At 66.2% G+C, this 57,671-nt stretch carries 47 protein-coding genes and 1 pseudogene (2 of these 48 cut by a window edge); 28 read left to right on the top strand and 20 right to left on the bottom strand.

All coding sequences use genetic code 11. From position 1 onward, the window contains the following. A protein-coding gene (locus LDJ84_RS15540) for a hypothetical protein (RefSeq protein WP_024762547.1) crosses the window boundary here: on the top strand, positions 1-707 show its 3' portion. 34 nt of this gene lie to the left of the window's left edge; 707 of the gene's 741 nt are visible here — the last part of the coding sequence; its start codon lies off the left edge, out of view; its stop codon occupies positions 705-707. Positions 708-779: 72 nt separating this feature from the next. Here LDJ84_RS15540 and LDJ84_RS15535 read toward each other — a convergent pair whose 3' ends face one another. The 6 genes from LDJ84_RS15535 to LDJ84_RS15510 form a co-directional block, all read right to left on the bottom strand. Further along, on the bottom strand, positions 780-2,507 hold the full coding sequence (locus LDJ84_RS15535; RefSeq protein WP_226044951.1) for a SulP family inorganic anion transporter: 1,728 nt from the start codon (positions 2,505-2,507) through the stop codon (positions 780-782). Positions 2,508-2,696: 189 nt separating this feature from the next. Next, positions 2,697-3,530, bottom strand: coding sequence for an HpcH/HpaI aldolase/citrate lyase family protein (locus LDJ84_RS15530; RefSeq protein WP_038803211.1), 834 nt, complete (start codon positions 3,528-3,530; stop codon positions 2,697-2,699). A gap of 14 nt (positions 3,531-3,544) precedes the next feature. After that, a complete protein-coding gene (locus tag LDJ84_RS15525; RefSeq protein ID WP_024762545.1) occupies positions 3,545-4,735 on the bottom strand; it encodes a CaiB/BaiF CoA transferase family protein in 1,191 nt (396 codons plus the stop codon). 79 nt (positions 4,736-4,814) lie between these two features. Continuing rightward, positions 4,815-6,164: an MmgE/PrpD family protein gene (locus LDJ84_RS15520; protein ID WP_226044950.1), complete on the bottom strand. Its 1,350-nt coding sequence runs from the start codon at positions 6,162-6,164 to the stop codon at positions 4,815-4,817. Between the two features lie 19 nt (positions 6,165-6,183). Next, complete coding sequence (locus LDJ84_RS15515; RefSeq protein ID WP_084357866.1) at positions 6,184-7,344, bottom strand: acyl-CoA dehydrogenase family protein; 1,161 nt, start codon at positions 7,342-7,344, stop codon at positions 6,184-6,186. A gap of 49 nt (positions 7,345-7,393) precedes the next feature. Next, entirely contained in the window at positions 7,394-8,221 is an 828-nt protein-coding gene (locus LDJ84_RS15510) for a MaoC family dehydratase N-terminal domain-containing protein (RefSeq protein WP_226044949.1), read from the bottom strand. A 135-nt stretch (positions 8,222-8,356) separates the two neighbouring features. Between LDJ84_RS15510 and LDJ84_RS15505 the strand changes: the two genes are divergently transcribed. The 4 genes from LDJ84_RS15505 to LDJ84_RS15490 all read left to right on the top strand — a co-directional run bounded on the left by LDJ84_RS15505 (position 8,357) and on the right by LDJ84_RS15490 (position 11,493). Then, a complete protein-coding gene (locus LDJ84_RS15505) occupies positions 8,357-9,262 on the top strand; it encodes a LysR substrate-binding domain-containing protein (protein WP_024762542.1) in 906 nt (301 codons plus the stop codon). Between the two features lie 84 nt (positions 9,263-9,346). Beyond that, a complete protein-coding gene (locus LDJ84_RS15500) occupies positions 9,347-9,556 on the top strand; it encodes a ParD-like family protein (protein WP_037010194.1) in 210 nt (69 codons plus the stop codon). A 26-nt stretch (positions 9,557-9,582) separates the two neighbouring features. Further along, entirely contained in the window at positions 9,583-10,323 is a 741-nt protein-coding gene (gene map, locus LDJ84_RS15495; RefSeq protein ID WP_205345933.1) for a type I methionyl aminopeptidase, read from the top strand. 423 nt (positions 10,324-10,746) lie between these two features. After that, entirely contained in the window at positions 10,747-11,493 is a 747-nt protein-coding gene (locus LDJ84_RS15490; protein WP_226044948.1) for an AraC family transcriptional regulator, read from the top strand. A 174-nt stretch (positions 11,494-11,667) separates the two neighbouring features. Here LDJ84_RS15490 and LDJ84_RS15485 read toward each other — a convergent pair whose 3' ends face one another. After that, positions 11,668-12,072 carry a hypothetical protein gene (locus tag LDJ84_RS15485; RefSeq protein WP_024762538.1) on the bottom strand — a complete coding sequence of 135 codons (405 nt, stop codon included), beginning with the start codon at positions 12,070-12,072 and terminating at the stop codon, positions 11,668-11,670. A 32-nt stretch (positions 12,073-12,104) separates the two neighbouring features. After that, positions 12,105-13,661 (bottom strand): EAL domain-containing protein, encoded by a 1,557-nt coding sequence (locus tag LDJ84_RS15480; protein WP_226044947.1) that lies wholly within the window; start codon positions 13,659-13,661, stop codon positions 12,105-12,107. A 155-nt stretch (positions 13,662-13,816) separates the two neighbouring features. Between LDJ84_RS15480 and LDJ84_RS15475 the strand changes: the two genes are divergently transcribed. Both LDJ84_RS15475 and LDJ84_RS15470 read left to right on the top strand, forming a co-directional pair. After that, on the top strand, positions 13,817-15,547 hold the full coding sequence (locus LDJ84_RS15475; RefSeq protein WP_065083797.1) for a response regulator: 1,731 nt from the start codon (positions 13,817-13,819) through the stop codon (positions 15,545-15,547). A 208-nt stretch (positions 15,548-15,755) separates the two neighbouring features. Then, complete coding sequence (locus tag LDJ84_RS15470) at positions 15,756-17,117, top strand: MFS transporter (RefSeq protein WP_024762535.1); 1,362 nt, start codon at positions 15,756-15,758, stop codon at positions 17,115-17,117. A gap of 335 nt (positions 17,118-17,452) precedes the next feature. Here the strand turns inward: LDJ84_RS15470 and LDJ84_RS15465 are convergent, their stop codons facing one another. After that, complete coding sequence (locus tag LDJ84_RS15465) at positions 17,453-18,493, bottom strand: ABC transporter substrate-binding protein (protein WP_024762534.1); 1,041 nt, start codon at positions 18,491-18,493, stop codon at positions 17,453-17,455. 255 nt (positions 18,494-18,748) lie between these two features. Between LDJ84_RS15465 and LDJ84_RS15460 the strand changes: the two genes are divergently transcribed. Next, positions 18,749-20,236: a PucR family transcriptional regulator gene (locus tag LDJ84_RS15460; protein WP_038803209.1), complete on the top strand. Its 1,488-nt coding sequence runs from the start codon at positions 18,749-18,751 to the stop codon at positions 20,234-20,236. Here the strand turns inward: LDJ84_RS15460 and LDJ84_RS15455 are convergent. From LDJ84_RS15455 to LDJ84_RS15440, 4 genes are all read right to left on the bottom strand, one after another. Beyond that, complete coding sequence (locus tag LDJ84_RS15455; RefSeq protein ID WP_024762533.1) at positions 20,226-20,570, bottom strand: cupin domain-containing protein; 345 nt, start codon at positions 20,568-20,570, stop codon at positions 20,226-20,228. The genes LDJ84_RS15460 and LDJ84_RS15455 overlap by 11 nt on opposite strands. A 12-nt stretch (positions 20,571-20,582) precedes the next feature. After that, complete coding sequence (locus LDJ84_RS15450; protein ID WP_024762532.1) at positions 20,583-21,968, bottom strand: NAD(P)/FAD-dependent oxidoreductase; 1,386 nt, start codon at positions 21,966-21,968, stop codon at positions 20,583-20,585. Between the two features lie 310 nt (positions 21,969-22,278). Then, the gene (locus tag LDJ84_RS15445; RefSeq protein WP_128082467.1) at positions 22,279-22,902 is read right to left on the bottom strand and encodes a hypothetical protein; all 624 of its coding nucleotides are present in this window, start codon (positions 22,900-22,902) and stop codon (positions 22,279-22,281) included. A 254-nt stretch (positions 22,903-23,156) separates the two neighbouring features. Continuing rightward, entirely contained in the window at positions 23,157-25,154 is a 1,998-nt protein-coding gene (locus tag LDJ84_RS15440) for a TonB-dependent receptor family protein (RefSeq protein ID WP_226046591.1), read from the bottom strand. A gap of 339 nt (positions 25,155-25,493) precedes the next feature. On the opposite strand from LDJ84_RS15440, the gene LDJ84_RS15435 reads away from it, so the two are divergent. The 10 genes and pseudogenes from LDJ84_RS15435 to LDJ84_RS30935 all read left to right on the top strand — a co-directional run bounded on the left by LDJ84_RS15435 (position 25,494) and on the right by LDJ84_RS30935 (position 38,511). After that, the gene (locus LDJ84_RS15435; RefSeq protein WP_024762530.1) at positions 25,494-27,932 is read left to right on the top strand and encodes a glucose/quinate/shikimate family membrane-bound PQQ-dependent dehydrogenase; all 2,439 of its coding nucleotides are present in this window, start codon (positions 25,494-25,496) and stop codon (positions 27,930-27,932) included. Positions 27,933-28,024: 92 nt separating this feature from the next. After that, positions 28,025-29,290, top strand: coding sequence for a carbohydrate porin (locus LDJ84_RS15430; protein ID WP_024762529.1), 1,266 nt, complete (start codon positions 28,025-28,027; stop codon positions 29,288-29,290). A gap of 147 nt (positions 29,291-29,437) precedes the next feature. Next, the gene (locus LDJ84_RS15425; protein WP_024762528.1) at positions 29,438-29,770 is read left to right on the top strand and encodes a DUF1508 domain-containing protein; all 333 of its coding nucleotides are present in this window, start codon (positions 29,438-29,440) and stop codon (positions 29,768-29,770) included. Positions 29,771-30,127: 357 nt separating this feature from the next. Then, on the top strand, positions 30,128-31,447 hold the full coding sequence (locus tag LDJ84_RS15420; RefSeq protein WP_024762527.1) for an amino acid permease: 1,320 nt from the start codon (positions 30,128-30,130) through the stop codon (positions 31,445-31,447). Further along, a complete protein-coding gene (locus tag LDJ84_RS15415) occupies positions 31,440-32,714 on the top strand; it encodes an aspartate aminotransferase family protein (RefSeq protein WP_038803207.1) in 1,275 nt (424 codons plus the stop codon). Before LDJ84_RS15420 ends, LDJ84_RS15415 begins: the two co-directional genes overlap by 8 nt. 11 nt (positions 32,715-32,725) lie before the next feature. Then, a complete protein-coding gene (locus LDJ84_RS15410; RefSeq protein WP_024762526.1) occupies positions 32,726-33,745 on the top strand; it encodes a phosphotransferase enzyme family protein in 1,020 nt (339 codons plus the stop codon). A gap of 92 nt (positions 33,746-33,837) precedes the next feature. Then, positions 33,838-34,785, top strand: a complete 948-nt coding sequence (locus LDJ84_RS15405) for a helix-turn-helix domain-containing protein (protein WP_024762525.1) — start codon at positions 33,838-33,840, stop codon at positions 34,783-34,785. 240 nt (positions 34,786-35,025) lie between these two features. Further along, on the top strand, positions 35,026-36,366 hold the full coding sequence (locus LDJ84_RS15400; protein ID WP_024762524.1) for a hypothetical protein: 1,341 nt from the start codon (positions 35,026-35,028) through the stop codon (positions 36,364-36,366). 21 nt (positions 36,367-36,387) lie between these two features. Further along, positions 36,388-37,605, top strand: a pseudogene (locus tag LDJ84_RS30940) (chemotaxis protein); the annotation flags it as partial. Between the two features lie 351 nt (positions 37,606-37,956). Beyond that, the gene (locus tag LDJ84_RS30935; RefSeq protein ID WP_413247461.1) at positions 37,957-38,511 is read left to right on the top strand and encodes a methyl-accepting chemotaxis protein; all 555 of its coding nucleotides are present in this window, start codon (positions 37,957-37,959) and stop codon (positions 38,509-38,511) included. Between the two features lies 1 nt (position 38,512). Here LDJ84_RS30935 and LDJ84_RS15390 read toward each other — a convergent pair whose 3' ends face one another. Beyond that, a complete protein-coding gene (locus LDJ84_RS15390; protein ID WP_037013570.1) occupies positions 38,513-38,755 on the bottom strand; it encodes a DUF2790 domain-containing protein in 243 nt (80 codons plus the stop codon). Positions 38,756-39,016: 261 nt separating this feature from the next. Here LDJ84_RS15390 and LDJ84_RS15385 point away from each other — a divergent pair, with 261 nt between their 5' ends. Beyond that, positions 39,017-39,979, top strand: coding sequence for a GlxA family transcriptional regulator (locus LDJ84_RS15385; protein ID WP_226044945.1), 963 nt, complete (start codon positions 39,017-39,019; stop codon positions 39,977-39,979). Positions 39,980-40,175: 196 nt separating this feature from the next. Here LDJ84_RS15385 and LDJ84_RS15380 read toward each other — a convergent pair whose 3' ends face one another. Continuing rightward, entirely contained in the window at positions 40,176-40,637 is a 462-nt protein-coding gene (locus LDJ84_RS15380; protein WP_024762520.1) for an Lrp/AsnC family transcriptional regulator, read from the bottom strand. A gap of 271 nt (positions 40,638-40,908) precedes the next feature. Here LDJ84_RS15380 and LDJ84_RS15375 point away from each other — a divergent pair, with 271 nt between their 5' ends. The 6 genes from LDJ84_RS15375 (at position 40,909) to LDJ84_RS15350 (ending at position 47,586) form a co-directional block, all read left to right on the top strand. Next, the gene (locus LDJ84_RS15375; protein WP_024762519.1) at positions 40,909-42,141 is read left to right on the top strand and encodes a 3-methyl-2-oxobutanoate dehydrogenase (2-methylpropanoyl-transferring) subunit alpha; all 1,233 of its coding nucleotides are present in this window, start codon (positions 40,909-40,911) and stop codon (positions 42,139-42,141) included. Continuing rightward, positions 42,138-43,190, top strand: a complete 1,053-nt coding sequence (locus tag LDJ84_RS15370) for an alpha-ketoacid dehydrogenase subunit beta (RefSeq protein ID WP_024762518.1) — start codon at positions 42,138-42,140, stop codon at positions 43,188-43,190. The genes LDJ84_RS15375 and LDJ84_RS15370 overlap by 4 nt, the downstream gene beginning before the upstream one ends. Further along, positions 43,191-44,474: a dihydrolipoamide acetyltransferase family protein gene (locus tag LDJ84_RS15365; protein WP_226044944.1), complete on the top strand. Its 1,284-nt coding sequence runs from the start codon at positions 43,191-43,193 to the stop codon at positions 44,472-44,474. 14 nt (positions 44,475-44,488) lie between these two features. Next, positions 44,489-45,895, top strand: a complete 1,407-nt coding sequence (lpdA, locus tag LDJ84_RS15360) for a dihydrolipoyl dehydrogenase (protein WP_038803206.1) — start codon at positions 44,489-44,491, stop codon at positions 45,893-45,895. Between the two features lie 396 nt (positions 45,896-46,291). Continuing rightward, entirely contained in the window at positions 46,292-46,732 is a 441-nt protein-coding gene (aroQ, locus tag LDJ84_RS15355; protein WP_024762516.1) for a type II 3-dehydroquinate dehydratase, read from the top strand. 5 nt (positions 46,733-46,737) lie between these two features. Further along, positions 46,738-47,586 carry a shikimate dehydrogenase gene (locus LDJ84_RS15350; protein ID WP_024762515.1) on the top strand — a complete coding sequence of 283 codons (849 nt, stop codon included), beginning with the start codon at positions 46,738-46,740 and terminating at the stop codon, positions 47,584-47,586. A 93-nt stretch (positions 47,587-47,679) separates the two neighbouring features. Here the strand turns inward: LDJ84_RS15350 and LDJ84_RS15345 are convergent, their stop codons facing one another. Together LDJ84_RS15345 and quiC are read right to left on the bottom strand one after the other, a co-directional pair. Then, positions 47,680-48,348 carry a TetR/AcrR family transcriptional regulator gene (locus tag LDJ84_RS15345; RefSeq protein WP_024762514.1) on the bottom strand — a complete coding sequence of 223 codons (669 nt, stop codon included), beginning with the start codon at positions 48,346-48,348 and terminating at the stop codon, positions 47,680-47,682. A gap of 102 nt (positions 48,349-48,450) precedes the next feature. Continuing rightward, the gene (gene quiC, locus LDJ84_RS15340; protein ID WP_038803205.1) at positions 48,451-50,361 is read right to left on the bottom strand and encodes a 3-dehydroshikimate dehydratase QuiC; all 1,911 of its coding nucleotides are present in this window, start codon (positions 50,359-50,361) and stop codon (positions 48,451-48,453) included. Between the two features lie 533 nt (positions 50,362-50,894). Here quiC and LDJ84_RS15335 point away from each other — a divergent pair. Further along, positions 50,895-52,229 carry an MFS transporter gene (locus tag LDJ84_RS15335; protein ID WP_024762513.1) on the top strand — a complete coding sequence of 445 codons (1,335 nt, stop codon included), beginning with the start codon at positions 50,895-50,897 and terminating at the stop codon, positions 52,227-52,229. A 55-nt stretch (positions 52,230-52,284) separates the two neighbouring features. Here LDJ84_RS15335 and LDJ84_RS15330 read toward each other — a convergent pair whose 3' ends face one another. The 3 genes from LDJ84_RS15330 to LDJ84_RS15320 all read right to left on the bottom strand — a co-directional run bounded on the left by LDJ84_RS15330 (position 52,285) and on the right by LDJ84_RS15320 (position 54,458). Beyond that, positions 52,285-52,704 carry a cupin domain-containing protein gene (locus LDJ84_RS15330; RefSeq protein WP_024762512.1) on the bottom strand — a complete coding sequence of 140 codons (420 nt, stop codon included), beginning with the start codon at positions 52,702-52,704 and terminating at the stop codon, positions 52,285-52,287. A 193-nt stretch (positions 52,705-52,897) separates the two neighbouring features. Beyond that, positions 52,898-53,782, bottom strand: a complete 885-nt coding sequence (locus LDJ84_RS15325) for a Dyp-type peroxidase (protein WP_024762511.1) — start codon at positions 53,780-53,782, stop codon at positions 52,898-52,900. A 67-nt stretch (positions 53,783-53,849) separates the two neighbouring features. Then, the gene (locus LDJ84_RS15320; RefSeq protein ID WP_024762510.1) at positions 53,850-54,458 is read right to left on the bottom strand and encodes a DedA family protein; all 609 of its coding nucleotides are present in this window, start codon (positions 54,456-54,458) and stop codon (positions 53,850-53,852) included. Positions 54,459-54,839: 381 nt separating this feature from the next. Here LDJ84_RS15320 and LDJ84_RS15315 point away from each other — a divergent pair, with 381 nt between their 5' ends. Next, entirely contained in the window at positions 54,840-56,294 is a 1,455-nt protein-coding gene (locus LDJ84_RS15315; RefSeq protein WP_226044943.1) for a sodium:solute symporter family protein, read from the top strand. Between the two features lie 459 nt (positions 56,295-56,753). Further along, positions 56,754-57,671 carry the 5' portion of a diguanylate cyclase gene (locus LDJ84_RS15310; RefSeq protein ID WP_038803204.1) on the top strand. 654 nt of this gene lie beyond the right edge of the window, so the window shows 918 of its 1,572 coding nt (coding positions 1-918); it begins with the start codon at positions 56,754-56,756; its stop codon lies beyond the right edge, outside the window.

The following is a 57,671-nucleotide window of genomic DNA, read 5'->3' as shown; positions in this document are numbered from 1 at the left end:
TGTCGCTGACATCTTTTCCGAGCGTTGCCGAAAATACGCAGGCCTTTCTCCAGGGGCGCGTTTACGAGTTGCGCCGCGATATCCAGCAGCCCTCCTGCGTCGAGTGGTCAGGTGGTCTCCCGGATGGCGTTTGGGGCAAGGGCGGTGAATACATTCCGGATGGCGACCTGGTGAGTACCGACGGCCAGGTACTGATCGCTTCTGCAATCTACAAACCGTCTGGCGTCAGGGTTTCGCACACCTTCTACAAGAGCCGGCAGGCCTGCCAGGCTGAGCTTGCCGGGCAGGCCGCCGATGTTGCGACGGTTGCCACCGCAACGGGTGGCGACCAGGGTTCCTACGTCGACAGGCTTCAGCGCGATTTTGGCAGCCGGTTGTATTTCAGCTCCGCCGAGGCCGAGGCCCTGGTGAAGAAGATCAACATCGACTGCAAGGCCCCGGACGGTCGCTACCTGCCCCTCTATAACGCACTGCTGGCCCGCCTGGATGAAGCCAGTACGCCCGAGGCCTGGATGGAGACCAGCGTGGTCAATACCGGCAAGAAGCTGCGGGTGTTCGACAGCGTCCGCCTCAAGAGCGGCAAGGAGCTGACCCCGCAATTGACCCTGGAAATCAACGAATTCGGCGGCTACCAGACTCACGGCGTTCGCAAGCAGGCGCTATCGAACGCGTGTTTTGGCACCTACGGCCCCATCTGGAAGCTCTAGATTCGCCACCGTCATGTTGAGCCTTGCGCCCTGCTCCGCCGTAGCCCTGGGCGCCGTCTGATCGACAGGCGCCTAAGGCTCCCAGTCCACGCCGGAGTCGGCCAGGTAGGCATCCACGGCGGCGCCCACCGTGGGGTGGAATGCCGATTCACCCAGGCCCTCGAACAGCTCGAACTGCTTCATCTTGTCCTTCACCGGGTCCTTCATCTCGGCGAACTGCAACTCCACCCCGCGTTGCTCCAGGATCTTGTCCAGCTCGGCGAGCATGTCGGCGGAGGTGATATCGATGCTGGTCACCGGGCTGGCCGCGATCACCAGGCGCTGCACGGGCGTGGGGGACTGGTTCAGCGCCGCCAGTACCTGGTTCTGGAACTGCTCGGCATTGGCGAAGAACAGCGGCGCATCCCAGCGCAGCAACACCAGGCCGGGAATGCGCCGCGCATTCGGGTAACGCGTTACGTCGTGATAACCACGCACGCCGTCCACCCTGCCCAGCACGGCATGGTGCGGTCGCCAGCCATCCCAGAGGAACTCGATCACCGCGATCACCACGGCGATACAGATGCCTGGAATGGCCCCGAACACCGCCACGCCGGCAAAGCAGCCCATGGACAGCCAGAACTCCCATTGTTGCAGGCGGAAGATGCGCTTGAGGTCGGTGAACTCGAACAACCCCAGTGCCGCGGCGATCACCACCGCAGCCAGGGCACTGGTGGGCAGGTGCTGCATCAGGTTGGGCGCCGCCAGCAGCAACAGGGTCACCGCCAGGGCACCGACGATGCCGGTGAGCTGGGTCTTTGCCCCTGCGGCCTCGGCGACCGGCGTACGCGAGGAGCTGCTGCTGATGGGAATGCCCTGGAACAGCCCGGAAGCGAAGTTCGCCACGCCCAGGCCGAACATTTCCTGGTTGGGGTTCACCGGCGTCTTCAGCCTCGCCGCGTAGGTGCGCGACAGCACACTGGTGTCGGCGAATGACACCAGCGCCACGGCGATACCGCCCAGCAGCACTTCCACCAGATCGATGCCGCTCACCCAGGGGAACGAAAACTCTGGCAGCCCCTGGGGCAACTCGCCGAGCACCTTGACGCCGCGGCTGCCGAGGTCGAACAGGCTGACCGACAGGGTCGCCAGCACCACCGCGATGAGAATGCCCGGAAGGCGCCTGTAGCGCTTGAGTGCGAGGATCAGCACCAGGCAGCCTCCACCCACCGCGAAACTCGGCCAGTTGGCCTGCCCGCCCAGCAGCGCCCGGCCCAATGACCAGAGGTCCTGCAGCGGCCCCCGGCTCTCGACGGAAAGATCGAACAGTTTGGGCAACTGGCTGATCAGCACCGTCAGGGCGATGCCGTTCATGTAGCCGTAGCGGATCGGCTTGGACAGCAGTTCGGTGATGAAGCCCAGGCGCAGCAGCCCGGCGACCATGCAGACCACGCCGGAGACCAGCGCCATCAGGCTGGCGATGGCGATGGCCCGCTGCGGATCGCCAGCCGCCTGCACCAGCACCACCGCGAGAATCGGCGCGGCCAGCGCGGAGTCCGGGCCAAGCACGAGGATGCGGCTCGGGCCGAACAGCGCATAGGCCAGCAAGGGAATGATGGTCGCGTACAGCCCGTAGATGCCCGGTACGCCGGAAGCCTCGGCGTAGGCGATGCCCACCGGCACCAGCATGGTGGTCAGCACCAAGCCGGCGGCCAGGTCCCTGGGCAGCCAGCTCGCCTGGTAGTTGCACAGGGTGGCCAGCCCTGGCAGCCAACGCTGCCAGTCGAAGCGGGAGGATTGCCGTGGTGAGGTATCGGGCATGGGGTAGAAAGGCTCCGGGTCGCTGCTGCGAAGGCCCGCGCATGGGAGCCTTGTGTCCCCTAGCCTAGATCAGCCACCTGTCCCTTGACGGTGCTCTCGGTCAAGACCGCAGTTTTGCGTTGCCGAGGCGTTTCGCGAAAACCGGCCGACCATGCAGGAGCGAGCAAGCTCGCTCCTGCAGACAGTCGTTCAACCGCCGGCGCTGGCCAGCAGCCGCCGGGCGCGGGCCAGCACCGGCGCGTCGACCATCTGCCCGTCGACCTGGAAGGCCGCCGCGCCGCCTTGCGAGGCCTCCACCACCCGGCGTGCCCAGTCCAGTTCCTCAGCGCCGGGGGCTAGCGCCGCATGGGCCACAGCGACCTGTCGGGGATGGATGCACAGGGCGCCGAGCAGGCCGAGGTCGCGACCATGACGGATGGTCGCGGCGAACCCTTCGGCATCGTCGAAGGCGGGGAACACGGTATCCAGCGGCGGCTGCAGGTCGTTCACCCGCGAATGCAGCAGCAGGCTCAGGCGTACCTGGTCGTAGACCACCGCGGCGGCCTGGGTGCCGCTGCTCATGCCGATATCCAGCGCCAGGTCGAGGCCGCCGAAGGTCAGGCGCTCGACGCCCTCGCAGGCGGCGATCTCCCCCAGCGCGAGCAGGCCGCGGGCGCTCTCGATCAGCGGCCACACCGGCTTGCCGGAGGCAGCGGCGATGCGCACCTGCATGGCGCGTTCGGCCTTGGGCAGCAGGATGCCGGTGACGCCCGGCAGGCGCCCGCAAAGTTCGAGGTCGGCCGCCTGCTGCGGATCGCCGGCGGCGTTCACCCGTACCCGCACGCGCGCCTCCGGGTTGGCGTCGAGGAAGCTTTCGAGGTTTTCCCGCGCCCGGGCCTTGAGCGATGCCTCGACGGCGTCCTCGAAGTCGACGATCACTGCGTCGGCGCCGCTGGCCAAGGCCTTGGCGAAACGCTCCGGGCGGCTGCCGGGAACGAACAGCGCGGTCCGTACGATGGAATCCGCCGGGGTGTCCTGAATCATTGGGCTCTCCTGGGTCATACCGCGCCCTGCTCGTGCAGGCGCTGGATATCACCGGGGGTATACCCCAGTTCCCGCAGCAGGTCATCCGTCTGTTCCCCCAGCGCCGGCACGGCGTCCATGCGCGGGGCATAGGCGTTGCTGTTCACCGGCGGCAACAGCGCCGGCAGGCGGCCGGCCGGGCTGTCGATCTCGCGCCAGCGGTCACGGGCCGCCAGTTGCGGGTGCTGCCAGAGGCCGCGCATGTCGTTGACGTGGGCATTGGCGATCTGCGCCTGTTCCAGGCGTTCGACCACCTGTTCGGCGCCCAGGGCCGAGAAGGCCTCGACTATCGATTCGCGCAGGGCATCGCGGTTGGCCACGCGCAGGCTGGTCGCGGTGAAACGCGGATCGGTTGCCAGCTCCGGGCGCTGCAGGACGATCTCGCAGAACAGTTTCCACTCGCGCTCGTTCTGCACGCCGAGCATCACACTGCCGCCATCACCGGTGGGGAACGGCCCGTAGGGGTAGATGGTGGCGTGGGCGGCACCGGCACGCGGCGGCTGCGACTGGCCTTCGAAGGCGTAGTACATGGGGAAGCCCATCCACTCGGCCATGCCTTCGAGCATCGACACCTCGACGCGGCTGCCCTCGCCGGTCCTGCCACGCAGCAGCAGGGCCGAAAGGATGCCGCTGTAGGCGTACATGCCGGCGGAGATGTCGGCGATCGAGCACCCGGCCTTGGCCATCTCGTCGGCGCCGGGGCCGCCGGTGACCGAGAGGAAGCCACTTTCACTCTGGATCAGCAGGTCATAGGCCTTCTTCTGCTCGTAGGGGCCGCCTTCGCCGTAACCGGAAATATCGCAGACGATCAGCCGCGGGAAGCGCTCGTGCAGCGCTTCGAACGACAAGCCCAGGCGCGCAGCGGCGCCGGGAGCGAGGTTCTGCACCAGCACGTCGGCCTGTTCCAGCAACTGCTCCAGCACGGCCTGCGCCGGCTCCTGCTTGAGGTCCAGCGACAGGCTTTCCTTGGACCGGTTGGTCCAGACGAAATGCGAGGCCAGGCCGCGCACGCGCTCGTCGTAGCCGCGGGCGAAGTCGCCGACGCCGGGGCGCTCGATCTTGATCACGCGGGCGCCGAGGTCGGCCAACTGGCGGGTGCAGAACGGTGCGGCGATGGCGTGTTCCAGGCTGACGACGGTAATCCCGTCGAGGGGACGCGAACTCATGGGCAACTCCAGACGCCGGCCGGGTGGCCGACGCTACGATTCGGTGGGATCGGGCGGCCTAGGCGCCCGCGAGTCTGTTTCAGTGGAAGTCGTCGAGGTTCGACAGCTGGTGCAGCCGCCAGCTGGCCTGCACCAGTCGATCCGCTTCGGCGCTGCCGCGCTGGCCGGCGAAGGCCAGCAGGCGGCGGAACTTGTCTTCCAGTTCGGCACGGCTCAGGCCATTGCCCGGATCGCCCTTGGGCTCGTCGATGGCGCCGTGCAGCTGGCGACCGTCGGTGGTCAGCACGTCGACGCGGCCCAGCCAGCGTTGCGGGTAGGCGCCGTCCACTTCCGCATCGAGCTGCATGGCGACCTTCTCGCGGAAGGCCGCGACGTTTGAATCCTTCAGGGAAAACTCCTCGAACTCCACCAGCCCGGCCTTGCCGTGCACGGCGATCAGGCCCAGCACGGTGCCCATGGAGAATTTCGCCTGGTGCACCGTCTGTGGCACCAGCACACGGCCGAGCACATCGATGGCGCCCTGGTGCACGCGGGTGGTGACCTTGGCGATATCGCCGTGCGCCAGCCCTTCGCGCTGCATCAGGCCGAGCAGCGCGTCGGCGGCCGGATGGGTATGGCGGCAGGAGGCGTGGAACTTGTAGGAGGTCTCGCACAGTGCCCAGCGGGTGCCCAGGCCGTCCACCAGACGGCTCGGGTCGGCGTCGCTGGACATGCCGGCCGCCATGCCCTGCTCGCCTTCGAGGATGTTCTGCGCGCCGGTCAGGCCATCGGCCGTCAGGTAGGCGGCGAGCAGGCCGTCGGCAGCCGCCTTCGCGGTGTGCAGCTGCTTGGAATCGGCAGCGTCGCGCAGGAATTCCCAGAGGCCGGCGGCCTGGGTACCGGCGCTGCCCAGGCAGTTGACGAACTGGCGGCTGTCCAGCCCCAGCAGCTTGCCCACCGCCACCGCGGCGGCCAGGGTGCCGACCGTGGCGGTGGTTTGGAAGATGCGGTAGTGCGAGCGGCCGAGGAACTCGCCGATGCGGATGCCCGCCTCGTAGCCGGCGACGCTGGCGAGGATCAGCTCGCGACCGGACTTGCCCAGTTCCTGCGCGGCCGCCAGGGCCGCCGGGAAGACCACGGTGGCCGGGTGCAGCACGGAGCTGTTGTGCAGGTCGTCCTGTTCCACCAGGTGCGAACTGGCGCCGTTGACCAGCGCGGCGAAGTAGGCGGAAGTCGAGCTGCCGTCCACCAGTACGCGGCTCTTCCCGCTCGCCGGGCCCATGCGTTGGGCATAGCGCTGGAACAGCGGGATCGGATGGCGGTTCTGGCTGGCCAGGGCCGAGCCGAGCCAGTCGAGGAACAGTTCTTCGGTGTACTCGACCACTGCCGCGGGCAGGTCTTCGTAACGCAGGCCGGCAAGGAACTCGGCCAGGGCGTGGGTATTGTTCATCGCTTGTCGTCCCGGTTCGTCAGAAGGAGCGCGGCAGTTCGAGCAGGTGCTCGGCCACGTAGGACAGGATCAGGTTGGTGGAGATCGGCGCCACCTGGTACAGGCGCGTCTCGCGGAACTTGCGCTCGACGTCGTACTCGTTGGCGAAGCCGAAACCGCCGTGGGTCTGCAGGCAGGCGTTGGCGGCCTCCCAGCTGGCCTTGGCCGCCAGGTACTTGGCCATGTTGGCGGCGGCGCCGGCGTTCTTGCCGTTGTCGTACTCCTCGCAGGCGCGCCAGCGCATCAGGTCGGCGGCCTCGATCTCGATGTGCGCCTCGGCAATGGGGAACTGCACGCCCTGGTTCTGCCCGATCGGGCGGCCGAACACCACGCGGTCACGGGCGTACTGCGCGGACTTCTCGGTGAACCAGCGGCCATCGCCGATGCACTCGGCGGCAATCAGCGTGCGCTCGGCATTGAGGCCGTCGAGGATGTACTTGAAGCCCTTGCCCTCCTCGCCGATCAGGTTGCCGGCGGGGATTTCCAGGTTGTCGAAGAACAGCTCGTTGGTCTCGTGGTTGACCATGTTGGCGATCGGCTGCACGGTCAGGCCGTTGCCGATGGCCTCGCGCAGGTCGACGATAAAGATCGACATGCCTTCGGACTTCTTCTTCACCTCGGCCAGCGGCGTGGTGCGGGCCAGCAGGATCATCAGGTCGGAATGCTGGACGCGCGAGATCCATACCTTCTGGCCGTTGATCACGTACTTGTCGCCCTGGCGCACGGCAGTGGTCTTGATCTTGGTGGTGTCGGTGCCGGTGGTGGGTTCGGTGACGCCCATGGATTGCAGGCGCAGCTCGCCGTTGGCGAGCCTGGGCAGGTAGTAGGCCTTCTGCTCGGCGCTGCCGTTCCGCAACAGGGTGAACATGTTGTACATCTGCCCGTGGATGGTGCCGGAGTTGCCGCCGCAGCGGTTCACCTCCTCCAGGATCACCGAGGCCTCGGCCAGGCCCAGGCCCGAGCCGCCGTATTCTTCCGGGATCATCGCGGAGAGCCAGCCGGCTTCGGTCATGGCGCGGACGAAGTCCTCGGGGAAGCCTTTCTCTTCATCGATCCGGCGCCAGTACTCGGCGGGGAACTCCGCACACAGGGCGCGCACGCCTTCACGGATGGCCTGGAGTTCTTCGGGGGTGGAAGTCATCGAATCACCTTTTCTCTTTTCTTGTTGGGAGGGCACCGCAGGGGTGCGATCAGTCGAATTCCACTTCGCCGCGCTGGGCGATGCCGGCACCGTTGCCAGCCCAGACTTCGGCCTTGCCGGGGCCGCTCAGGCGGCCGCCGACTGCGAAAGGTTCGGGGCTGATCAGCGGGCGCAAGCCACGGTAGGCGTATCGGCGCAGGCGTGCTTCGGGGTTGGCGCGGCAGAACGCGCGCAGGTTCAGGGTGCCGATCAGCGGGCCGTGCACCACCAGGCCGGGGTAGCCCTCGGCTTCGGTGACGTAGGGCCAGTCGTAATGGATGCGGTGGCCGTTGAAGGTCAGCGCGGAATAGCGGAACAGCAGGATCGGTGTCGGCTCGACGGCCTCGCTCCAGTCGCCGGCCGGCAGCGCGTCGCCGCTGGAGAGCCGGGGCGGCGTCGGTTCGCGGTAGACGATGTCCTGTTCCTCGCTGAAGGCCAGGCGGCCGTCCTGATGGAATTCATGGCGCAGGGTGACGAACAGCAGCGAGCCGGTGCGGCCGTGCTTTTCCTCGACATTGAGGATGGTCGTGGTGCGCTTCGCCAGCCCGCCGACGCGCAGCGGCGCATGGAACTCCAGGCGGCCGCCGGCCCACATGCGGTTGCGCCCATCGGCCGGCGGCAGGAAGCCACCGCGCGCCGGATGGCCATCCGCGCCCAGGCCGGGTTCGACCACCTCGTCCTGGAAGAACATCCAGTGCCACAGCGGCGGCAGCGCATCGCCCGCGGCCGGTACGTCTTCCGCGAGGGTCACGGCCAGACGGCGGACCAGCACGGCACTCAATTCTTCCTCGCGTTCCTGGGAACGGCCGATCCAGTCGGCGTACGGCGAATCGCTCATGGGTGACCTCTTGGCAGAGTGGATGAGCCGAGGATGCAACAGGGGCTTGCGTTCAGCGAATCCACATTTTCATAATCCAGCGTTAAGCAGAAACGAACGCCACCCCCATCCCCAAGCCTAGCGGGAACCCGTTGCATGCATTTCGATCTCGCCGACCTGCGTCTCTTCATCCATATCGCCGAAGCCCCCAGCCTCACCCAGGGCGCGCGCCGTGCCCATCTTTCCGCCGCGGCCGCCAGCGCGCGGATCAAGGCGCTGGAGGGGCAACTCGACTGCCGACTGTTGTATCGGGACAACCGCGGGGTCGAGCTGACCCCTGCCGGGGAGCGCCTGCTGCAGCACGCACGGCTGATCCTGCGCCAGGTGGACCACCTGAAAAGCGACTTCAGCGGCCAGGCCGGTGACCAGGTCGGGCACATCCGCATCTTCGCCAACACCACCGCATGCACCGAGTTTCTCCCCGAGCTGCTGGCGGACTTCCTCGCCGAACGCCCCGGCGTCAGTGTCGACCTGCAGGAGCGGCTGAACCGCGACATCGTCCGCGCGATCCTCGATGGCTCGGCGGACCTGGGCATAGTCGCCGGCCCGGTGCGTGCCGAGGGCCTGCAGATCGTCCACTTCAGTACCGACCGGCTGGTGCTGGCCGTGGCCCCGGACCACCCGCTGTGCGCCCTGCCCCGCCTGACCCTGGCCGATACCCTGGACTACCCGCACATCGGCCTGCACGAGGGCAGCACCCTGCAGAGCTTCCTGCGCGAGCGGGTGGACCGCATGGGTGGCGAGCTCAACCTGCGCATCCAGGTAGCCAGCTTCGAGGCGATCTGCCGGATGGTCGAGGCCGGTGTCGGCATCGGCGTCATCCCGGAAACGGCCGCCCTGCGCCACAGCCGCACCATGAACCTGCGCATCCTGCCGCTGGACGAACCCTGGGTGGTGCGCGAACGCAGCGTGCTGCTGCGCGACCGCGAGGCCCTGCCCGCTTGCGCCCGCGCACTGGTGGACCTGCTACACGCCATGCAGGACGCCGATACACCGCAGTGAGTGGGCGCGGGAGTTTTGCGTTTCTGTACGCCGGGAAATATGATTCATATATGTATTGTTATGTTTCATATGGAGACTTTTCCCATGGGCATCATCAACCTGGATGACGATCTGCACGACCAACTGCGCCGTGCCAGCACCGTGGCGTGCCGCTCGATCAACGCCCAGGCGGCGTTCTGGATCAAGATCGGCATGCTCTGCGAGCTCGAACCGACCCTGAGCTACAACGACATCGTCACCCGCGAATTGCAGGAAGCCGGGGTGAAATACCCCGTCGCCGGAGGTGCCAAGTGATCAAGACGGCGGCGGAACTGGCGCTGATGAGAGAGTCCGGCCGCCTGCTGGCGCAGGTGTTCGGCTTCGTCGACGCCCTGCCGCTGGAAGGCATGACCACCCTGGAGGTGAACGACAAGGTCGAGCGCTACATCGTCGACGAACTCCAGGCGCGGCCGGCCAGCAAGGGCCAGTACGGCTTCGCCTACGTACTCAATTCCTCACGCAACCAGGTGGTCTGCCACGGTGTTCCCTCCGAGGCGGATCGCCTGCAGGACGGCGACATCGTCAACTTCGACATCACCCTGGAGAAGAACGGCTTTATCGCCGACTCCAGCAAGACCTACCTGATCGGCAAGGTTTCGCCTGCTGCAAAGCGCCTGGTGGACATCACCTACGAAGCCATGTGGAAAGGCATCCGCGCGGTGAAGCCCGGCGCCCGCCTGGGCGATGTGGGCCACGCCATCGAGCGGCACGCCCGGCAGCACGGCTACAGCGTGGTCGAGGACTATTGCGGCCACGGCATCGGTCGCGAGATGCACGAGCCGCCGCAGGTACTGCATGTCGGCCGTCCGCGCACCGGGCAGATCCTCAAGCAGGGCATGGTCTTCACCATCGAGCCCATGCTCAACGAGGGACTTTCGGGCGTGAAAACCCTGAAGGACGAGTGGACCGTGGTGACCCTCGACGGCAAGCTCTCCGCACAGTTCGAACACACCGTGGCGGTAACCACCACGGGTTTCGACGTGCTCACGCTGCGCCCCGAGGAACGCAACCCCAGGCGCTGACCTGCGCCTCAGCCGTCGGTGGATCGGCTGAGCTCCTCATGCAGTGCCGAAAGCTTCTGCCGCACCAGGCCCGGCGCATCGCTGCCCAGCACGCAGCGAGCGTTGCCGTCGGCTCGCCGTTCACCCGCGAACTCAAGCGCCTGTTCGGCCGAATGTCCGTGTCTGAAGCCCAGCGCATGCGGCAAAACTTCGCGATTCCACCCGCGCGGGAAGTGTCGGGTTTTGTCTCATCTCACCGAAGAGAGAAAGCCTTACCAATAAATCCAATTTATTTATGATTTGTGCCGATTTATTGCGCCTTTTTTATTATCGCGACAATACAACGCCAAATCATGCCGGACATCCTCATTTAGAATGCCGGATCAACCAGGAGTCCCGCATGACGCCGCTCGACACACTCTCTCGCCGCCAAGGTCCGGCAGCATGACCTGCGCCATGTCGCTCGAAGCGCTGGCCTACGACCACCAGGATGGCGAGGAAATCCTGCCGCACTGCCACACCCAGGCGCAGCTGATCCACTCGATTTCCGGCGTGATGCTGGTGGGTGCGGCGCAAAAGAGCTGGGTAGTACCGGCGGGACATGCGCTGTGGGTGCCGCCGGGCACCGAGCACCAGCTCCGCATGTTTGGCAGCGTGCGTATGCGCACCCTGTTCATGCCCGCTTCGAGCTGGCCCTGGGGTGGCCAAGAGTGCCAGCTGCTCGAGGTGACCCCGCTGCTGCGGGAGTTGCTGGTCGCCGCCAGTGCCGTACAACCCGGCGATGGAAACGAGCGCCGGCGCCGTTGCCTGCACGAGCTGCTGCTGGTGGAGATGGATGCGGCGCAGACCGTTGGCATCCACTTGGCGATGCCGCGCGACCCGCGCCTGCTGCGGCTGTGCAACGCGGTGATCGGCGCGCCGGCCGACGAAACAGGGATGGAGGAATGGGCACAGCAGTTGAACATCAGCAGCCGCACTCTTGCCCGACTGTTCCAGCGCGAACTGGGCATGAATTTCAGCGACTGGCGCACGCGCGTGCGCATGGTGCTCAGCCTGCAACGCCTGCTCTCCGGAGCCCCGGTGCTGGAAGTGGCGCTGGAGCACGGCTACCAAAGCCCGAGCGCCTTCTCGCAGACCTTCAAGCGCGTCCTCGGGCAATCGCCAAGCCACTACCAGGCGGCCCATTCCTGAATCGGGTTGCAGATAGGTTGTCATTTTCGCGAGCCGGGTTGCCGCCTGAGCGAGAGGGCTACACCGGCTCGATCCCGGGCGGGGATGAACAAGCCGGTCCACCGAATCGGCGTACCCACCTTCCTGACGACCTGGGCCGAGCAGCCCTGCGCCACTCGGAAGGCGGCCCCGGCGTCACTCGATGGCGAAGTGGATGCTGTAGTTCACCGTTTCGCCGCGCCGCGCGCTGGCGCGCATCTGGTAGACCTGCACGCTGTAGGTTCCCGAGGCTGGCAGCGCACCGCTCCAGTCCTGGCCGACTGAGCCAGCGCCCAGGGCGGTCGATTCGCCCGGCTTGTCGCCCGGAGCGAAGAGGTTGAAGTTTGCTTTGCTGCTGCCCGTGACGCCGACTTTCATGTGTTGCCCGGCCTTGGCCGAAAGCGTGTAGAGGACTGTGTCGTAGCCCTTGAAGCTGCCTTTGTGGGCGGTGCTGCTTGCGCCCTTGGCGAAGTGCACCGGGACCGTGGTGACGGTGTCGGCAGCCAGCGCGAACGCGGGAGTGGCAGTGGCAAGGCAGAACAGCAGCAGGGAAGCTTTCATGGTGATCATCCTGTGTTCAGGGGGCGGGGAAATCATGACGCAGCCTGCCAGTGGTGGCCGGCTACGAAGGTCAAGAATGCATCCAGCGGCATCGCCTGGCCGAACAGCCAACCCTGACCGTACTGCACGCCACGCTGGCGCAGGTACTGCAGTTGCTCGTCGGACTCGATGCCCTCAGCCACCAGCAGCAGCTTCAGCTGGCGCGCCATGGCGATGGTGTGGTCGGTCACCGGGCAAGGCGTGCCGGCCGAGAGCGGCTGGACGAAGGAGCGGTCGATCTTCAGCAGGTCCAGCGGCAGCCGCCTGAGGTATTGCAGGCTGGAGTACCCGGTACCGAAGTCGTCCAGGGCAATCGGGTGCCCTGCCGCGCGGCTCTGCGCCAGTGTCCGGTGCGCCGCATCGATGCTCAGCAGGCTGCTTTCGGTCACTTCCAGCCAGATGCACTGGGCGGCGATGCCGGCGTGCTGCCGTTCCTGCGTCAGGTGCGGGAGGAAGGCGCCGCTGGCTACGTCGCGCGCCGACAGGTTGATCGACACGTGCTGCAACTGCCCGGAAACGAGGCTGGCGCCCAGCTCGCGGCAAACGCCGGCGATCACCTGCGCGGTGATCGGCTCGATCAGGCCGCTGGATTCGGCCAGCGGAAGAAAGCTGTCAGGCATGCCCAGCGAACCGTCTGCGCGGCGCCAGCGCACCAGCGCTTCGGCGCCGATGCAGCGGCCGTCGCGCAGGTCGAGGATGGGCTGGTAGAAGGCGTGGAATTCGCCCTTCGCCACCGCCCGTGACAGTACGGCCAAGGGCGACAGCCATGCCCGCACTCGGCGCGCCACCAGCCAGCACCACAGGCCCGAAAGCAGCAGGGCCAGCGGTGCGAGCATCAGCATCTCGCGCCACAGGTCGCCGAGGATTTCCTGGCGGGTGACCGCCGCGACGGTCTGCCAATTGCCGTGCGCAACCCGCGCGTACACGTAGCCGTCCTGCAAGCCGGAGTGCGGCTCGCCATGGATGCGCGTCAGCACCTGGGCGAAACCGGCGGCAGGCGTACCCAGCCAGTGCCCCGTGGGCGTGCCCAGCGCCAGGCTGACACCGGGCGCCAGGGATGTCTCGAGGAAGTGTTCCGGCTCGATCAGCAGGTTGAACGCGGCATCGCGCAGGGCCAGCATGGGCTTGGCCGGCACAACGAACGGCTGCACGTTGATCGACACGCCAAGGCCCTCGCGGGTACGGAAGTCTTCCGGCCAGCGCTGTGCCGGGGACGTGACGGCGCCCCAGGAACTGCAGACGAACACCTCTTCCTCGACATAACCGACCGCCTTCACCGCCAGCGTGTCGATGGCCACCAGGCGCATCTGCTCGACGCCCTCCACCGAGCAGGGCGGCAACGGCGAGCTGTTCAGTTGCCGCAGCGCGGTCGCGGCCTGAGCCAGGGTTCGGTCCGCGCGTTCGGAGGCAAGCCGTGCCAGGCTTTCCAGGCGTTCAGCGGTGTGTTGCATGACCAGGTGCCAGGCGAGGACGCCGCTGCCGGCCATGACCAGAGCGACACCCAGCGAGCCGGCGAGGATGCCGGCCCTGACGATTCGAGTGCGACTCATGTGGGTCACCTTGAGGGGAATGGGGAGTCTTTGCAGGCATTCTTTCCCAGCGACCATGAACTGAGGATGCGAAATCCAGTCACGACTTGTAGGAAAATGACTACACGAAAGCCGCCGCCATGCCCTAGAGTGGAGAGCAGACCAGAGGGATAGAGATGGCGCGGATACTGATCGCGGACGAACACCCGATGACCCGCTACGCCGTGCGCATGCTGCTGCAGGCGGAGCGCCACACGGTAGTCGGGGAAGCCTGCAACGGCCTCGAAGCCCTGAGCCTGGCCACGCGCCTGGCCCCGGACCTGCTGATCATCGATATCGACCTGTCGCAGCTCACCGGCCTGGATGTCATCTCGCGCCTGCGCGCGCGGGGGCTGACGTTGCCGATCCTGGGCTACAGCACCCAGGACTCGGAGCACTACGTCGGCCGCTTCCTGCAGGCGGGCGCCTCGGGGTTCGTCAGCAAGCACCAGGACATCGAGCGCCTCAAGGAAGCACTGGGCGTTGTCCTGCGTGGGCACAGCTACTTCCCGGCCGAAATGCTCGGCAGCGTGCACCGCGGCAGCCTGCACGAGAACGACGCCGAGCGCGTGGCCTCGCTGTCCAACCGTGAATTGAGCGTGCTCAGCCTGCTCGCCAGCGGCTACAGCAACCAGGAGATCGCCCACGAGCTGACCATCAGCGAGAAATCCGTCAGTACCTACCGGGCGCGCATGCGCAGCAAGCTCAACCTTTCCAGCATGCTCGAACTGATCGACTTCGCCCGCCGCAACCACCTCGCGGCGCCAGCCAGCGATGCCCATGGCACCGATGCCGATACCGGCGGAACGCCCCTGTGGCGCTCCATGGTCGAAAGCCTGCCGGCGGCCTTCTACGTTCGCGATACCGAGGCACGTCTTGTCTATGCCAACCCGGCGCACCTGGAGCTGTACCAGGCGGAGCTGGACGACGTGCTCGGCACCCGCACCACCGAGGTGGACTGGTACTCGCCCAGCGACGCCCGCAACATGCTGCGTTTCCTGCAGCGCGCGATCAGTGAGGAGCAGTCATTCAACAAGGACATCGAAATCAACGTCCACGGTGAACGCCGTGTGCTGCATCACTGGGGTACGCCCTACCGGGATGGCGAAGGCAACCTGCTTGGGATGATCTGCTGCAGCACCGACATCACCGAACGCTACGACCAGCTCGAAGAGCTGCGCAGCCGCGCCGAAGCCGGCGAACTGGCGCATCAGCAACTGACCGACCTGTTCACCAGCGCGACCACCCACCTGAACGAACGCCTCCAGGCGCTGGCCGATACCCTGGGGCAGCCTGGCGGCCCGGCCCTCGACCAGGCCCAGGCGATCCTCGACGAGCTGCGAGTCCATGGCGCCTCGCTCAAGCGGGCGCTCATCGCCCAGGATGAAGTCCCGCTGCTGCCCTCGCGGCTTGACGAACTCGCCAGCGAGGTGCTCGAAGCCCTGCACGGCGTGGCCGGGCAGAAGCAACTGGCCCTGAAGCTGGAAACCGACAGTCGCTCGCGCAAGCGGCTGCTGGTCGACGCCAAGTCCCTGCGCGAGGCGTTGCGGCACCTGGGCCTGTACGTGATCGACCTGACCGATGACGGCAGTGTCCGGCTATGCATTGCCGCCACCCCGAAGCAGGAACAGATGGCCGTGCGGATTACCGTCGAAGGCCTGCCGGGCAGCAGACGCCGCGAAATGCGCGCGTACTCACTTTCCGAGCTGACCCGCGACTACCCCGCCCGCAACCCGGCGCGCAGCAGCCTCAGCCTGAGCATCGCCCAGCACCTGATCAACAGCATCGGCGGCGAGCTGCAGGTGTCCCAACTGCCCGGCCAGGCCTGCAGCGCGACCGTGCACCTGTTGCTGCAACCCGCCGGCTGAAACCTGCTGCGGGCGCAACCGCAGGCGCTCATACGATCGTACAGACCCCTACGCGGCGCTTCTTACCTTGGGTGGATTGTCCGCCCTGACCCACCCCTGCAACCTTTGCCTCCCCTTGCCGGCCGCTGAACGCGGGCTCCTGCCGCCCGTTGCCGACTCTCGGCAGCCGCCTGCCCGGCCACTTATAAATTCAACAAAGGTTGTACCCATGAGCGTGTTTGATGTCATTGAACATTCCCCGGTATCGAAATTTCACCGCAAGCTGCTGCTGGCCTGCTGCGGCGGGCCGTTCCTGGACGGCTATATCCTCAGCCTGATCGGCATCGCGCTGATCGGCTTCGGCCAGGACATCGCCGCCACCTCGGTGGAGACCGGCCTGATCGGCGCTGCCTCGCTGCTGGGCATCTTCTTCGGCGCGACGGTGTTCGGCGCCATCACCGACCGCATCGGCCGGGAAACCATGTACGCCCTGGACCTCACCATACTGGTGATCGCCTGCGGCCTGTCTGCCTTCGTCACCGAGGCCTGGCAACTGATCGTGCTGCGCTTCGTCATCGGCCTGGCGGTCGGCGCGGACTACCCCATCGCCACCTCGCTGCTGACCGAGTTCACCCCGTCCAAGCGCCGTGGCTTCATGATCGGCGTGTCCGGCCTGGCCTGGTCCTGCGGCGCCATGACCGCCTTCATCGTCGGCTACCTGATGGTCTCCTGGACGGGCGACCATTCGCTGTGGCGCTGGATGCTGTTCAGCGGCGCGGTGGTCGGCATCATCGTCGTACTGATCCGCCGCGGCATCCCGGAATCGCCGCGCTGGCTGGCCAGCAAGGGCCGCATCGAGGAAGCGCAGAAGGTCATCAAGCTGGTCTACGGCAGGGACGTGGTGATCACCCCGGCCGACGTCGCCGAGCTGAACGACGGCGGCCGCCATCGCTCGTGGAAGAGCGACCTGAAGATGATTTCCTCGGGCGGCTACCTCAAGCGCACCATCATGTGCGGCATGCTCTACTTCGCGCAGATCACTCCGCAGTACGTGCTGTACACCTTCGGCAGCATGATCCTGCTGACCGCCGGCATCAAAGGCGAGAACTCCTCGACCCTGGGCGAGCTGATGATCGCCATTCTCTTCGCCATCGGCGTGATCCCGGCGCTGAAACTGGTGGAAACCTGGGGCCGCCGGCCCATGGTGGTGGTGCCCTTCGCGCTGATGGCGCTGCCGCTGCTGGCCCTGGGCCTGTGGGCGGACGCGCCGGCCTGGTTCATCGTTGGAGCCTTTGCCTTCTATGCCTTCGTCTCCGGCGGGCCGAGCATCCTGGAATGGATCTACCCCAACGAACTGTTCCCCACCTCCGTGCGCGCCACTGCCGTGGGTGTGGCCGTGGGCTTCAGCCGCATAGGCGCGGCGACCGGCACCTACCTGATGCCGATCGGCATCGAGTCCATCGGTTTGCAGGCAACCCTGCTGATCGGTGCGGCGATCACCCTGCTGGCGTTCTTCATCTGCCTGGCCTGGGCGCCGGAAACCAAGGGCCGTTCGCTGCAGCAGTCGGCATCGCTGAGCCTGGCGACCTGATCCGTTATCCAGCCTGCCCCCAAGCCCATCGGTGACCCGATGGGCTTTTTTTTGTGGGCGAGCTACCGGCGTTCCCGCACAAGCGGACCTTGTCCGCAAGCCGGTCCCGGTTCGCGAGCAAGCTCGCTCCTACAAAAAATGCCAGGCCCATCTGTAGGGCCGAGGGGGACGCCTAGTCCTTGCTCGCCAACATCGAAGGCACGTGGCATCCGGCTGCACAGACGGAAATCGAGCACCGAAACAGTCGTCTCATCTCGAAATCCCGCCCCTCCACCCACAAAAAGGCCACCCGAAGGTGGCCTGAAAGTGCGGGCGGGACCGCACACTGGGAAGACTTACTGCTTGGCGGCCCAGGCGTTGAAGCGCTGCTCCAGCTGCTCGCCGTGGTCGGCCCAGAAGGCTGCGTTCATCGCCACCTGGCCGGCCAGGTTGGCCTCGTCGGTGGGCATGTTGCTGCGGCGCGCGGCGTCCACCAGCGGGACGGCAGTACGGTTCACCGGGCCGTAGGCAATCTGCTGCGCGTAGTTCTTCTGCTGCTCGGTCTGCAATACGTACTGGATGAAACGCAGCCCTTCCTCGGTGTTCTTCGCGCCCTTGGGAATGGCGAAGGCGTCCATGTCGTAGATGCCACCGTTCCACACCACGCGCAGCTGGCTTTCATCCTGCACGGCGGCGATCCGGCCGTTGTAGGCGGAGCTCATCACCACGTCGCCGGACGCGAGGTACTGCGGCGGCTGCGCACCGGCTTCCCACCACTGGATGCTCGGCTTGATCTGGTCGAGCTTGCGGAAGGCGCGGTCCTGGCCTTCCTTGGTGCCGAGCACGGCGTACACATCCTTCGGCGCCACGCCGTCGGCCATCAGAGCGAACTCCAGGGTGTACATGGCGCCCTTGCGCAGGCCGCGCTTGCCGGGGAATTTCTGCGTGTCCCAGAAATCCGCCCAGCCGGTGGGCGCACTCTTCAGCTTGTCGGCGTTGTAGGCCAGCACCGTGGACCAGACGAAGAAGCCCACGCCGCAGGGTTGTACGGCACCGTCCAGCAGTTCAGGGGCGAGCTTGGCAATGCCCGGCTGTTCGCCGATTTCCTGCAGCAGGCCTTCATCGCAGGCGCGCGCCAGTTCCGGCATCTCCATCTCGACGACGTCCCAGGAAACGCTGCCGGTGTCCACCTGCACCTTGACCTTGGCCATCTCGCCGTTGAACTCGTCGGCGATCAGCCGGCTGCCACTCTGCTGCATGTAGGGCTGGTAGAAGGCCTTGACCTGCGCGGCCTTGTTGGCGCCGCCGTGGGAGACCACGGTGAGGTCGGCGAAGGCAGGGAAAGTCGCCGCGCAACCCAGGGCGCAGGCGATGGAGGAACTCAGGATCTTGTTCATTGTTATGGTCTCCGGTGAGTAGACGGCCCGCCTCGCGGCAGGCGGCGCCATCCGGGGCCTCCAAGGGCTCGCATGGCGCACTGCCAGCTAGTCTTGGGGCACGCGGGCAAGCTCCACAATCAGACGGAACTACAATTCGGAAGACCCCGCTCGTATCCTGGTACGAAGCCTGCGATCCCCACTCAAGCCAGGCGCGACAAGGCCTCGCGCTTGGTGGCATGCTTGCCGGCCGTTTCTCTTCGCTGCGGACCCGCCATGCCTTTCCATATCCAGGACATCCTCGACAACGCCTCCCTGCGCACCCGCCTGCTCGGCGGCAGCGAAGGCGTCGGCCGGCGCCTGCGCTGGGCGCACGTGTGCGAGCTGGCGGACCCCACCCAATGGCTCGGCGAAGGTGACCTGCTGATGACCACCGGCATCGGCATTCCCGCGCAGGCGCAGGCGCAGCGCGACTACCTGCAACGCCTGGCCGGGGCGCGGATATCGGGGCTGATGATCGGCGAGAACATGCAGGCGCCGGCGGATATCCAGGCCCTGCAGGACGAAGCCTGCCGGCTGGGTTTCCCGCTGCTGATGACCGACTACGCGGTGCCCTTCTCCGCCGTCACCCGCGCCATCGTCGACGCCAGCAAGCAGGAAGAGCACGAACGCCGCAGCGCCGTCACCCGCATCTATGAAAGCGCACGCATCGGTCTGCGCGGGCTCGGCCTTGCCGGGCTGCTGCGGCGGCTGTGCAGCGATGTGCGTGCCCAGCTCTACCTGTTCGATACGGCCACCCTGCAGCCCTGGCACGAGGCTTTGCCGCCGCTGCCGGACAGTTGGCGGGCAACCCTCGCCCAGCGTCGCTCGGTGCCGGACACCGTGACCCGCTGCAGCAATGGCGAGCAGGAAGCGCTGGTGATGCCACTGCCGTCGCTGGCCACCTGCGAGATTCTCGCTACCGGCGGCGAGCTGCTCGACTACGGCCTGCTGCACCACATCGTCGCGGTGCTGGGCATCGAGCTGGAACGCGCCCAGGTCGAGCACGAGCGCATGCTGCGCCTGGGCTCGGAGTTGCTGGATGACCTGCTGCAGCAGCGCCTCACCGAGCGCGCCGCGCAGGAGCGCCTGGCGCAGCTGAACTGCCCGGTGGATGCCGCCTGCCTGGTGCTTGCGCGCGCCGCCGGCGAACTGCCGACGCACTGGCAGCAGCGCCTACAGCGGCTGGGTATGGGGCTGCTGGTGCGCCACCAGGGCAACGAGCTGATCCTGCTGCTGAACGATCCTGCCCAAGCGCAGGCCCTGCAGGCCGAGCTGGACTGCATGCTCGGCCATAGCAACCCGCTGGGCCATGCATTGCGCGCGGTGGAGGCGCTGCGCGAGGCACGCCTGGCGCTGTCCCATGCCAACCGCCAGCGACCGTTGGTGGCATACGCCGATGCGCAGGGCGAGCAGTCCTGGCTGCCGGCGAGCCTGGAGGAAGCCCGCCGCGTACATCGCCGGGTGCTGGGTGCGCTGGCGGATTACGACGCGCAACAGGGTGGCCAGTTGCAGCACACCCTGCGCGTCTTCCTCGAACAGAACCGCTCCTGGCAGAAAGCCGCGCAGCTGCTCAACGTACACAAGCAGACGCTGGTCTACCGCATCCGCCGCATCGAGGAGATCACCGAGCGCTCGCTGGATTCCACCGAGGACGTGGCCGTCCTCTGGATCGCGCTGCGCTCGGCGCAGATTGCCGGGATGGACCTGGGGATCAGGGAATGATCACGAAGCTCTTGCGCACCGTCTCGCGGATATCCCAGGTGCCCTGACAGTTCGCCGGGAACAGCACGGCGTCGCCGGCGCGCAGTTCGATGGGCTCGCCGTCGTCCGGGATGAACAGGCAGTGGCCGCTGATGAAATGGCTGAACTCCCGTGACAGCACCTGGCGCCGCCAGCGGCCGGGCGTGCATTCCCAGACACCGGTGAGCAATCCACCCTCGCCTTCCTCGGCGTGGGTCGCGGTGCCGGACACGGGGGTGCCCTGGGGTTCCTTCACCGGCTGCGGCGCCGGCAGTTCGAGTCCGGCGGTGCCGGTGAGCAGGATCGGTTGGGGCATGGGGCTGTTCTCCTAGAGGTCCTTGTCTTCGAGGCCCGCCGGAGCGAAGCCGGCCAGGGTGCGGTCGAGCCAGGCGCCCTTGCGGTTCTGCGCCTCGGCCTGTTCCTTGCGTTGCACCGCACCGCGCACCATCAGGCCGCCGATGTAGCGCACCGGTTCGAGCGGGAAGCGCTTGGGCTGGCGGCCGACCAGGCCGCAACGGCTCCATTCGTCATCGATACCCAGCGCGAGACTGGCGAGGATGCGCCCGCCGAGACGGCTCGGGCCGACGCCGTTGCCGCTCCAGCCGATGCCGTAGACGATGTGCGGCGCGCCGTTCAGGTGGCCGAACACCGGCAGGCTGTCGTAGGTGCGGTCGATGGGCCCGGACCAGCTGTGGGTCACCGGCACGTCGTCCAGTTGCGGGTAGGTGCGGCGCAGGTCCTGTTCGGTGGCGTCGTTGAGCTGCGGGTTGTGGTCGTAGCGCTCGTCGATGCGGCTGGCGTAGCTGATCATCCCGGTGCCCTTGCCAAAGGCGATGCGGCCGTCCCGGGTGGTGCGGTAGTAGTCGACCATCAGCTGCGAATCGGTGACGGCTTCGCCGCCGGTCCAGCCGATCTGCTCCAGACGCTCGGGAATCGGCGCGGTGGCGACCACCGTGCTGGTCACCGGCAGGATGGTGCGGCGCAGTTCGGGAATCGCCGCCGCCCAGGCATTGGTCGCCATCACGACCTTGGGTGCGCGCAATTCGCCGCCGGGCGTGCGGATCACGGCCGGCCGGCCGCGATCCAGGCTGAGCATCGGGGTGTTCTCGAAGATGCGCACCCCCTTCTCCAGCGCCACCCGGCGCAGGCCGCGCACCAGGCGTGCCGGCTGCACGGTGGCGTTGCTGGCTTCCAGTACGCCTTCCAGGTGCTTCGGCGAGCCGGCGCGGCGGGCCACTTCGCTGTCGGAAAGCGATTGGAAGACCGGCTCGCCCAAGCGCGCGCAGGTCTGCTGCACGCCCTTCCAGGCACCGCGCTGCGCCTCGGTGGTGGCGGTCCACAACCAGCCGGCGCGGCGGAAGTGCGCGTCGATATCGTGGGCCTTGCAGAATTCCTCGATCTCGCCGATGGCCGCCGCCGAGGCTCGAGCCAGGCGCAGCGCCTCATCCTTGCCGCACTGCGCGGCCAGCGAGCTGATCTTCGGCCACCAGGACATGACGAAGCCGCCGTTTCGCCCGGAGGCGCCGCCACCGCAGATGTCGCGCTCGATGATGGCGATACGGCAGTCAGGCTTGAGCTCCAGCAGGCGCAGCGCGGTCCAGAGGCCAACGAAGCCGCCGCCGACGATGGCCACGTCGACTTCGAGCGGGCCTTCCAGGGCAGGCAGCGGAGTCAGCTCGGAGGCGATTTCCTCCAGCCACAGGGAACGTTTCATGTGCGGATTCCAGATTGAACGGTAGTGCGCCACTGTCCTGTGTCAGGCCAGTGGCGAACAATCGTCCGTTCCATGCAATCCGGGGGAAGGCCTCATACGAAGATATGAAGCCGATGGACGACCGCACTCTCCGCCCTGCTCTGTGCCTGAGCTTCCCCCTCACCCCACCCCTCTCCCTCAGGGAGAGGGAGCAGACCGTGCCGGCTGACGCTATGGTTTCATCCTGCAGCGAACAGTCCCCTCTCCCGCTTGCGGGAGAGGGTTAGGGTGAGGGGCTCTGTTCCTTTGGGAGCGGATTTATTCGCACGGATCAGGCCTTGGGCTTTTTCGGCGCCAGGCCCGGCTTGGCGAACTTCACGATCAGCCAGTTCTCCGACTTGCCATGCTTCACCGTGACCTCGACCACGCGAATGCTCGCCGGCACCGTCGCCAATACCTGGCGGGCGTCCAGACCCGGCTTGATGTACTTGTCGAGCTGTTCGTAGAGGCGGTAGCTGATCATGCCGCTGCGCAACGCGTGGGTCTCGAAGTCGCCGATGGCCTTGGCGTCGGCCTCGGTGCGGTTCGGGTTCAGGGTATGTGCCAGGACGTCGACCACGTTCTTGTCGTCGGCAATGGCCACCAGCATGAAGCGCTTGGCCACTTCCTGCAGCACGCGCCGGTACGCGGCGTCGTTGTATTCGGTGTACAACACCGCCTCGACCAGCTTCTGCTTGTCGAAGGTCAGCGCCAGGCGATAGCGCGTGCCGGCATAGTCGACGCCGTCCTTGCAGCGCGCGGTGACGCCCATGGGCTGCAGGCATTCGACGAAGCCCTGCTGCTTGCCGAAACCCTTCTGCGCCGCGCCGTAGTTGTACTTGCCGAACAGCGGGTCAGCCGCCGACGCCCAGCCCGCGACGCACATCAACAATGCCCCGATTGCCCATCTACCCATCACACACAAGTCCCGCTCGGTTCAAAACTCGCGAGGATAGAGGATTCGGAACGGTTATGGTGCCCCGCGGGCGATGACCGGCGTTGCCGATAACGAGTTCGCGAGCAAGGAGCAGGCCTCGCCTCGGTCCTACTGATCAGCTCCGCAGCGCATTTCGCAGGAGCGAGCTTGCTCGCGATCCGCACCCCACAGGACCGTAGGGTGCATAACCTGGAACAGGTTATCCGCCCTACGCAAAACCTCGGTCAGGACGCTCAGTCGAAGCGATACTCCAGCCCCGCCCCCGCGTACCACGACCGCCCCGGCGCCGCCTCGTAGTAACGACCGTTGCTGTCGCCGACGATCACCGAACCGACGTACTGGCGATCCAGCAGGTTGTCCAACCGCACCAGCTGGTGGAAGGTCCAGGGCCCGACATGCTGCTCGAAGCGGGTGCGCCAGTTGAACACCGCATAGCTGGGCGCCGGCTTGTCCTGGTTGCTGTCTTCGACGTAGACCTTGCTGCGGTACTGGCCTTCGAAGCCCATGCTGATACCGTCCCTGGGCTTCCACACCAGCTCGCCGAACAGGCTGCTGCCGGGCACGCCGGGCAGGTGGTTGCCCTTTTCGATCACGCTGCCGCTCTCGACGAAGTCCTCGTCGTAGGTGGCATCCAGGCGCGTATAGGCGAGATTGGCCTGCCAGTGTTCGGAGAGGTCGCTCTGCACGCCCAGCTCGAAGCCCCGGCGCAGGGTCTTGCCGGCGTTCTGGTAGCTGGTGCGGCCGTCGGTGGAGCTGGCAACGACGATCTCGTCGTCGGTACGGATTTCGAATATCGCCGCGTTGACCCGCGTATTGCCGGCGACCTTCGCCTTGAGGCCGACTTCGTACTGGGTGCTGGTGGCGGGGTCGAGGCCGAAGTTGAAGCTTTCCGCCAGCCCTGGCGCGTAGGCCATTTCTGCCTGGGTCGGCGTCTCGAAGCCCTTGCCGGCACTGACATAGCCATGCAGGTTCGGGGTAAAGGCATACATCACCGAGAGCGACGGGTTGTTCTGCTGGTACGTCTTCGAGCCACTGGAATCGCCGTTGCTCAGGTAATGGTCGTCCACTTCCATCTTCATGCTGCTGTGGCGCAGGCCGGCGTCGAAAGTCCAGTTGCCCAGCTCCCAGCGCGCCTGCACGTAGGGGTCGAGGCTGGTGGCGATGTCGTTTTCGTTGCGGCGCATCTCGCCCTTCACACCCAACTGGTCGCCGCTGAAATTCTGGAAACCCTTGCGGTCGTCTTCGCTGCGGTCGTAGTCCACCCCGGTGGTGACGGTCAGCTCACCCGGCACGCCGTGCACCGGCTGGATCCAGCGCAGGGTGCCGCCGTGGAATTCGCGATCGAAGTCGACTACCCCGCCACCGCGCTGGGCATTGGAAGCCACGCCCCTGGGGATCGACAGGTACTGCACCACGCTGCGCTGGCCGGCATAGAGGTTGAACTGCAGGGTCGCGTCGCCGAAGTAGCGCTCGTAGTTCATGCCCAGCTGCTGGTGGTCGATGCTCTTGCGCGTGTTGTAGGTCTCGGCCGCCGCTGCCACCGAGCGCGGGTCGTGCCGGTATGCGTCCCAGGTCTGGCCCAGCGGGTCCTGCGTGCCGTTCTGCTCCAGGCTGCTGTAGATCAGCGCCAGGCGGCTGTCTTCGTCGGGCTTGAAGTTGAGCTTGGCGAAGGTCTGGTCGCGGCGCGCGGCGCTATGGTCGCGGTAGCCGTCGGTGTCCATGCGCGAGGCGTCGAGCAGGAAGCCGGCCTGGTCGGTGCCGCCTTCGGCATAGAGGTGGTTCTTGTTGAAGCCGTCGCTGCCGAAGGTGGTCTGCGCACCGACCTTCGGCGTGCCATAGCCGTCGCGGGAGAACATCTGGATCACCCCGCCGCTGTTGCTGCCGTAGAGCGTCGAGGCCGGACCACGGAGTACTTCGATGCGGTCGGCGACATCCAGGTTCAGTGTCGCCGCCTGGCCCTGGCCGTCCGGCGTGCTGGCCGGAATGCCATCGCTGAGCAGCTTCAGCCCGCGAATGCCGAAGGCTGAGCGCGCGCCATAGCCGCGGGAGGAAATCTGCAGGTCCTGGGCGTAGTTCTGGCGGTTCTGCACCACCAGGCCGGGGACCCGCTGCAGCACTTCGGAGGCATTGACGCCGAGCTGGCCATCGCTGAGTTGCGGCTGCTGCACGGTGTCGATGGAGAACGGCAGGTCGAAGCTCGATACCGGCGCATAGGCGCCCGTCACCACCATGGGCGCAAGCTGCACTTCACTCTTCACCTCCGCGGCTTCGGCGCGGGCCAGTTGGCCGTGGACAGCACCGCAGATCAGCAACGGCAGCAGTTTGAGTTGGGTGGGCACGACAGAGCGGTTGGCAGGCACGGTGACTAGGATTCTTCTGTAGGACCGAGCAGCGATGCTGCCAGTCGCGGCAGCCGCTGCACAGGTTTGTTGTGGATTGGCGTCTTGTGGGCAAGGGGCGAACAAGAGGCTATTTCATTCGTCAGGATTTTAATCTTCGACGATTGTACTATCTAGTTAATTAGCATGCTAAGCGTATAATTGGCGAATTCCACAGCGAGAACCTTCTGTATGAAACGAGTAGAGCGCGCATCCCGCGCGAGCACTTTCATCCTCCTCGGCCTGGGCGTGATCATCGCCCTCCTCGGCCTCGCCCTGGCTACCGGCGGCGTCCGCCTGGTCAGCCTCGGCGGCTCCTGGTATTTCCTCATCGGCGGCCTGGCGATGGCGATTTCCGGCCTGCTGATCGCCCTTCGCAAGCCGGCAGGCGCCTGGCTGTTCGCCGTTTTCCTGGTCGCTACCGGGGTCTGGGCCGTGGCCGATACCGGCCTGACATTCTGGCCGCTGTTCTCGCGGCTGTTCATGTTCAGCGCCATCGGCGTGGTGGTCGCGCTGGTCTATCCGTTGCTGGCCCGCTCGGCAGGCCGCAACGCTGGTCGTGGTGCCTATGGCATCGCCGCTGTGCTGGCGGTGCTGGTGGCCATCGCCGCCGGCAACATGTTCGTCGCCCATCCCAGCGTCGCGCCCACCGGCAAGGGCCCCGGCCTGACGCCGGTAGACCCGGCCCATGCGCAGAAGGATTGGGCGCACTACGGCAACACCGAGGGTGGCAGCCGCTTCGCCGCGCTGGACCAGATCAACCGCGGCAACGTCGACAAGCTGCAGGTGGCCTGGACCTACCACACCGGCGACGTGGCGATCAGCGACGGCAACGGCGCGGAAGACCAGCTCACCCCGCTGCAGGTCGGCGACAAGGTGTTCATCTGCACCCCGCACAACAACCTGATCGCGCTGGACGCGGACACCGGCAAGGAGCTGTGGAAGAACGAGATCAACGCCCAGTCCAAGGTCTGGCAACGCTGCCGTGGCATGGCCTATTTCGATGCCACCAAGGAAATCGCACAGCCGACCCAGCCGAACAGCACGCCGGTCATCGCCGCCAGCGTTCCGGCCGGCGCCAACTGCCAGCGTCGCCTGCTGACCAACACCATCGATGCGCGCCTGATCGCTGTCGACGCCGACACCGGCGAGTTCTGCCAGGGCTTCGGCACTAACGGCCAGGTCGACCTGAAGGCAGGATTGGGCGACGTACCCGATTCCTACTACCAGCTCTCCTCCGCCCCGCTGATGGCCGGCACCACGGTGGTGGTCGGCGGCCGTGTCGCGGACAACGTCCAGACCGACATGCCCGGCGGCGTGATCCGTGGTTTCGATGTCATCACCGGCGCCATGCGCTGGGCCTTCGACCCGGGCAACCCGCAAGACAAGCAGGCCCCGGCGGACGGCAAGAGCTACGTCCGCAGCACGCCCAACAGCTGGGCGCCGATGTCCTACGACCCGGCGATGAACACCGTCTTCCTGCCCATGGGCAGTTCCTCCACCGACATCTATGGCGTGGAGCGGACGAAACTCGACCACACCTACGGCGCTTCGATCCTTGCCGTGGACGCCACCAGCGGCGCAGAAAAGTGGGTCTACCAGACCGTGCACAACGACCTCTGGGACTTCGACCTGCCGATGCAGCCGAGCCTCGTCGACTTCCCCGTGGCCGACGGCAAGACCGTTCCGGCAGTCGTCATCGGCACCAAGGCCGGGCAGATCTACGTACTCGACCGCGCCACCGGCAAGCCGCTGACCGAGGTCAAGGATGTGCCGGTCAAGCCGGGCAACATCCCCGACGAGCCCTACTCGCCGACCCAGCCGAAGTCCGTTGGCATGCCGCAGATCGGCGCGCAGACCCTCAGCGAGTCGGACATGTGGGGCGCCACGCCCTATGACCAGCTGCTGTGCCGCATCGACTTCAAGAAGATGCGCTACGACGGCCTCTACACCGCGCCGGGCACCGACCTGTCGCTGAGCTTCCCCGGCTCCCTGGGCGGCATGAACTGGGGCAGCCTGTCCACCGACCCGGTGCACGGCTTCATCTTCGTCAACGATATGCGCCTGGGCCTGTGGATCCAGATGATCCCTTCGGCCAACAAGGGCGCGGCCGCCGGCGGTGGCGAGGCACTGAACACCGGCATGGGCGCCGTGCCGCTCAAGGGCACGCCCTACGCGGTGAACAAGAACCGCTTCCTCTCGGTGGCCGGCATCCCGTGCCAGGCGCCGCCGTTCGGCACCCTCACCGCCATTGACCTGAAGACCCGCCAGGTGGCCTGGCAGGTACCGGTGGGCACCGTGGAAGACACCGGCCCGCTGGGCATCCGCATGCACCTGCCGATTCCCATCGGCCTGCCGACCCTCGGCGGCACGCTGTCCACCCAGGGCGGCCTGGTATTCATCGCCGGCACCCAGGACTTCTACCTGCGCGCCTACGACAGCAGCAACGGCGAGGAGATCTGGAAGGCCCGCCTGCCCGTCGGCAGCCAGGGCGGCCCGATGACCTACGTGTCGCCGAAGACCGGCAAGCAATTCATCGTCGTTACCGCCGGTGGTGCACGTCAGTCCACCGACCGTGGCGACTACGTGATGGCCTACGCGCTGCCCGACACCCCGACAGCCAGCCAGTAACCCTCCCATCGCGCCCGCTTCGTGCGGGCGCCTCCTTCCGGCGCGGCACTCCCACCGCGCCTTTTTTATTCGCTTCAAGCTCAGGAAACTCCATGCGCACTTCCCTTCGCCTCACGCCCGGCCTGCTGCTGTGCGTCGCCTCGCTGCCTGCGCTGGCAGCAGAAGGCCTGCTCGAACGATCCACGATGACCGGCGACTGGGGCGGCCTGCGCCACCAGTTGGAAGAAGATGGCGTCAAGTTCACCGGCGACTACAGCGGCGAGACCGCCTACAACGCCCACGGCGGCCTGCACCGTTCCGCGCGCTATTCGCAGAACATCAAGCTGGGCGTGCAGTTCGACCTGTCGAAACTCTACGGCCTGGAGAATGGCGGCAAGGTCCAGCTGACCATCAACGACCGCCGCGGCAACAGCGCCTCGGAAGACCTGGTGGGCAACCGCCTGCCGATCCAGGAAAACTACGGCGGCCTCTATACCCGCCTGACCGAGCTGAGCTACGAGCGCGACCTGGGCCAGGCGGTGAACCTCAAGCTCGGCTACATGGCCATGGGCAATGACGTCGGCGGGCTCGACAGCGGTATCCTCTGCAACTTCATGAACGCCGGCTTCTGCGGCCACCCGCTGAACATGTCCGGCGGCAGCGGCTGGACCAACTACCCCAACGCGCACCTTGGCGCACGGGTGAAGTACAGCTTCGCTCCGGACTGGCAACTGCGCATCGCCGCGTTCAACGTCGACCCGGAAAGCAACGGCAACTCCAGCCGCGCCTGGCACCTCACGCCCAAGCACACCACCGGCACCGTGGTGCCCATCGAACTGGTCTACAAGCCTCAGGGCGAATTGCCCGGCGAGTACAAACTGGGCTGGTACTACGACAGCTCCGACGTACAGCGCATCGGCAGCGACAAGCAGGTTTCCGGCCGCAGCGGCCACTACCTGCTGGTGGACCAGACCGTGTGGAACGACCTGGCCTCGAAGGGGCGCAGCCTGCACCTGTTCGGCCAGGCTTCGGCCGCCAGCAGCGCCGCCTCGCCCTTCACCAAGTGGTACGGCGCAGGTGTAGTGCTCTACAAGCCCTTCGAAGGCCGCCCGAAAGACAGTCTCGCGCTGGGTTACGGCCGCGCCGTACCCAACCCGCGCAGCCGCGAAGTGCAGGAGAACAACGCCCTCGCCAACGGCCAGGACTACCCGAACCTGGACAGCGGCGAACAGCTCATCGAGCTGAGCTACGGCTACCAGGCCACGCCCTGGCTGACCCTGCGCCCGGACCTGCAGTACGTCATCGAACCGGGGGCCTTCTCCGGCCAGGACATCGACAACGCCCTGCTGCTCGGCCTGCAGGTGAAAGCCAGCTTCTGAGAAACGCGATCCTGAGACAAATTGATACAGTAACCCCATGATTCATAGGACTTTTCTTATACAAATAGCACGCCTGTACTCCTAAACTGGCCTGTCACCCTGCGGGAACACCCGCAGGACGTTGACACCGGTTATAGGGAGCTACACATGCCCGGTTGGTATGAAATCAAGGAACTCAGCAGCGGCAACTGTCGCGTTCTGCTCAAGAACACTGCCCACGGTACTCTGCTGGAAACTCCGGCCTACCCGACACAGGAGGCAGCCGAGCAGGCCATCAACAGCCTCCGCAGCTCCTGTGCGGCCGTCGAGCGCTACAAGCGCCAGATGTCCCCCGGCGGCAAGAATTTCTTCGTGATCCGCGATAACACCGGTGCAGAACTGCTGACCAGCAAGCTGTACGACTCCGAGGCCGCACGTGACCAGGCGATCGCAACGATCGCCCAGGCCGGCCTCAGCTCGGAGCTGCGTGCGCACGCCTGAGTGACGAGTGAATGAAAGAGCCCCGCGCAATGCGGGGCTTTTTTGTGGGTGATTGGTTTTCCGAACAGCCATCCCCCGCGGTGCCGAATCGGCCCCTAACGCACCGGCAATGCCAGCGTCCGCGTCTTTGCGGAATTCTGATATCGCCCCACCCCGCGCCCTTCGTACCTTCTGCCTGCCCGGCGCATCCGACGCCGGGAGCGTGCAACCCACAAAACAACAAGAAGGGCCCGCCCCATGACTCCACGCATTCATCCGTCGGCGCACGCCGATGCCCTCCCTTGCCCGCTGCGCCCCGGCGCTCGTGGCTGACTGCCGTCCACTCTCTCGATCAATTACAGGCAAGGGACAACCACCATGCTCAAACAAGGCGTACTCCGCTGGCCCCAGATCGCCGGGCTCGGCATTTCACTGGTCATCGCCGGGCAGTTCTCCGGCTGGAACTACGGCCTGGCCAGTAGCGGCTGGGCCAACATGCTCGTCGCCACCCTGCTGATGGCCGTACTCTGCGGCGGCCTGGCGCTGTGCGTGTGCGAACTCTCCACTGCTCGGCCCCATGCCGGCGGCGTGTTCGCCTACGCGCAGCTGGCCTTCGGCCCCTTCGTCGGCTACCTGGTCGGCGCCGCCTGCGCGCTGGCGCTGACCATCGGCACGGGCGCGGCGGCCAACTTCCTCGCCGCCTACATGGAGTCGGTATTCGGCTTCGGCGGCTGGCCGGTGCGCATCGGCCTGTTCGCCGTGATCATCGGTATCCACATCATCGGCGTCGGCGAGGCCCTGGGCCTGACCCTGCTGGCCGGCGCCGTGGCCGCCATCGCCCTGCTGGCCTTCGGCGGCGCCATGCTGCCCCACGTGCACTGGGAAAACCTGCTGCCCACGGCTGGCAGCGCACTGCCGGGCATAAGCGTCGCCGGCGTGTTCGCCTGCGTACCGTTCGCCATCTGGATGTTCATCTGCCTGGAGCAGGTCGCCTCCGCTGCCGAGGAAGCTGCAGACCCCGGCCGCAGCATGCCGCGCGGGATCATCGCCGCTGTCGGTACCCTCCTGCTGACGGCCCTGACCGTGGTGATCAGCGCGCCGGGCGCAGCCGGCGTGGAAGTGGTCGGCAACGCCGGCGATCCGCTGTACGCCGCCATGACCCACGGCGGGCTGTACGGCGAGCGCGACTGGCTGCCGCTGCTGGTCGGCTCCGGCGCCGTGTGCGGGCTGCTGGCGACCTTCTTCTCGGTGGTGTTCTCGGCTTCCCGCCAGTTGTTCGCCCTGTCCCGCGACGGTTTCTTCCCTGCCGCGCTGGCCCGCACCAACCGCCGAGGCGCGCCCTACGTCGCCCTGCTGGTGCTGACCGTGATCGGCCTGCCGCTGACCCTGGTGCCGCCGGAAAAGCTCCTGCTGTGCATCGTCCTGCTGCTGGGCAGTTGCCACCTGGTGCTGTTCGCCGCGTACCTGCGCCTGCACCGCAGCCAGCCCGGCCTGGCGCGCCCGTTCCGCCTGCGCGGCGGCCCTGTGATCGCCAGCGTCGGCATGCTGCTGACCTTCGTGGTCATCGCCGCCTGCTTCCAGCTGGAAGTGGCCATGCTCAGCGCCCTGGCGCTGGTGGTCGCCGCACTGATCCTCAACTACCTGCTGCGCGCTGCCACCCGCGCCGGCAAGCCCCTGGAGAATGTCGAGAATGTCTGAACCAACCCTGCTGCAACGCCGCCACCAGGTCATGGGCGATGCCTCGCCGCTGTTCTACGACGAGCCGCTGGAGCTGGTGAAAGGCGAAGGCGTCTGGCTCATCGACGCCAACGGCAAGCGTTACCTGGACTGCTACAACAACGTGCCCTGCGTCGGCCATTGCCACCCTAAAGTGGTCGCGGCCATGGCGGAACAGGCGGCGACGTTGAACATTCATACCCGCTACCTCAACGAGCGTGTGGTGCGCTACGCCGAGAACCTCACCGCGACCTTCGCCGAGCCATTGGACAGCCTGATGTTCACCTGCACCGGCAGCGAGGCCAACGAGCTGGCCCTGCGCATGGCGCGCTTCGTCACCGGCAACAAGGGCGTGATCGTCAGCGACTACAACTACCACGGCAACACCACCTCGCTGGCGGCGGTAACCACGGCATTGCCCAGCTCCGAACCGTTCTCGGCCCATGCGCGGGCGGTGCCGATTCCCTGCCTGTATCAGGCAGACGGTACGCCCGAGCAAGTCGCCGATCGCTACGTGGCCAAGGTCGCCGAAGCCATCGCCGAGCTGCAGGCCGCCGGCGTCGGTCTGGCCGCCATGCTGATCGACACGCTGTTCGCCAACGAAGGCATCCCGCGCTTGCCGGCCGGCTACCTGGAGCGCGTGGCCAAGCTGGTGCGCGATGCAGGCGGCCTGCTGATCGCCGACGAGGTGCAATCGGGCTTCGCCCGTACCGGCGAGCACCTGTGGGGCCATCAGGCACACCCGTTCGTGCCGGACATCGTCACCCTCGGCAAACCCATGGGCAACGGTTTCCCCCTGGCCGGGCTGGTGACCTCGCGCGAGCGCGTCGAGACCTTCGGCCGCGCCAACCTGTACTTCAACACCTTCGGCGGCTCGCCAGTGGCCGCCGCAGTCGGCCAGGCAGTACTCGACGTGATCGCCGAGGAAGACCTGCAAGGCAACGCCCTGCGCCAGGGCGCGAAGCTCAGCGCCGAACTGCATCGCCTGGCCGAGCGCCATTCGATCATCGGCGACGTGCGCGGCAAGGGCCTGTTCTTCGCCGTGGAACTGGTACGCGACCGCACCAGCCGCGAGCCGGCCGGGCTCGAAGCGCGACGTATCGTCAACGCCATGCGCCAGCGCGGCGTGCTGATCAGCAAGATCGGTGGCGCGGACAACATCCTCAAGATCCGCCCGCCGCTGCCCTTCCAGGCCGAACACGGCGAGCTGTTCATCGACACCCTGGACCAGGTCCTGGGCGAGCTTTGAGGGAATCCGACATGACTGACTTCTCTTCACTCGACCACGACCAGCAGATCGCCTGCCTGCGCGACGTGGCGCTGGATGCCCTGCGCCACTGGGACGGCGACTTCGTCGGCCTGGAACTGCTCAAGTACCGCGAGAACGCCGTGTTCTGCGCCACCCGCAGCGACGGCACGCGCAGCGCCCTGCGCGTGCACCGCGGTGGCTACCACAGCGAAGCGGCGCTGCGCTCCGAGCTGACCTGGATGGAGCAACTGGCCGCCGGCGGCATTGGCGTGCCGACCATCATCCGCACCCGCGACGGCGAGCACCTGGCCGAAGTGCGCAGCGCCGCGCTCGATGAGCCGCGCTACGTCGACATGCTTGGCTGGCTGTCCGGCAGCACTCTGGGCTCGGCGGAACAGGGCCTGAGCGCCGACGGTGACATCGAGGCACTGTTCCACAAGGCTGGCGCCGTGGCCGCGCGCATCCACCTGAATTCGGCCCAGTGGCGACAGCCCAACGAGTTCACCCGCCACGCCTGGGACGAAGAGGGGTTGGTCGGCGCCAATCCGTTCTGGGGCCGCTTCTGGGAACTGGACCTGCTCGCCGACGATGAGCGCGAGCTGCTCCAGCGCGCCCGCCAGGAGGCGCGCATGGATTTGCGCCGCTACGGCCGCAGCCTGGGCAACTTCGGCATGATCCACGCCGACCTGGTGCCCGAGAACCTGCTGCTGGAGGCGGGCGAGTTGCAGCTGATCGACTTCGACGACGCCGGCTTCGGTTGGCACATGTTCGAACTGGCCACGGCGCTGTACTTCTGCCAGGACGACCCGCGCCTGGCGCAGATCGAAGCCGCGCTGCTGGCCGGCTACCACTCGGTCAAGCCGCTCTCCGCCGCGGACCGCGCCGCCCTGCCGCTGTTCCTCGCCCTGCGCGGCACGACGTACCTGGGCTGGGTGCACACCCGACGCAACAGCCAGACGGCCAAGGAACTGGCACCGATGCTGATCGAACGCGCCTGCACCCTGGCCCGCGCCTACCTGGCGAGCCGCTGAATCTGGCAGAGCGCCACAAGCCCCTGGCGTGCAGGCACAATCCTGCACGCCAGCGCTGACCGATACTCGGCGCACAACCGAGGTGAACCGTCATGACCGGCATAGCCCGCCACCAGGCAACCGACTCCGATGAACTGGCCTGCGCCCTCGCGGGCTGGAGCCAGGACTACACCCAGCTCGGCCACGGCCGCTTGCAGGCGGAACTGCTGCACGTGCAGTTGCCCGACGCCTCGCTGATCTACGAACACTCCAATCTGCACCTGCACGAAAACATGGCGCCGCCGGACGACCATCTGGTGATCGGCCTTCCTCTGCGCGCCGGTCGCGATTCCCGCTTCAACGGCCAGGCGCTACACGACGACACCCTGCTGGTGCTCGAAGGCGGGCGCGAGCTGGAAATCTGCGCCGCCGGCGAGATCCACATGCTCGGCCTGACCTTCAGCCAACCGCAGCTGGAACGCCTGCTCGGCGCCGAGGAGCGCGAGCTGTTCGAGCGCGCATTGTCCCAGGGCCGCCTGCAGCTCTCGTCCATCGGCGCGGGCGCGCTGCGGTCCAGTCTGTGCGACGCCATCGCCTCCTTCGAAGACGAGCCGTGGCGCACCGGCGACCCACAACAGGCCGGCCATGCCGTTGCGCTGGTGCTCAGTCATGTCCTGCAGGCGCTGGAGGAAATCCTCCCGAACACGGCGCGCGAGGGCACACCGCGCTCCCTGCCGCAGCATCGCCGCCTGGTGCTGGCCGCCATCGAACGGATGCAGACGGATCTCTCGCACCCCTTGTCGCTGCTGGAGCTGAGCCAGAACCTGAACACCAGCCAGCGCACCCTGCAGTACTGCTTCCGGCAGATCTGCCAGAGCACGCCGCAGCAGTTCTTCCTCAGCCTGCGCCTGGCCGAGGCGCGGCGACGGCTCAAGCAGGAGCCGCAGCAAAGCATCACGCACCTGGCGCTGGACCTGGGGTTTGCCAGCTCCAGCCATTTTTCGGCCTTGTATAAGCGCCTGTACGCCGAACAACCCTCCGTAATCTCCCGTACACGCTGATCGGCTTTATCTGTAGGAACGAGCTTGCTCGCGAACAAATTCACCGGCAGTTCCCGAGTCAATCGGGTTCGCGAGCCAGGACTGGGCGTCCCCTCGGCCCTGCAAAAGACACTCCCAGCCGATCTGGCAACCACACCCAATCACTTGGCAGACACACGCAACGGCACAACGCCAGCCCTTACTTAGCATCGGCAGAAGTCTCATCCCCCAATCGACAATAACGAAACGGATGCCTTCGCCATGACCCACGCCGCCGTGCTGCGCCCCACCCTGCTCGCCCTGCTCATCGCCGGCGCCAGCAGCTCCGCCAGCGCCTACCAGCTGTACGCCACCGACGACACGCACCTGAACGCCGATCTCTCGGCGACCTTCGGGCTGTTCCACAGCCAGGAACGCTACAACATGACCGGCACGCTGGACGAGGGCTCGTCCTCCTGGCAGGAAGGCTTCATCAAGTACGGCCTGAGCGGTGACCAGAAACTCGGCGGCGCTGGCACCGCCTACGGCGCGTTCAACCTGCTCAGCTCCGGCACCTGGGGCGACGGCGACGCCGCCGGCTTCAGCGACGGCTCCGAGCGCACCACCAAGATCGAAGACGCCTACGCCGGCTGGCGCTCGGCCGGGCTGTTCCCGATGCTGGGCGAGGACGGCATAGACCTGTCCTTCGGCCGCCAGAACATCGTGGTCGGCGATGGCTTCCTGATCGATGGCGACGCCCTGAACATGGGCAAGGGCCTGGCCGATGGCGAATACAACCGTGGCGGTGGCTACTACCTGGCAGCGCGCCGTGACTTCGACGAGACCGCCGTGTTGCGCATCGGCGGCAAGGAAGGCTGGCGTGGCGACCTGATGCGTTTGAAATCCGACAACCGCGCCCAGGCCAACTCCGAGCTATACGTCGCCACCCTGGAACACGTCGCCCCGGAAGCGACTTTCGGTCTGACCTACATCGATGTCACCGACATCGACGAACGCTACGCCTCGCCCATCCAACTCGACCGTAAGGACATGAAGACCTACAGCCTGCGCGGCACCGGTAACGCCGGCGTGGAGAACCTGTTCCTTTCCGGCGAATACGCCTGGCAGGACAAGCGCGACGCCCAGTACAGCGACGACACCGCGAACGCCTGGTACCTCGAAGCCGGCTGGACCTTCTCCGACATCGCCTGGAAGCCCTACGTCAGCTACCGCTTCAGCCGCTTCTCGGAAGGCTACGACACGCTCTTCTACGGCTTCAGCCGTGGCTTCGGCACCTGGTTCCAGGGCGAAGTGGCAGGCAACTATTCCGGCCCGTTCAACAACAACACCCGCGTGCACAACATCGGCGCCAAGGTCACCCCGCTGGAAAACCTGTCCATCGGCGCGCAGTTCTTCGACTTCCACACCCTCGACACCGACCTGGGCAACACCGACGGCCGCGAGCTGGACCTCTACGCCGAGTGGGCGATCAACGAACACCTGGTGATCATCCCGCTGGTGGGCCTCTACCAGCCGAAGAAGAGCGCGGCCGAAGGCGGCACGCAGATCGGCAACGACGACAGCAACCTCTACAGCCAGCTGCTGTTCTCCACCACCTTCTGATCCAACGAAAGCGAGCCCGCCATGCCCAGCCTCCTGACTTCGATCCAGGGCCGCATCACCTGGCTGGCGGGCCTCTGCCTGCTGCTGGTCTCCAGCGTGCTGATCGGCCTGTCGCTGTACCAGGCGCGACAGGACAGCCAGACCATCGGGCACGACAGCGGCGAACTCTTCGCCGCCTCCGCGCGGCACAACCTGGAAACCCAGGGCCAGGTTCAGGCCCTGCTGATCCGCGCGCGTTTGCAAAACAACCTGCTGCTCGGCGAAGGCCTGTCGCGCACCGTGCAGACCCTTCGCGCACAGCAACGTCAGGGCATTCTCGATCCCGCCGCATTGCGCAACGCACTTAACCAGGCGATGGCAGAAACCCTCGGCGCGCACCCGGAGCTGCTCGGCCTGTTCCTGGTATTCCAGCCCGATGCGCTGGACGCCGCAGACGCCCAGTTCGCCGCCCGTGAAGACCTGGGCAGCAACGAAACCGGGCGCTTCGCCCTCTACCTGCTGCAGAACGGCAAGGAAACCCAGCGGGTGATCGGCACCGAGCAAGTCCTCGGCGACACCACGCCCGGTCCCAGCGGCCAGCCCTACAACGCCTTCTTCACCTGCTCCACCACTCACGCCCGCCCCTGCGTGCTCGACCCGTATTTCGACGAAGCCTCCGGCCAGCGCCGGCTGGTCACCAGCGTCACCCTGCCCGTGCTGGAGAACGGCAAGGCGATTGCCGCCATCGGCTTCGACATCGACCTCGCCACCCTCCAGCAGAGCAGCGTGGAAGGCAGCCGCAGCCTGTTCGACGGCCAGGGCCGCATCCGTATCCTCAGCCCAAACGGGCTGGTCGCCAGCGACAGCGGCGATGCCTCGAAGCTGGGGCAGAAGTTCGGCGACAAGACCGTGCTCGCCGAGATTGCCGCCGGGCGCTCACAGTCCAGCGACGACGGCGAGTCCATCAACGTGCTGCACAGTCTCGCCCCGGTGCCGGATGCTGCCCCGTGGGGAATCCTGCTCAGCGTGCCGCGCGCGGTGATGCTAGCCCCGGCGGAACGTCTCAAGGGCACGCTGGACGACCTGCGCTGGCGCAGTACTGCACTGGAGATCGGCATCGGTGTCGCCGCCGGCCTGCTCGGCATGCTGCTGGTGGCGCTCACCGCGCTGGGCATCAGCCGGCCGATCCTGCGCCTGGCGCGCATGCTCGAAGACATCGCCGATGGCGAAGGCGACCTCACCCGCCGCCTCGACTACCCGCGCCGCGACGAACTGGGCCGCCTCGCCACCGCCTTCAACCGCTTCCTCGACAAGCTGCAACCGAGCATCGCCGCCGTGCAGTCAGCCACCCGCGAAGCCCATGCCACCGCCGACCGCTCCGCGCAGATCGCCCGGCAGACCAGCGACGGCATGCAGCAGCAGTTCCGCGAGATCGACCAGGTCGCCACCGCGCTGCACGAGATGTCCGCCACCGCGCAGGATTCGGCGCGCAGCGCCGCTCGCGCAGCCGAAGCTGCGCGCACCGCGGAGCAGGCCTGCGATGACGGCTTCCGCACCCTCGACGCGACCAACAGCGGCATCGACCTGCTGGCCGCCGGCATGCACCAGGCCATGGCTGAGCTGCAACAACTGGCGACGAGCAACGAGCAGATCGGTTCGATCCTGGAAGTCATCTGCGGCATCGCCGCGCAGACCAACCTGCTGGCCCTCAACGCCGCCATCGAAGCGGCGCGCGCAGGGGACGCAGGGCGAGGCTTTGCCGTGGTCGCGGACGAAGTGCGCGGGCTGGCCCGGCGCACTCAGGAATCGGTAGAGGAAATTCGCCAGGTGATCGAAAACTTGCAAGCCCGGGGTCACTCGGTAACTCAGGCCATGCAGGGCAGTTTCAGCCAGGCCCAGGGCAACGTCGATCAAGCGCGGCAGGCCATCGATGCACTACGCCGGATCGGCGAGGCGGTGAACCTGATCAGCGAAATGAACCTGCAGATCGCCAGCGCGGCGGAGGAACAGAGCAGCGTCGCCGAGGAGATCAACCGCAATATCGCCGGTATCCGCGATGTCACCCAGACCATTTCCGAACACGCACAACAGGCCGCCGGCGCCAGCCGTTCATTGAACGAACTGGCCAGCCGGCAGCAGGGATTGGTGGAGCAGTTCCGCGCCTGATTCAGATGTCGCTGCAGCGCGGGGTCTGGCGCAGATACTTGACGGTGTGCTGCTGGCCCTGGGAATCCAGGTAGACCATGGTGGCCTGGCTGACTTCGCAGCGCTCGTTGGGTTGGCTGATGCTCAGCACCTTGGCGACGTCCAGCGGCATGCCGTAGTGGTAAACGGCAGCATCGTCGGCGAAGGCGCTGAAGGACAACAGCAAGGCGGGGATGGCAAAGAGTGCATTTAGAGCGGATTTCATGGCGGGAACCTCAGGGATCACGCGGGTCGCGTCGATCGTGGCCCACTGCCATAAATCTAGCCGATGAGACCTTTCCTACACAGATCGACTTCGACAATGCATTTCTTCAGTTAGCGCAACAATAATGCCTTGCGGGTGTGCCATGGCCTGTGATTGTGACGCTTCCCGCTGTCAGAATGGCAGCATTCGTTCCCGCCCGCCGATTGCAGCCAGGGCGTTCCGCCGCAAGAATGATCGCCATCGATCGGATCGGGAGGCGCCATGAAACGCGTGGCCATGCTGCTGTTCCCCGGCGTGCAGGCGCTGGACGTTTCCGGGCCGCTGGATGTGTTCGCCGAGGCCAATGCCTTCGTTCCTGCCGGCCAGGGTTATCAGGTAATTACCCTGGCCGCCCCGCCGCTGCCTTTGCGTGCGTCCAACGGTCAACTGCTCAGTGCCGATTTCAGCCTCGACCAGGTCGATTGCGCGGCCGATATCCTGCTGGTGCCGGGCGGGCCGCGATTACCGGACGAGGCGCCCGCGCCGGCGTTGCGCGCTTGGCTGCGTGCAGCCTGTGCGCTGGCGCCGCGCTATGGCTCGATCTGCACCGGCGCCTTTCTGCTTGGTCACGCCGGGCTGCTGGACGGCAAACGCGTGACCACCCACTGGAGCGATGCACGGCGCCTGGCCGACTTGTTCCCGCAGGCGCAGGTGGAACCGGACCGCATTCATGTGCGCGATGGCGCGCTGGTGACCTCGGCGGGCGTCACGGCAGGGATCGACCTCGCGTTGGCGCTGGTGGCGGAAGACCACGGCGCGGCGGTGGCCTTGTCCGTGGCGAAACGCTTGCTGGTGGTCGCCCAGCGCCAGGGCGGACAATCGCAGTTCAGCCCCTTCCTGCAGGCGCCGGCCGACGAAACCTCGCCCGTGGCGCGTATCCAGCGCTACGTTCAGGAAAACCTCGACCAACCGCTGGGCGTACCGCAACTGGCCGCCGAAGTGGCAATGAGCCCGCGCAGCTTCGCTCGTGTGTTCGTCCGCGAGGCAGGCGTAACCCCTGCGGAATTCGTCCAGCGCGCCCGCATCGACGCCGCACGCGGGCTGCTCGAAGGCGGTGACCTGGCACTGAAAGTGATCGCCTGGCGCTGCGGCTTCGGCAGCCCGGCGCGCATGCGCCTGGTGTTCGTGCAACGCCTGGGCGTGACCCCGACGCAGTATCGGGAGCAGTTCCGCCGCGAGGGCTGACCTGCTTTTTGCAGGAGAAAGCTTGCTCGCGAACCTGTGACCTGCGGCGCCCACCCGACCGCGGATAAACCCTCTCCCACAACCGCCCGCACCTATTCCGCTCGAGCGTGGGAGCGGACTTCGTCAGCGATTGCTGTCCGTCCACACGGAAACCTCGGCAGACAGCAGGCTCGCTCCTGCGATGAGCCTGTCCGGCTCAGATCGGCGGTGCCGAGCGCAGCATCACCGACTTCAAGGCGAAGGCCGACTTGATCCCGGCCACGCCGGGAATCTGCGTCAGCGTATTGGTCAGGAACAGCTGGTAGGCCGACAGGTCCTTCACCACCACGCGCAGCATGTAGTCGGCGTCGCCGGTCATCTGGAAGCAGCTCATCACCTGCGGCGCCTGGACGATGCGTTCTTCGAACCGGGCGAGGTAGTCGCCGGTCTGTTTTTCCAGGGACACCGAGACGAACACGCTCATGCCGCCGGACAGGCGCTCCTCGTCGAGGCGGGCGAAATAGCCCTGGATGTAGTGCTCCTCTTCCAGGCGGCGGACCCGGCGCAGCGTCGGGGTCAGCGACAGGCCGATGTTCTGCGCCAGATCGCGCCAGGACAGGCGGCCATCGTCGGCCAGGGCGCGGAGGATTTTCAGGTCGGTGCGGTCGAGATCAGCCATTTTCGGTCGTACTACTCAGTGCTGTTTTTATAGTGCAAACACACTAATCCTTAAGCTCTGAGCTAGTCAATTTGGAGCAAAAAACCAATCGGTCACACCTATACTGAAACCACAACTACAACAACCGAGGACCTCACCATGAGTGATGTCACCACCCGCCACGCGACCCCGCGCGGCACCTGCACCGTAGCCCGACCCGGCCGGGTGCGCCCGCCAGGCATGGCTTCTTCCGTTCGCTGATCCACACCCACGATCACAACTGGAGACCGCCATGACCGACTACGCCCCACTCCGCCTGCACGTCCCCGAACCCACCGGACGCCCGGGCTGCAAGACCGACTTCTCCTACCTCCATCTCTCGCCCGCCGGCGAGGTGCGCAAGCCCGCCATCGACGTGGAACCCGCGCAAACCACCGACCTGGCCTTCAGCCTGGTACGCGTGCTCGATGACGACGGCAACGCCGTCGGCCCCTGGGCCCCGGAACTGAGCCACGAGCAACTGCTGCGCGGCATGCGCCTGATGCTCAAGACGCGCATCTTCGACGCGCGCATGCTCACCGCCCAGCGCCAGAAGAAGATGTCCTTCTACATGCAGTGCCTCGGCGAAGAGGCCATCGCCACCGCCCACACCATGGCCCTGCGCGACGGCGACATGACCTTCCCGACCTACCGTCAGCAGGGCATCCTGATCACCCGCGACTACCCGCTCAAAGACATGATCTGCCAGCTGCTCTCCAACGAGCAGGACCCGCTCAAGGGCCGCCAGTTGCCGATCATGTACTCCAGCCGCGAGAAGGGTTTCTTCTCCATCTCCGGCAACCTCGCCACCCAGTTCATCCAGGCTGTCGGCTGGGGCATGGCCTCGGCGATCAAGGGCGACACCAAGATCTCGTCGGCCTGGATCGGTGACGGCGCCACCGCCGAATCCGACTTCCACACCGCCCTCACCTTCGCCCACGTCTACCGCGCGCCGGTGATCCTCAACGTGGTCAACAACCAGTGGGCGATCTCCACCTTCCAGGCCATCGCCGGCGGCGAAGGCACCACCTTCGCCAACCGGGGCGTGGGTTGCGGCATCGCCTCCCTGCGGGTGGACGGCAACGACTTCCTCGCGGTCTACGCCGCCTCGCAATGGGCCGCCGAGCGCGCCCGCCGCGGCCACGGCCCGAGCCTGATCGAGTGGGTCACCTACCGTGCGGGCCCGCACTCCACCTCGGACGATCCGTCCAAGTACCGCCCTGCCGACGACTGGACCAACTTCCCCCTGGGCGACCCCATCGCCCGCCTGAAGCAGCACCTGGTCGGCCTCGGCATCTGGTCCGACGACCAGCACGAAGCGCTGAAGAAGGAACTGGAAGCCGAAGTGATCGCCGCGCAGAAAGAAGCCGAACGCCACGGCTCCCTGGTGGACGGCCATGTGTTCAGCGCCGCCAACCTGTTCGACGACGTCTACAAGGACCTGCCGGAACACCTGCGCCGGCAGCGCCAGGAGCTTGGGGTATGAATGCCATGAACCCGCAACACGAGAACGCCCAGGCCGTCACCAGCATGACCATGATCCAGGCGCTGCGCTCGGCCATGGACGTGATGCTCGAGCGCGACGACAACGTCGTGGTGTTCGGCCAGGACGTCGGCTACTTCGGCGGCGTGTTCCGCTGCACCGAAGGCCTGCAGAAGAAGTACGGCACCTCGCGGGTGTTCGATGCGCCGATCTCCGAGAGCGGCATCATCGGCGCCGCCGTCGGCATGGGCGCCTACGGCCTGCGCCCGGTGGTGGAAATCCAGTTCGCCGACTACGTCTACCCGGCCACCGACCAACTGGTGTCGGAAGCCGCGCGCATCCGCTACCGCTCGGTGAACGACTTCACCGTGCCGATGGTGGTGCGCATGCCCTGCGGCGGCGGCATCTACGGCGGGCAGACGCACAGCCAGAGCCCGGAGGCGATGTTCACCCAGGTCTGCGGCCTGCGTACCGTCATGCCGTCCAACCCGTACGACGCCAAGGGCCTGCTGATCGCCTGCATCGAGAACGACGACCCGGTGATCTTCCTCGAACCCAAGCGCCTGTATAACGGCCCGTTCGACGGCCACCACGACCGCCCGGTGACCCCGTGGTCCAAGCACCCGGCCAGCCAGGTGCCCGAGGGCTACTACAGCGTGCCGCTGGACAAGGCCGCCATCGCCCGCCCCGGCTCGGAACTGACCGTGCTGACCTATGGCACCACCGTCTACGTGGCGCAGACCGCCGCCGAGGAAACCGGCATCGACGCCGAGATCATCGACCTGCGCAGCCTCTGGCCGCTGGACCTGGACACCATAGTCCAGTCGGTGAAGAAGACCGGCCGCTGCGTCATCGTCCACGAAGCCACGCGCACCTGCGGCTATGGCGCCGAGCTGATGTCGCTGGTGCAGGAGAACTGCTTCCACCACCTCGAAGCGCCGATTGCCCGCGTCACCGGTTGGGACACGCCCTACCCGCACGCCCAGGAATGGGACTATTTCCCCGGCCCCGCCCGCGTCGGCGCGGCCTTCAAGCGCGCCATGGAGGTCTGAATGGGCACTCACGTCATCAAGATGCCGGACATCGGCGAAGGCATCGCCGAGGTCGAGCTGGTGGAGTGGCACGTCCAGGTTGGCGACGAGGTCCATGAGGACCAGTTGCTGGCGGAAGTCATGACCGACAAGGCCACCGTGGAAATTCCCTCGCCGGTCGCCGGCAAGATCCTCGCCCTGGGCGGCGTGCCCGGCCAGGTGATGGCCGTGGGCGGCGAGCTGATCCGCCTGGAAGTGGAAGGCCTGGGCAATCACCGCGAAGCCGCGCAGCAGAAGGCTCATGAAGAAGCTCCAACCCAACCGGCGGAGAAACCTGCGCCGGTAGCCGAAGCAGCGAAGCCGGCTCCACGCGTCGAAAGCAAGCCGGTCGCCCCGGCCGTGCGCCCTGCGCCCTCTCCGGCTCCGCGCCGCGCGCCGGGCGAGAAGCCGCTGGCTTCGCCGGCCGTGCGCCAACGTGCCCGCGACCTGGGCGTGGAATTGCAGTTCGTCCAGGGCAGCGGCCCGGCCGGGCGCATCCTCCGGGAAGACCTGGAGCACTTCCTCGAGCACGGCGGCGCGACCATCGCCTCCGGCTACGCCGCCCGCCATGACGAGCACCAGATCCCGGTAATCGGCCTGCGCCGCAAGATCGCGCAGAAGATGGCCGAGGCCAAGCGGCGCATCCCGCACTTCAGCTATGTCGAGGAAATCGACGTCACTGACCTGGAGGCCCTGCGCGTCCACCTCAACGCCAAGCACAGCGCGGCGCGCGGCAAGCTCACCCTGCTGCCCTTCATCGCCCGTGCCATGGTCGTCGCCCTGCGCGACTTCCCGCAGATCAACGCGCGCTATGACGACGATGCCGACGTGATCACCCGCTACGGCGCGGTGCACCTGGGCGTCGCCACCCAGAGCGACAACGGCCTGATGGTGCCGGTGCTGCGCAACGCCGAATCCCGCGACCTGTGGGGTAACTCCGCGGAAGTCGCGCGCCTGGCCGAAGCCGCCCGCCATGGCAAGGCCAGCCGCGAGGAGCTGTCCGGCTCGACCATCACCCTGAGCAGCCTCGGCGCGCTCGGCGGGATCGTCAGCACACCGGTGATCAACTACCCGGAAGTCGCCATCGTCGGGGTCAACCGCATGGTCGAGCGGCCCATGGTGATCAACGGGCAGATCGTCGTGCGCAAGATGATGAACCTGTCCTCCTCCTTCGATCACCGGGTGGTCGACGGCATGGATGCGGCGGCCTTCATCCAGGCCGTGCGCGCCCTGCTCGAACATCCCGCCACCCTGTTCATCGATTGACTGGAGCCAGAGACGTGAAACAGAACCAGACTCTCGAAACCACCCTGCTGGTGATCGGTGGCGGCCCCGGCGGCTACGTCGCGGCGATCCGCGCCGGTCAACTGGGCATCCGCACCGTGCTGGTGGAAGGCGCCTCGTTGGGCGGCACCTGCCTGAATATCGGCTGCATCCCGTCCAAGGCACTGATCCACGCCGCCGAGGAATACCTCAAGGCGCGCGAGTTCGCCGGCCAGTCGCCGCTGGGCATCAGCGTGCAGGCACCGAGCATCGACATCCAGCGCACCGTGGAATGGAAGGACGGCATTGTCGACCGCCTGACCACCGGCGTCGCCGCGCTGCTGAAGAAGCACGGTGTCACCCTGGTCAACGGTTGGGCCAGGATCGTCGACGGCAAGACGGTGGAAGTCGACCTTGCCGAAGGCGGCACCCAGCACATCCACACCGAACACCTGCTGCTGGCGGCCGGTTCGAAATCCGTGGAGCTGCCGTTCCTGCCGGTGGGCGGCAATGTCATCTCCTCCACCGAAGCCTTGGCGCCCAAAACTCTGCCCAAGCGCCTGGCGGTGGTTGGCGGCGGCTATATCGGCCTGGAACTGGGCACCGCCTACCGCAAACTGGGCGTGGAAGTGACGATAGTGGAAGCGCAGCCGCGCATCCTGCCGACCTACGACGAGGAACTGACCAAGCCGGTGGCCAACGCCCTGCGCAAGCTCGGCATCGAGTTGTACCTGGGCCACAGCGTCATGGGCCTGGAGCCGGACGGCAAAGGCCTGCGCGTGCAGGATGGCGCCGGCTCGCAACGGGTGATCGAGACCGACCAGGTATTGGTTGCCGTTGGCCGCCATCCCAACACCGCCGGCTGGAACCTCGACACCCTGCGCCTGGACATGAACGGCCGCGCCGTGCGCATCGACGAGCAGTGCCGCACCTCGATGCGCGACGTCTGGGCCATCGGCGATATCGCTGGCGAGCCCATGCTGGCCCACCGCGCCATGGCCCAGGGCGAGATGGTCGCCGAGATCATCGCCGGCAAGCGCCGCGCCTTCACGCCCACGGCAATCCCGGCAGTGTGCTTCACCGATCCGGAAGTGGTGGTGGTCGGCCTGTCGCCCGAGCAGGCCCAGGCCGCAGGCTACGAGGTGCTGACGGCGAATTTCCCGTTCGCCGCCAACGGTCGCGCAATGACCCTGGAGTCCAGCGATGGCTTCGTCCGCGTGGTGGCACGCAAGGACAACCACCTGATCCTCGGCTGGCAGGCGGTAGGCAAGGCGGTCTCCGAGCTGTCCACGGCGTTCGTGCAGTCCCTGGAAATGGGCGCCTGCCTGGAAGACATCGCCGGCACCATCCACGCCCACCCAACCCTTGGCGAAGCCGTGCAGGAAGCTGCGCTGCGCGCGCTGGGACATGCCTTGCACGTCTGAAGCCTGCACTCTCCAACTGGCTTCCCCCTCCTGACCCGCCGATTGGCGGGTCTTTTTTGGCAGGGCCGAGGAGGACGTCTGGTCCTTGCTCGCGAATCCGTGGCCCTGCTGCGGGAGTGCTCCTTGGACGTCCTCGGCGGGCTTGAACCCGTCACGGGCGGAGCCCGCCCCTACCGATGGTCGATCACCGCACGGAATGTGATTCTGCACACCTGTGCACAGGGGATTACCTAGCCTGGTGAATCATCGACGTTTCCGGCGTTTTGACGATTTATAGGGAATTTTCCTCACCATATCCGCTTCACCGCCCCGCATTGACCAAATTAACCATTTGGTACATTTTGCTTCTACAGGCCTTTCCTCTACGGCCATACAAGAACAACGGAGCCATTCCCCATGCCTCACATCCTGCTCGTGCTCAACGGGCCGAATCTCAATCTGCTCGGTACCCGGGAGCCCGCCACCTACGGCCACGAAACCCTCGACGACATCGCCGCGCTCTGCCAACGCACCGGCGCCGAGAGTGGCCTGGAAATCGAATTCCGCCAGACCAACCACGAAGGCGAGCTGATCGACTGGATTCACCAGGCGCGCGGCCGCTGCGCCGGTATCCTGATCAATCCCGCTGCCTGGACCCACACCTCGGTGGCGATCCGCGATGCACTGGCCGCCGTGGAATTGCCGGTGATCGAAGTGCACCTGTCCAACGTGCACAAGCGCGAGAAATTCCGGCACCACTCGTTCGTCTCCGCTATCGCCGTGGGCGTGATCGCGGGTCTGGGTAGCGGCGGTTACCGCGCCGGCATCCAGCACTTCGCCAAGCTGCTGCAGGAGTGAGCCCGATGAGTGAGCACCGTACCGTCCTGGCCGGCCTGATCGGCGCCGGCATCCAGGCTTCGCGCACCCCGGCGCTGCACGAGCGGGAAGGCGACGCCCAGGGTTTTCGCTACCTCTACCGCTTGATCGACCTGGACACCCTGGGCGTCGATTCAGCCGCCCTGCCCGACCTGCTGGCTGCCGCCGAGCGCATGGGCTACACCGGGCTGAACATCACCTTTCCGTGCAAGCAGGCGGTGATTCCGCTGTTGCACGAACTCTCCGATGAAGCGCGCGGCATCGGTGCGGTAAACACCGTGGTGCTGCGTGACGGCAGACGGATCGGGCATAACACGGACTGTCTGGGGTTTGCCGAGGGATTCCGCCGCAACCTCAGTGATGCGCCGCGCGAACGTGTGGTGCAACTGGGGGCCGGTGGCGCGGGCGCTGCGGTAGCCCATGCCCTGCTCAGCGAAGGCGTGGAGCAACTGACGATCTTTGAAGTGGATTCGGCCCGTGCCCAGGTGCTGGTGGACAACCTCAACGCCCACTTTGGCGGACAGCGCGCGCGGATCGGTCACGACCTGGCCAGCGCACTCGCCGAAGCCGACGGGCTGGTCAACACCACGCCAGTCGGCATGGCCAAGCTACCCGGTGCGCCGCTGCCGCTGGAATTGCTGCACACACGCCTGTGGGTGGCGGAGATCATCTACTTCCCGCTGGAGACCGAACTGCTCAGCCACGCCCGCCGCCTGGGCTGTCGTACGCTGGATGGCGGCAACATGGCGGTGTTCCAGGCGGTGAAGGCGTTCGAGTTGTTCAGTGGTGTGAAGGCGAACGCTGAGCGGATGCTGGCGCATTTCGCGACGGTGTGATTCCGCTCTCGCTCCTGCGCCAGGATCCAGATCGAGCGGTTTCGGCAGGAGCGAGCTCGCTCGCGAACCCTCCCCGCTCCAAATCCTGCCGGCCTAGGGCTGGACGTAGCGCAACACCGCCTCGACGATCATGTCCTTGTGCCGCGCCTTGATCGCCGGGTCCTCCAGCTCGATCTGGAACAGCGATCCGACCGTGTGGCGGTTGGACACGCGATAGAAGCAGAACCCGCTGATCAGCATATGCACGTCAATGGCCTGCAGGCCGCCACGGAACGCGCCGCTGGTGGCGCCACGCTGGAGGATGTCCTCGATGGTACGCAGGATGTTGCTGTTCATCGAACGGATTGCCTCGGAGCCGGAAGCAAACTGGCCGTAGTGGATGTTCTCGATGCTGACGATGCGCACGAAATCCACGTTGCGGTCGTGGTGGTCGAAGGTGAAATCCACCAGCCGGCGCATGGCTTCCAGCGGCTCCAGCTCAGCCAGGTGCAGCGTCTGCTCGGTGCCGCGGATGTCGCCGTAGAGCTTCTCCAGTACGGCCTGGTAGAGCTGTTCCTTGCTGCCGAAGTAGTAGTAGATCATCCGCTTCGAGGTATTCATGCGCTCGGCGATGGCATCCACCCGCGCCCCGGAAAGACCCTGCTGGACGAACTCGACGATGGCCGCCTGGAGAATATCCTCGCGGGTCTTCTCCGGGTTGTTCTTGCGGCCCCGGCGGGCGGTTTCGGCAGGAATAGGCTGGATGGCGCTGTCGGCAGTCATGGGCTCGGGCATCGGTCCGCCGGCGCCAGTGCGCCGGCTGTGCGGTGAAAGAATCCGCGGATTATGCGCGCCCCAGCGCCCTTCAGGCAAAGCGCAGCGGGCTCAGACCTTCGGCCGGCGCGTGGTACCGTTGCGTGCCTGGGCCATGGCCGCCAGGCGCACGGCGACATTGGCCGCACCATAACCGGCATAACCGCCGCGCCGCTGGATGACTTCGAAGAAGAAGCGCCCCTCGAACGGTTCGGTATAGACGTGGAACAGCTCGCCGCCGTTGGCATCGCGGTCGTAGAGCACATTGAAGTAGGCCAGCTCGCTGAGGAATTCGTCGTCGAAGTCGAAGCGAGCGGCGAGATCGTCATAGTAGTTGAGCGGAATTTCCAGCAGAGGCACGCCGGCATCCTTGGCCCGCGCCACCTCGGCGAAGATGTCCTCGCAGGCGAAGGCGATGTGGTGCACGCCGGAGCCGCGATAACTGGACAACGCGTGGGAGATGGCGGTGTTGCGGTTCTCCGAGATGTTCAGCGGCAACCGCACGCTGCCGTTGGCGCTGCGCAGGGCGCGGCTCTTCACCAGGCCGTAGGGGTCGGGCAGCACCACTTCGTCGTCGGCCTCGAAGTCGAACAGCCCCTTGTAGAACAGCACCCAGCTGTCCAACCCATCCGCCGGCAGGGCCAGGGCCATGTGGTCGATACGCTGCAGCCGGCCACTGGGCCGGGCCTCGGGATCGAGACGAAAGTCCACGTCATAGATGGTCTGCCCGCTGGCACGCTCTTCAACCAAGTAGATAAGGCTGCCGTCCGGCGCACGCACAGCGGGAATCTCTCGCTCGTTGGGGCCGACCAACCCGCGATACGGCTGGCCCTTGTAGTCCTGTGCACGCTCCAGAGCGCTGGCGGCGCCACGCACGCGCAATGCGGTGGCGCATAACGACGGGCCATGGGCTTCGAAGAAGCTGTGGCCGAAGGAATAGGGTTCGGCGTTGAGCACGATATTGATGTCGCCCTGGCGCAGCAGGCTGACCGCCTTGGAGCAATGTTCGCCGGCGCGGGCGAAGCCCAGGCGCTCCAGCCAGTTGCCCAGGCGCGCGCCAAGGGCTTCGTCCACGGCGAATTCGAGGAACTCCACACCATCAAGCTGGCTGGCCGGTGGCGGCGCGAACAGGCAGTCCAGTTGTTCCTGCGGCATGCCTTCGCCGAGCAGGCGCTCGCGGGTCTTCTCCTCCAGATACAGCAGCGAACGCAGGCCATCGGCGGCGTTGGCCCGCGGCGGCGCGGCGCGGAAGCCGTCGTTGAAGATTTCCAGCGACAGCGGGCCGCGATAGCCACTCTGGAGGATCGGCCCAAGGAAGCCCGGCAGATCGAACTCGCCCTGGCCGGGGAAATTGCGGAAGTGCCGGCTCCACTCGAGCACATCCATGGCCAGGATCGGCGCATCGGCCATCTGCACGAAGAAGATCTTCTCCCCCGGAATCTGGGCGATGCCGGCAGGGTCACCCTTGAGCGATAGCGTGTGGAAGCTGTCGAGGATCACACCCAGCGCCGGGTGGTCCACCGCGCGCACCAGGTCCCAGACCTGCTGCCAGGTGTTCACATGACGCCCCCAGGCCAGGGCTTCGTAGCCCACGCGCAGGCCACGGGCGCCGGCGCGCTCGGCGGCGAGGCCGAGGTCCTCGAGGAGGAATTCGCGCTCGCCCAGGCAGTCCGCCGCAACGTTGCTGCACATCAGCACCAGGTCGGTGCCCAGCTCCTGCATCAGGTCGAACTTGCGTTCCAGGCGGTCGAGGTTACGTGGCAGGCGGTCGCGGCGGCAGCCCTCGAAGTCGCGGAACGGCTGGAACAGGGTGATCGCCAGCCCCAGATCGGCACACAGGCGGCGCACGTCGCGCGGGCTGCCGCCATGGTAGAGAAGATCGTTCTCGAAGATTTCCACGCCGTCGAAACCGGCGGCGGCGATGGCTTCGAGCTTGTCCGGCAGGGTCCCGCTCAGGGAAACGGTGGCGATCGAACGTTGCATCTCTGAACTCCTGCCGGGCGGGGTGAGGGGCTTGTTGGAATCGGTCTCCGGCTGAGTCCGATTATTCTGGCGGTCCGGGCCGGCAGCAATTTAAAGTGTACTAACTAGTTAGCTTTGTGTTCGATTACCGAACCAAAGGCCGTTTATCGAATTGACGCTGTTCCGGCCGCTGCTCAAGATTTGGCCACGTCGACGCAAACCGGCTGCCGGGGACCTGCCTCAATCCCTGGAACAACGACAGCCGCTGCGAGATGACTGCGTGTCATCCATAACAATTTCAAGAACGGGTACTTGCTCATGTACATCACTCCCCCCCGCCTCGCTGCCCCCCTTGCGCATCGCCAAACCATCCTGGCCCGCCCGATGCCCGGTTTGTGCACGCCGTCCGGCCACCGCCGCGCGCACTGATTTTCGCCAGCCACCGCACGTCATTCCTGCAACCCTCGCCGATCGGCGGTGGAGTACGCGGAACGCTTGCGGCACGACAATAATTCCCGAGGCTGCGCGTCAGCCCGATAACGGATGGCCCGATCATGATCCATACGCAATCCGCTCCCCTCGCCGCGGTCGCTCCGCACGGTTCTTCCCTCTTCGGCAAGGTGCGTGGCGCCATGGCCGTCGGCAAGGTGCGCTGGGGCATGCTCGCCCTGGTGTTCTTTGCCACTACCCTGAACTACATCGACCGCGCCGCCCTGGGCGTGATGCAGCCGATCCTCGCCGAGAAGATGGCTTGGACGGCCATGGACTACGCCAACATCAACTTCTGGTTCCAGGTCGGCTATGCCATTGGTTTCGTGCTGCAGGGTCGGCTGATCGACCGCATCGGCGTGAAGCGCGCATTCTTCTTCGCCGTGCTGCTGTGGAGCTTCGCCACTGGCGCCCACGGCCTGGCCAGTTCGGCGGCCGGCTTCATGGTCTGCCGCTTCATCCTCGGCCTGACCGAAGCGGCCAACTACCCCGCCTGCGTGAAGACCACGCGTCTCTGGTTCCCCGCCGGCGAACGCGCCATGGCCACCGGTATCTTCAATGCCGGCACCAACGTCGGCGCCATGGTCACGCCTGCCCTGCTGCCGCTGATCCTCGCGGCCTGGGGCTGGCAGGCGGCGTTCCTGTGCATGAGTGCGTTGGGCTTCGTCTGGGTGATCCTGTGGGGCCTGAAGTACTTCAATCCCGACGAACACCCGACGGTGAAGCAGAGCGAGTTGGACTACATCCAGGCAGCCGACGAGCCGCCGGCCGAGCGCGCGCCCTTCTCCGCCATCCTGCGCATGCGCGGCACCTGGGCCTTCGCCGTGGCCCTTTCGCTGACCGCGCCGGTGTTCTGGTTCTACCTCTACTGGCTGCCGCCCTTCCTCAATCAGCAATACGGCCTGGGGATCAGCGTCACCCAGATGGGTATTCCGCTGATGCTGATCTGGTTGACCGCAGACTTCGGCAGCATCGGCGGCGGCATCCTGTCGTCCTGGCTGATCGGTCGCGGCATGAAGCCCATCCATGCGCGCCTGCTGTCGATGTTCATCTGCGCCTGCTGCATCATCGGCGTGGTCTTCGCCGCCAAGGCCAGCGGCCTGTGGATCGCCGTGGCCGCCATCGCCCTGGGGGTGGGTGCGCACCAGGCCTGGACGGCGAACATCTGGAGCCTGGTGATGGACTACACGCCCAAGCACATGATGAGCACGGTGTTCGGCTTCGGCGGCATGTGCGCGGCGATTGGCGGCATGTTCATGACCCAGATCGTCGGCTACATCCTCACCGTCACCCACAACAACTACGCGATCCTCTTCACCCTGATCCCGACCATGTACTTCCTGGCCCTGGCCTGGATGTTCTTCATGGCCCCGCGCCAGGTGCCCGGCGCGCCGGAGTGATCCGCAAGCCACGACGAAGAACCCCGCCAGTTGGCGGGGTTCTGCATTCGGGCATTCACTTCTTCAACGGCGTGAGCACCGGTGCGCCTTCGTCCAGCAGCATCCACACCAGCAACTTGGCCGGCTTCTTGTCGCTGGCGTTGCGCGAGACCAGGTGCGGCGTGTTCGGTGCTTCGTACCAGGACTGGCCGGCCCGGTAGGTCACCGGCTTCTGCCCTTCGAGCTGGGAGATCACCGCGCCCTCGAGTACGTAGGCAAACACCGAGCCGCTGTGCACGTGTGCACCGGACGCCTGGCCCGGCTCGTAGGCAACCGTGATCATCAGGCCCTTCTTGCCGGCGGCATCGGGGAGCTTCTGCTCCTGCTGGACGTCGATTTTCTCCGGGTTGGCCGCATCACCATGGGCGAATACCGGCAGGCTCAGCGCCAGGCCGAGGCCGGCGGACAACAGTTTCAGGGATGCGGATGCGTGCATGGTGGGTACCTCGGGCAGTGGGAACGTGGGGTTCACGCTACGCCTCGGGGTGCATCGGACCAACAGCCAATTCCGCCGAAGATCGGGGTGCCATTGCGGCGCCCTTTCAGTGCAGTGTTGTGCTCGCGAACCAGCGCGTCAGCGCCCACAAAAAGCCCCGCACACTGGCGGGGCTCTCGGGGACGGCGGCGGCTCAGCCGAGCAGCGCGCTCAGGTCCAGCAGCCCGTCCTTGCGCGGCGGGCACCAGTAGTAGCCGCCGGTGAGCGGACGGCTGAAGCGGTACAACGCGTCAGTGATGCCGTCTTCCAGGCCGCTCATGCGGCGCAGTTGCACCTCGAAGGCGTCCAGGGTGCGGCCGAAGGCGAGGAACATCAGCCCCGCGTCCTGGCCCTGGGTCCAGGGCATGGAGCGGCGCACGATGAAGGCTTCGGGCTCGAAGCTCTCCTGCGCGGTGCGCTTGACGTGGGCGGACTCAGGCGCGTCGTCCAGTTCCTCGTTGTCGCTCAGGCGGCGACCCATGATGTCGTCGCGCTCGTGCTGCGGCAGCGCGGCGAAGTCCTGCAGTTGGTGACGCCACTGCTGGATCGCGGCGAAGCTGCCGCCGACCAGACCCGCTGCGTCGCCATCGACGATGGCGGCGGCAATGGCGTCGTCGTCGTGCGGGTTCTCGGTGCCGTCCTCGTAACCGGTCAGGTCGTGGCCAGTACCGTGGCGAAACGCTTCGGTGAGGCAGGTCAGTTCCAGCGCCGGGGCCAGCAGCACCTGGACTTCCTGCGTACGCAGCAGCAGCTCGCCGCGCTCTTCGCCGCGCAGCCAGATCCACAGCGCATGCGGGGTAGACGGGTTGTCCACGCCCACGCCGGAAATGGCCGGGAACTCGCGCAGCCCCTCGATGCGGCGCCCCAGCGCGCGCACCAGCGACTCACCGAAACCGACCACCGCGCCCTCGCCATCGGCGAACTGCAGCAGGCGATCCAGCGCGGCGGGCAGGTCCTGCAGCGATTTCACATCGAAGAACAGATGGCGGGCGTGGGCGGGAACCGGGGTGGCGAGAATGCCGGGCTGGTAAAGGCTCATGACAGCGTCCTTGATCGAAAGAGCGGCGATTCTAATCGCGCCGCGCACGAATCCAAACCGCTCTGTATCAAGGCTTGTGCAAACTTTCCCGGGTTGCCCCGGAATGCGCCTTGCGCCGCTGCCGATGGCGCCGCCACAGCTCCAATCCACCCACCAGCACCAGCACCGCAAGGAAGATCGGCAGCCGATACGGCCGCAGGTTGCCCAGCCAGCGCTCCAGCACCTCCCCCGCCCAGTAGCCGGCGCTGGCGAACAGCAGCGCCCAGCAGAAGGCACCGAGCAGGTTGATCAGCAGGAAGCGCAGCGGCCCTACCCGGCTCGCGCCGATCAGCAACGGCCCGGCCAGGCGCATGCCGTAAAGGAAACGCACGGAGAAGATCGCCAGCAGCGGATGTCGCTCGATCAGCCCGGTGACCCGCTCCACGGCCAACCCACGCCGCTGCAGCCAGGGCAGCGCGCGGTCGCCGGCGCGCCGGCCGGTCCAGTAGAGCAACTGGTCACCCAGGGTGCCGGCCAGGGTCGCCCAGAACACCACCGGCACGTAGGCCAGCAGGCCCTGGTGGGCTGCCAGGCCGGCCAGGATGAGGATCGTCTCGCCCTCCAGCAGGCAACCGATGAACAGCGCCAGGTAGCCGTATTGGGAAAGCAATTGCGCCAGGTCGAAATGCTCGAACATGAAAGTCCTTGAAAGCGTGCCGTGCCAAGAGCCTAGCGGCTCCCAAGCTGTTCTGCTTATCGAACATGGGCTGTAAAAAATAAAAGACTAAACAGTCACTTTTGATCGTTAGCAACCAATCAAATCAATCCTTTAGCGCAACCATTCGTCCAGCAATGTAATTTTTTTCGCTCATTGGCGATTCAAGTGTTTGACATATTTAACGGATTTGGCAGACTGCGGCCCGTTGTCGCAACTGGTTACGTTTTTCCGGCTCCCCTGCCTGGTGCACCGGATGACCTCGGCCGCGCAACACAACAAAAACAACTTTGTCAGTCGTGGCCCACCTGCCCGAGTTTCGTCTCGGCGGTACGGTTCCCGGCGAGCCAACGGAACGAACAAATGCTGATCTGGTTTGTAGCGGTGTATCTGGTGATCACCGTAGCTGTCGGTTTCTACGCCACCACCCGCGTGCACAACTCCTCGGACTACGCGGCCGCCGGTCGTAGCATGTCCTTCCCCCTCGTCGTGACCATGGTGTTCGCCACCTGGTTCGGCTCCGAAGCCGTGCTGGGCATTCCGGCCACCTTCCTCGAAGAAGGCTTCGCCGGGATCATCGAAGACCCCTTCGGCTCCTTCGGTTGCCTGATGCTGGTCGGCGTGGTCTTCGCCCGCCCGCTGTACCGCCTCAACCTGCTCACCATCGGTGACTTCTTCCGCAAGCGCTTCGGCCAACACGTGGAAATCTTCACCAGCCTGGTGATCATCATTTCCTACATGGGCTGGGTCGCTGCGCAGATCACCGCGCTGGGCGTGGTCTTCAGCGTGCTCTCCGACGGCGGCCTGACCACCACCCAGGGCATGATCATCGGCACCATCATCGTCCTGCTGCACACCCTGTTCGGCGGCATGTGGTCGGTGGCGCTGACTGACTTCCTGCAGATGATCATCATCGTCTGCGGCCTGTTCTACCTCGTCTGGCTGATCGGCGACATGGCCGGCGGCCCGGTCAACGTGATCAGCCACGCCGCCAGCGAAGGCAAGTTCACCTTCATGCACGGCACCTCGGCGAAGGACATCGTAGCCTTCCTCGGCGCGGCGGTGACCATGATGTTCGGCTCGATCCCGCAGCAGGACGTCTATGCCCGCGTGATGTCGGCCAAGACCGAGAAGATCGCCCAGCGCGCCACCATGACCGGTGCCTGCTGCTACCTGGTCTTCTGCATGCTGCCGATCTTCCTGATCTACGCCGCCTCGATGATCGAACCGGAGATGGTCAAGCACTGGCTGGCCGAAGACTCCCAGCAGATCCTGCCGCACCTGATCCTGGAACGTACCCCGCTGTTCGCCCAGATCATGTTCTTCGGCGCCCTGCTCTCGGCCATCATGTCCTCCGCCTCGGGCGCCCTGCTGGCCCCGTCGGTAACCCTGACCGAGAACATCGTCAAGCACTTCCTGCCCAACATGAATGACCGCCAGGCCCTGCTGGCCATGCGTTGCAGCGTACTGGCGATGACCGTCGCCACCTGCCTGTTCGCCCTGCTGTCCAACGCCAGCATCTACGAGATGGTCGGCAACGCCTACAAGGTGACCCTGGTCGCCGCCGTGGTGCCGCTGTTCTTCGGCCTGTTCTGGAAGCGCGCCACTACCCAGGGCGCCCTGACCGCCATCGCCTGCGGCCTGATCGGCTGGGTCTCGCTGGAACTTGGCCACCAGGAAGGCGACTTCTGGCCGCCGCAGCTAGTGGGTCTGATCTGCAGCGCCGTCGGCATGATCGTCGGCTCGCTGGCCCCGCAGTTCAGCCAGCACCGTGGCGAGAGCGTGTCGGACATGGCCGCTGCCGCCGCCGGCAACTGATCGCGCCGCAGCTGAAGAAGAAGCCCCGCCTGTGCGGGGCTTTTTCATGGGCGGCGAATCTGCTGAGGTGTTCCCCTGTGTCAGCACTCCCCCAATCGCGCCGCCAGGAAACCCCGGTACGCAACCTCCGGTTGAGCTCACCCTGCAGCTTCCTGCAGAGTTGCCGTCGAGGGCATGGGAGCCAGGCTTGGAGGCACGCCGCACGCCTGCGCCAACAATCGTGACGCGCTGTCTGCCGGGCGTGCTGCCCTCCCGGGCGGCTGAACCGCCCCGGCACAGGTGACTGGCGGCTCATCCCTGCCTATCCTGAACTTCGACCCGTCGAAGACAGACGAACCAGGCAGCCCGCCCCAGTACAGAGCCCGGCCCCATGGACAGCCACCTGAAATCGCGCCCCGGCGCAGAGAACTGCCCCCTCGTCGAAGCTCCCGGTGCGCCTCGCCCACCTGCGGTGGCCGCATGAAGCGCTGGAGCCGCAAGCCGCTGACCCTGCGGCTGCTGATCCTGCTCTTCGTCCTGCTCGCCGCCCTGGCGACCCTCGGCAACAGCCTGGTCGTGGCCTATACCGTGCAACGTTCGGCGCTGATCCATACCACCCTGGAGGCCAACCGCGCCTATGCCGCCAAGGTCGCCTCCAGCATCAGCGAGTTTATCGATTCGGCGCAGCGCAACCTGGCCTTCAGCGCCAATATCCTCGCAACGCATCAGGGGGATCGCGGGGTGTTGCGCGCCGAAGCGATGCGCCTGCAATCCCAGGACACTTACTTCAACTCCATCGCCATCGTCGATGCTCACGGCAAGGTCCTGGAGGCCTACCCTGACTCGCTGCAGATAGTCGGCACCACGCTGCGCTCGGTGGGTGTGCAGCAGGCCCTGCAACTCAAGCAGCCAGTGGTCAGCCAGGCGTATGTGTCCATCGCCGGCAACCTGGTGGTGTTCATCTCCCAGCCCATCGTCAGCCCTTCCGGCGAATACCTCGGGCTGGTCGGCGGCTCGGTCTACATCCTCAAGCAAAGCGTACTGCACACCATCATCGGCAGCCACTTCCACCACGAGGGCACCTATGCCTTCGTCGCCGACGCCAACCGCCGCCTGCTGCACCATCCCGAGGCCCAGCGCGTCGGCGAGCTGCTCAAGGGCAGCCCGACGGTGGAAGCCGCGTTGCGCGGGGAAACCGGCGCAATGGAGGTGCCCAACACCCAAGGCGTGGAAATGCTCGCCGGCTACGCCCAGGTGCCTGAGGCCAACTGGGCCGTGGTGGCGCAGCAGCCCCGCGACCTGAGCCTTGCGCCGCTGGGCCTGCTGATGAAGGACATGTTCTTCGGACTGATCCCCGCCAGCCTGCTCGGCGTGCTGCTGATCTGGGGCGGCGCGCTG

Source organism: Pseudomonas sp. HS-18 (assembly GCF_020401845.1).
Lineage (GTDB): Bacteria > Pseudomonadota > Gammaproteobacteria > Pseudomonadales > Pseudomonadaceae > Pseudomonas > Pseudomonas nitroreducens.
The sequence above is the reverse complement of the archived record's forward strand: the minus strand, read 5'-3'. Positions and strand labels throughout refer to the sequence as shown.

Coding starts and splice junctions, on each gene's coding strand:
- LDJ84_RS15535 (WP_226044951.1), bottom strand. CDS start 2,507: ATGCCCGATACCTCACCACGGCAATCCTCCCGCTTCGACTGGCAGCGT.
- LDJ84_RS15530 (WP_038803211.1), bottom strand. CDS start 3,530: ATGATTCAGGACACCCCGGCGGATTCCATCGTACGGACCGCGCTGTTC.
- LDJ84_RS15525 (WP_024762545.1), bottom strand. CDS start 4,735: ATGAGTTCGCGTCCCCTCGACGGGATTACCGTCGTCAGCCTGGAACAC.
- LDJ84_RS15520 (WP_226044950.1), bottom strand. CDS start 6,164: ATGAACAATACCCACGCCCTGGCCGAGTTCCTTGCCGGCCTGCGTTAC.
- LDJ84_RS15515 (WP_084357866.1), bottom strand. CDS start 7,344: ATGACTTCCACCCCCGAAGAACTCCAGGCCATCCGTGAAGGCGTGCGC.
- LDJ84_RS15510 (WP_226044949.1), bottom strand. CDS start 8,221: ATGAGCGATTCGCCGTACGCCGACTGGATCGGCCGTTCCCAGGAACGC.
- LDJ84_RS15505 (WP_024762542.1), top strand. CDS start 8,357: ATGCATTTCGATCTCGCCGACCTGCGTCTCTTCATCCATATCGCCGAA.
- LDJ84_RS15500 (WP_037010194.1), top strand. CDS start 9,347: ATGGGCATCATCAACCTGGATGACGATCTGCACGACCAACTGCGCCGT.
- map (WP_205345933.1), top strand. CDS start 9,583: ATGAGAGAGTCCGGCCGCCTGCTGGCGCAGGTGTTCGGCTTCGTCGAC.
- LDJ84_RS15490 (WP_226044948.1), top strand. CDS start 10,747: ATGACCTGCGCCATGTCGCTCGAAGCGCTGGCCTACGACCACCAGGAT.
- LDJ84_RS15485 (WP_024762538.1), bottom strand. CDS start 12,072: ATGAAAGCTTCCCTGCTGCTGTTCTGCCTTGCCACTGCCACTCCCGCG.
- LDJ84_RS15480 (WP_226044947.1), bottom strand. CDS start 13,661: ATGAGTCGCACTCGAATCGTCAGGGCCGGCATCCTCGCCGGCTCGCTG.
- LDJ84_RS15475 (WP_065083797.1), top strand. CDS start 13,817: ATGGCGCGGATACTGATCGCGGACGAACACCCGATGACCCGCTACGCC.
- LDJ84_RS15470 (WP_024762535.1), top strand. CDS start 15,756: ATGAGCGTGTTTGATGTCATTGAACATTCCCCGGTATCGAAATTTCAC.
- LDJ84_RS15465 (WP_024762534.1), bottom strand. CDS start 18,493: ATGAACAAGATCCTGAGTTCCTCCATCGCCTGCGCCCTGGGTTGCGCG.
- LDJ84_RS15460 (WP_038803209.1), top strand. CDS start 18,749: ATGCCTTTCCATATCCAGGACATCCTCGACAACGCCTCCCTGCGCACC.
- LDJ84_RS15455 (WP_024762533.1), bottom strand. CDS start 20,570: ATGCCCCAACCGATCCTGCTCACCGGCACCGCCGGACTCGAACTGCCG.
- LDJ84_RS15450 (WP_024762532.1), bottom strand. CDS start 21,968: ATGAAACGTTCCCTGTGGCTGGAGGAAATCGCCTCCGAGCTGACTCCG.
- LDJ84_RS15445 (WP_128082467.1), bottom strand. CDS start 22,902: ATGGGTAGATGGGCAATCGGGGCATTGTTGATGTGCGTCGCGGGCTGG.
- LDJ84_RS15440 (WP_226046591.1), bottom strand. CDS start 25,154: ATGGTGGTGACGGGCGCCTATGCGCCGGTATCGAGCTTCGACCTGCCG.
- LDJ84_RS15435 (WP_024762530.1), top strand. CDS start 25,494: ATGAAACGAGTAGAGCGCGCATCCCGCGCGAGCACTTTCATCCTCCTC.
- LDJ84_RS15430 (WP_024762529.1), top strand. CDS start 28,025: ATGCGCACTTCCCTTCGCCTCACGCCCGGCCTGCTGCTGTGCGTCGCC.
- LDJ84_RS15425 (WP_024762528.1), top strand. CDS start 29,438: ATGCCCGGTTGGTATGAAATCAAGGAACTCAGCAGCGGCAACTGTCGC.
- LDJ84_RS15420 (WP_024762527.1), top strand. CDS start 30,128: ATGCTCAAACAAGGCGTACTCCGCTGGCCCCAGATCGCCGGGCTCGGC.
- LDJ84_RS15415 (WP_038803207.1), top strand. CDS start 31,440: ATGTCTGAACCAACCCTGCTGCAACGCCGCCACCAGGTCATGGGCGAT.
- LDJ84_RS15410 (WP_024762526.1), top strand. CDS start 32,726: ATGACTGACTTCTCTTCACTCGACCACGACCAGCAGATCGCCTGCCTG.
- LDJ84_RS15405 (WP_024762525.1), top strand. CDS start 33,838: ATGACCGGCATAGCCCGCCACCAGGCAACCGACTCCGATGAACTGGCC.
- LDJ84_RS15400 (WP_024762524.1), top strand. CDS start 35,026: ATGACCCACGCCGCCGTGCTGCGCCCCACCCTGCTCGCCCTGCTCATC.
- LDJ84_RS30935 (WP_413247461.1), top strand. CDS start 37,957: ATGGCTGAGCTGCAACAACTGGCGACGAGCAACGAGCAGATCGGTTCG.
- LDJ84_RS15390 (WP_037013570.1), bottom strand. CDS start 38,755: ATGAAATCCGCTCTAAATGCACTCTTTGCCATCCCCGCCTTGCTGTTG.
- LDJ84_RS15385 (WP_226044945.1), top strand. CDS start 39,017: ATGAAACGCGTGGCCATGCTGCTGTTCCCCGGCGTGCAGGCGCTGGAC.
- LDJ84_RS15380 (WP_024762520.1), bottom strand. CDS start 40,637: ATGGCTGATCTCGACCGCACCGACCTGAAAATCCTCCGCGCCCTGGCC.
- LDJ84_RS15375 (WP_024762519.1), top strand. CDS start 40,909: ATGACCGACTACGCCCCACTCCGCCTGCACGTCCCCGAACCCACCGGA.
- LDJ84_RS15370 (WP_024762518.1), top strand. CDS start 42,138: ATGAATGCCATGAACCCGCAACACGAGAACGCCCAGGCCGTCACCAGC.
- LDJ84_RS15365 (WP_226044944.1), top strand. CDS start 43,191: ATGGGCACTCACGTCATCAAGATGCCGGACATCGGCGAAGGCATCGCC.
- aroQ (WP_024762516.1), top strand. CDS start 46,292: ATGCCTCACATCCTGCTCGTGCTCAACGGGCCGAATCTCAATCTGCTC.
- LDJ84_RS15350 (WP_024762515.1), top strand. CDS start 46,738: ATGAGTGAGCACCGTACCGTCCTGGCCGGCCTGATCGGCGCCGGCATC.
- LDJ84_RS15345 (WP_024762514.1), bottom strand. CDS start 48,348: ATGACTGCCGACAGCGCCATCCAGCCTATTCCTGCCGAAACCGCCCGC.
- quiC (WP_038803205.1), bottom strand. CDS start 50,361: ATGCAACGTTCGATCGCCACCGTTTCCCTGAGCGGGACCCTGCCGGAC.
- LDJ84_RS15335 (WP_024762513.1), top strand. CDS start 50,895: ATGATCCATACGCAATCCGCTCCCCTCGCCGCGGTCGCTCCGCACGGT.
- LDJ84_RS15330 (WP_024762512.1), bottom strand. CDS start 52,704: ATGCACGCATCCGCATCCCTGAAACTGTTGTCCGCCGGCCTCGGCCTG.
- LDJ84_RS15325 (WP_024762511.1), bottom strand. CDS start 53,782: ATGAGCCTTTACCAGCCCGGCATTCTCGCCACCCCGGTTCCCGCCCAC.
- LDJ84_RS15320 (WP_024762510.1), bottom strand. CDS start 54,458: ATGTTCGAGCATTTCGACCTGGCGCAATTGCTTTCCCAATACGGCTAC.
- LDJ84_RS15315 (WP_226044943.1), top strand. CDS start 54,840: ATGCTGATCTGGTTTGTAGCGGTGTATCTGGTGATCACCGTAGCTGTC.